60 protein-coding genes, 1 other RNA gene and 1 other annotated feature (1 of these 62 running past the window's edge) are annotated in these 57,671 nt (G+C 35.5%); of the genes, 28 read left to right on the top strand and 33 right to left on the bottom strand.

The window, feature by feature from the left end; translation table 11 throughout:
* Window positions 1–1,496, bottom strand: the 5' portion of a protein-coding gene (locus tag VK91_RS12800; RefSeq protein WP_048393456.1) for a tripartite tricarboxylate transporter TctB family protein. It extends 184 nt beyond the left edge of the window; 1,496 of the gene's 1,680 nt are visible here — the first part of the coding sequence; it begins with the start codon at window positions 1,494–1,496; the stop codon falls past the left edge of the window.
* A gap of 132 nt (window positions 1,497–1,628) precedes the next feature.
* Here VK91_RS12800 and VK91_RS12795 point away from each other — a divergent pair, with 132 nt between their 5' ends.
* From VK91_RS12795 to VK91_RS12785, 3 genes are all read left to right on the top strand, one after another.
* Window positions 1,629–2,279 carry a lysoplasmalogenase gene (locus VK91_RS12795; RefSeq protein ID WP_048393269.1) on the top strand — a complete coding sequence of 217 codons (651 nt, stop codon included), beginning with the start codon at window positions 1,629–1,631 and terminating at the stop codon, window positions 2,277–2,279.
* Between the two features lie 90 nt (window positions 2,280–2,369).
* Window positions 2,370–3,599 carry a peptidase T gene (gene pepT, locus VK91_RS12790; protein ID WP_048393267.1) on the top strand — a complete coding sequence of 410 codons (1,230 nt, stop codon included), beginning with the start codon at window positions 2,370–2,372 and terminating at the stop codon, window positions 3,597–3,599.
* Between the two features lie 176 nt (window positions 3,600–3,775).
* Entirely contained in the window at window positions 3,776–4,738 is a 963-nt protein-coding gene (locus VK91_RS12785) for a multidrug resistance efflux transporter family protein (protein ID WP_048393266.1), read from the top strand.
* A gap of 260 nt (window positions 4,739–4,998) precedes the next feature.
* Here the strand turns inward: VK91_RS12785 and VK91_RS12780 are convergent, their stop codons facing one another.
* Window positions 4,999–5,430 carry a DUF4395 domain-containing protein gene (locus tag VK91_RS12780; protein WP_048393265.1) on the bottom strand — a complete coding sequence of 144 codons (432 nt, stop codon included), beginning with the start codon at window positions 5,428–5,430 and terminating at the stop codon, window positions 4,999–5,001.
* Between the two features lie 119 nt (window positions 5,431–5,549).
* On the opposite strand from VK91_RS12780, the gene VK91_RS12775 reads away from it, so the two are divergent.
* Window positions 5,550–6,260, top strand: coding sequence for a Fe-S oxidoreductase (locus tag VK91_RS12775; protein ID WP_048393264.1), 711 nt, complete (start codon window positions 5,550–5,552; stop codon window positions 6,258–6,260).
* A gap of 61 nt (window positions 6,261–6,321) precedes the next feature.
* Here VK91_RS12775 and VK91_RS12770 read toward each other — a convergent pair whose 3' ends face one another.
* On the bottom strand, window positions 6,322–7,005 hold the full coding sequence (locus tag VK91_RS12770; RefSeq protein WP_004229769.1) for a hypothetical protein: 684 nt from the start codon (window positions 7,003–7,005) through the stop codon (window positions 6,322–6,324).
* A gap of 11 nt (window positions 7,006–7,016) precedes the next feature.
* Entirely contained in the window at window positions 7,017–8,129 is a 1,113-nt protein-coding gene (locus VK91_RS12765) for a mandelate racemase/muconate lactonizing enzyme family protein (RefSeq protein WP_048393262.1), read from the bottom strand.
* A gap of 80 nt (window positions 8,130–8,209) precedes the next feature.
* Between VK91_RS12765 and VK91_RS12760 the strand changes: the two genes are divergently transcribed.
* Window positions 8,210–9,451, top strand: coding sequence for a hypothetical protein (locus tag VK91_RS12760; protein ID WP_048393260.1), 1,242 nt, complete (start codon window positions 8,210–8,212; stop codon window positions 9,449–9,451).
* Window positions 9,452–9,505: 54 nt separating this feature from the next.
* Here VK91_RS12760 and nhaC read toward each other — a convergent pair whose 3' ends face one another.
* The 8 genes from nhaC to VK91_RS12725 all read right to left on the bottom strand — a co-directional run bounded on the left by nhaC (window position 9,506) and on the right by VK91_RS12725 (window position 18,375).
* Window positions 9,506–10,954 carry a Na+/H+ antiporter NhaC gene (gene nhaC / locus VK91_RS12755; RefSeq protein ID WP_048393453.1) on the bottom strand — a complete coding sequence of 483 codons (1,449 nt, stop codon included), beginning with the start codon at window positions 10,952–10,954 and terminating at the stop codon, window positions 9,506–9,508.
* A 278-nt stretch (window positions 10,955–11,232) separates the two neighbouring features.
* The gene (locus VK91_RS12750) at window positions 11,233–12,342 is read right to left on the bottom strand and encodes an amidohydrolase (protein WP_048393258.1); all 1,110 of its coding nucleotides are present in this window, start codon (window positions 12,340–12,342) and stop codon (window positions 11,233–11,235) included.
* Window positions 12,343–12,546: 204 nt separating this feature from the next.
* Window positions 12,547–12,690 (bottom strand): hypothetical protein, encoded by a 144-nt coding sequence (locus VK91_RS22910; protein ID WP_167444843.1) that lies wholly within the window; start codon window positions 12,688–12,690, stop codon window positions 12,547–12,549.
* Window positions 12,691–12,938: 248 nt separating this feature from the next.
* Window positions 12,939–14,981, bottom strand: coding sequence for a TRAP transporter permease (locus VK91_RS12745; RefSeq protein WP_048393256.1), 2,043 nt, complete (start codon window positions 14,979–14,981; stop codon window positions 12,939–12,941).
* On the bottom strand, window positions 14,978–15,493 hold the full coding sequence (locus tag VK91_RS12740) for a DUF1850 domain-containing protein (protein WP_048393253.1): 516 nt from the start codon (window positions 15,491–15,493) through the stop codon (window positions 14,978–14,980). The genes VK91_RS12745 and VK91_RS12740 overlap by 4 nt, the downstream gene beginning before the upstream one ends.
* A 124-nt stretch (window positions 15,494–15,617) precedes the next feature.
* On the bottom strand, window positions 15,618–16,607 hold the full coding sequence (locus VK91_RS12735; protein ID WP_048393251.1) for a TAXI family TRAP transporter solute-binding subunit: 990 nt from the start codon (window positions 16,605–16,607) through the stop codon (window positions 15,618–15,620).
* 290 nt (window positions 16,608–16,897) lie between these two features.
* A complete protein-coding gene (locus VK91_RS12730; protein WP_004229793.1) occupies window positions 16,898–17,449 on the bottom strand; it encodes a superoxide dismutase family protein in 552 nt (183 codons plus the stop codon).
* 161 nt (window positions 17,450–17,610) lie between these two features.
* Window positions 17,611–18,375 carry a 3D domain-containing protein gene (locus VK91_RS12725; RefSeq protein ID WP_048393249.1) on the bottom strand — a complete coding sequence of 255 codons (765 nt, stop codon included), beginning with the start codon at window positions 18,373–18,375 and terminating at the stop codon, window positions 17,611–17,613.
* 297 nt (window positions 18,376–18,672) lie between these two features.
* Here VK91_RS12725 and VK91_RS12720 point away from each other — a divergent pair, with 297 nt between their 5' ends.
* Together VK91_RS12720 and VK91_RS12715 are read left to right on the top strand one after the other, a co-directional pair.
* A complete protein-coding gene (locus VK91_RS12720) occupies window positions 18,673–18,858 on the top strand; it encodes a putative motility protein (RefSeq protein WP_048393247.1) in 186 nt (61 codons plus the stop codon).
* A 36-nt stretch (window positions 18,859–18,894) separates the two neighbouring features.
* Window positions 18,895–20,064, top strand: a complete 1,170-nt coding sequence (locus tag VK91_RS12715) for a response regulator (RefSeq protein ID WP_048393245.1) — start codon at window positions 18,895–18,897, stop codon at window positions 20,062–20,064.
* A gap of 44 nt (window positions 20,065–20,108) precedes the next feature.
* Here the strand turns inward: VK91_RS12715 and VK91_RS12710 are convergent, their stop codons facing one another.
* A complete protein-coding gene (locus VK91_RS12710) occupies window positions 20,109–21,125 on the bottom strand; it encodes a GGDEF domain-containing protein (protein WP_048393244.1) in 1,017 nt (338 codons plus the stop codon).
* 456 nt (window positions 21,126–21,581) lie between these two features.
* Between VK91_RS12710 and VK91_RS12705 the strand changes: the two genes are divergently transcribed.
* The 5 genes from VK91_RS12705 to VK91_RS12685 all read left to right on the top strand — a co-directional run bounded on the left by VK91_RS12705 (window position 21,582) and on the right by VK91_RS12685 (window position 28,933).
* Window positions 21,582–24,443 carry an ATP-binding protein gene (locus tag VK91_RS12705; protein ID WP_156181903.1) on the top strand — a complete coding sequence of 954 codons (2,862 nt, stop codon included), beginning with the start codon at window positions 21,582–21,584 and terminating at the stop codon, window positions 24,441–24,443.
* 120 nt (window positions 24,444–24,563) lie between these two features.
* The gene (locus VK91_RS12700) at window positions 24,564–25,253 is read left to right on the top strand and encodes a response regulator transcription factor (RefSeq protein WP_048393243.1); all 690 of its coding nucleotides are present in this window, start codon (window positions 24,564–24,566) and stop codon (window positions 25,251–25,253) included.
* Window positions 25,250–26,278, top strand: a complete 1,029-nt coding sequence (locus VK91_RS12695; RefSeq protein ID WP_048393240.1) for a HAMP domain-containing sensor histidine kinase — start codon at window positions 25,250–25,252, stop codon at window positions 26,276–26,278. The genes VK91_RS12700 and VK91_RS12695 overlap by 4 nt, the downstream gene beginning before the upstream one ends.
* Window positions 26,279–26,340: 62 nt before the next feature.
* Window positions 26,341–27,102, top strand: coding sequence for an ABC transporter ATP-binding protein (locus tag VK91_RS12690; protein ID WP_048393237.1), 762 nt, complete (start codon window positions 26,341–26,343; stop codon window positions 27,100–27,102).
* The gene (locus tag VK91_RS12685) at window positions 27,092–28,933 is read left to right on the top strand and encodes an FtsX-like permease family protein (protein ID WP_048393235.1); all 1,842 of its coding nucleotides are present in this window, start codon (window positions 27,092–27,094) and stop codon (window positions 28,931–28,933) included. The genes VK91_RS12690 and VK91_RS12685 overlap by 11 nt, the downstream gene beginning before the upstream one ends.
* 376 nt (window positions 28,934–29,309) lie before the next feature.
* Here the strand turns inward: VK91_RS12685 and VK91_RS12680 are convergent, their stop codons facing one another.
* Window positions 29,310–29,750 (bottom strand): hypothetical protein, encoded by a 441-nt coding sequence (locus tag VK91_RS12680; RefSeq protein ID WP_048393233.1) that lies wholly within the window; start codon window positions 29,748–29,750, stop codon window positions 29,310–29,312.
* 171 nt (window positions 29,751–29,921) lie between these two features.
* Here VK91_RS12680 and VK91_RS12675 point away from each other — a divergent pair, with 171 nt between their 5' ends.
* Together VK91_RS12675 and VK91_RS12670 are read left to right on the top strand one after the other, a co-directional pair.
* Entirely contained in the window at window positions 29,922–30,560 is a 639-nt protein-coding gene (locus tag VK91_RS12675) for a YfbR-like 5'-deoxynucleotidase (protein WP_082148151.1), read from the top strand.
* 103 nt (window positions 30,561–30,663) lie between these two features.
* On the top strand, window positions 30,664–31,176 hold the full coding sequence (locus tag VK91_RS12670; protein WP_048393231.1) for a zf-HC2 domain-containing protein: 513 nt from the start codon (window positions 30,664–30,666) through the stop codon (window positions 31,174–31,176).
* Window positions 31,177–31,228: 52 nt separating this feature from the next.
* Here the strand turns inward: VK91_RS12670 and VK91_RS12665 are convergent, their stop codons facing one another.
* On the bottom strand, window positions 31,229–31,567 hold the full coding sequence (locus VK91_RS12665; RefSeq protein WP_048393229.1) for a zinc ribbon domain-containing protein YjdM: 339 nt from the start codon (window positions 31,565–31,567) through the stop codon (window positions 31,229–31,231).
* 247 nt (window positions 31,568–31,814) lie between these two features.
* Between VK91_RS12665 and ssrS the strand changes: the two genes are divergently transcribed.
* A non-coding RNA gene (gene ssrS / locus VK91_RS22500) (6S RNA) lies at window positions 31,815–32,007 on the top strand.
* Window positions 32,008–32,146: 139 nt separating this feature from the next.
* Here the strand turns inward: ssrS and VK91_RS22720 are convergent.
* The 3 genes from VK91_RS22720 to VK91_RS12655 form a co-directional block, all read right to left on the bottom strand.
* Complete coding sequence (locus VK91_RS22720; RefSeq protein WP_156181902.1) at window positions 32,147–32,314, bottom strand: hypothetical protein; 168 nt, start codon at window positions 32,312–32,314, stop codon at window positions 32,147–32,149.
* A 125-nt stretch (window positions 32,315–32,439) separates the two neighbouring features.
* A complete protein-coding gene (locus tag VK91_RS12660; RefSeq protein WP_048393227.1) occupies window positions 32,440–32,757 on the bottom strand; it encodes a hypothetical protein in 318 nt (105 codons plus the stop codon).
* A gap of 23 nt (window positions 32,758–32,780) precedes the next feature.
* A complete protein-coding gene (locus VK91_RS12655; RefSeq protein ID WP_082148150.1) occupies window positions 32,781–33,080 on the bottom strand; it encodes a helix-turn-helix domain-containing protein in 300 nt (99 codons plus the stop codon).
* Between the two features lie 282 nt (window positions 33,081–33,362).
* On the opposite strand from VK91_RS12655, the gene VK91_RS12650 reads away from it, so the two are divergent.
* A complete protein-coding gene (locus VK91_RS12650; RefSeq protein WP_048393225.1) occupies window positions 33,363–33,968 on the top strand; it encodes a stalk domain-containing protein in 606 nt (201 codons plus the stop codon).
* Between the two features lie 81 nt (window positions 33,969–34,049).
* On the opposite strand, the gene VK91_RS12645 is transcribed toward VK91_RS12650, so the two are convergent.
* Both VK91_RS12645 and VK91_RS12640 read right to left on the bottom strand, forming a co-directional pair.
* Window positions 34,050–34,487 carry a hypothetical protein gene (locus VK91_RS12645; RefSeq protein ID WP_048393223.1) on the bottom strand — a complete coding sequence of 146 codons (438 nt, stop codon included), beginning with the start codon at window positions 34,485–34,487 and terminating at the stop codon, window positions 34,050–34,052.
* Between the two features lie 23 nt (window positions 34,488–34,510).
* Window positions 34,511–34,732 (bottom strand): hypothetical protein, encoded by a 222-nt coding sequence (locus VK91_RS12640; protein WP_048393221.1) that lies wholly within the window; start codon window positions 34,730–34,732, stop codon window positions 34,511–34,513.
* Between the two features lie 172 nt (window positions 34,733–34,904).
* On the opposite strand from VK91_RS12640, the gene VK91_RS12635 reads away from it, so the two are divergent.
* A complete protein-coding gene (locus VK91_RS12635) occupies window positions 34,905–35,369 on the top strand; it encodes a hypothetical protein (RefSeq protein ID WP_231595654.1) in 465 nt (154 codons plus the stop codon).
* A 22-nt stretch (window positions 35,370–35,391) separates the two neighbouring features.
* On the opposite strand, the gene ytxJ is transcribed toward VK91_RS12635, so the two are convergent.
* The 5 genes from ytxJ to VK91_RS12610 all read right to left on the bottom strand — a co-directional run bounded on the left by ytxJ (window position 35,392) and on the right by VK91_RS12610 (window position 38,654).
* Complete coding sequence (ytxJ, locus tag VK91_RS12630) at window positions 35,392–35,736, bottom strand: bacillithiol system redox-active protein YtxJ (protein ID WP_048393217.1); 345 nt, start codon at window positions 35,734–35,736, stop codon at window positions 35,392–35,394.
* 96 nt (window positions 35,737–35,832) lie between these two features.
* The gene (locus VK91_RS12625; protein ID WP_048393214.1) at window positions 35,833–36,246 is read right to left on the bottom strand and encodes a VOC family protein; all 414 of its coding nucleotides are present in this window, start codon (window positions 36,244–36,246) and stop codon (window positions 35,833–35,835) included.
* 70 nt (window positions 36,247–36,316) lie between these two features.
* Entirely contained in the window at window positions 36,317–36,958 is a 642-nt protein-coding gene (locus VK91_RS12620; protein WP_304413723.1) for a 3-oxoacid CoA-transferase subunit B, read from the bottom strand.
* Complete coding sequence (locus VK91_RS12615) at window positions 36,955–37,662, bottom strand: CoA transferase subunit A (protein ID WP_004229828.1); 708 nt, start codon at window positions 37,660–37,662, stop codon at window positions 36,955–36,957. The genes VK91_RS12620 and VK91_RS12615 overlap by 4 nt, the downstream gene beginning before the upstream one ends.
* A gap of 83 nt (window positions 37,663–37,745) precedes the next feature.
* Entirely contained in the window at window positions 37,746–38,654 is a 909-nt protein-coding gene (locus VK91_RS12610; protein ID WP_048393210.1) for a LysR family transcriptional regulator, read from the bottom strand.
* Between the two features lie 241 nt (window positions 38,655–38,895).
* Between VK91_RS12610 and VK91_RS12605 the strand changes: the two genes are divergently transcribed.
* Window positions 38,896–39,579 (top strand): hypothetical protein, encoded by a 684-nt coding sequence (locus VK91_RS12605; protein ID WP_048393208.1) that lies wholly within the window; start codon window positions 38,896–38,898, stop codon window positions 39,577–39,579.
* Window positions 39,580–39,849: 270 nt separating this feature from the next.
* Here the strand turns inward: VK91_RS12605 and VK91_RS12600 are convergent, their stop codons facing one another.
* A complete protein-coding gene (locus tag VK91_RS12600; RefSeq protein WP_048393206.1) occupies window positions 39,850–40,488 on the bottom strand; it encodes a LysE family translocator in 639 nt (212 codons plus the stop codon).
* Between the two features lie 192 nt (window positions 40,489–40,680).
* On the opposite strand from VK91_RS12600, the gene VK91_RS12595 reads away from it, so the two are divergent.
* Window positions 40,681–41,103, top strand: coding sequence for an SRPBCC domain-containing protein (locus VK91_RS12595; protein WP_048393204.1), 423 nt, complete (start codon window positions 40,681–40,683; stop codon window positions 41,101–41,103).
* Complete coding sequence (locus VK91_RS12590) at window positions 41,103–41,423, top strand: helix-turn-helix transcriptional regulator (RefSeq protein ID WP_048393202.1); 321 nt, start codon at window positions 41,103–41,105, stop codon at window positions 41,421–41,423. The genes VK91_RS12595 and VK91_RS12590 overlap by 1 nt, the downstream gene beginning before the upstream one ends.
* A gap of 40 nt (window positions 41,424–41,463) precedes the next feature.
* Here the strand turns inward: VK91_RS12590 and VK91_RS12585 are convergent, their stop codons facing one another.
* From VK91_RS12585 to VK91_RS12575, 3 genes are all read right to left on the bottom strand, one after another.
* Window positions 41,464–42,243 (bottom strand): YqhG family protein, encoded by a 780-nt coding sequence (locus VK91_RS12585; protein ID WP_048393200.1) that lies wholly within the window; start codon window positions 42,241–42,243, stop codon window positions 41,464–41,466.
* Window positions 42,244–42,260: 17 nt separating this feature from the next.
* Window positions 42,261–43,775, bottom strand: coding sequence for a DEAD/DEAH box helicase (locus tag VK91_RS12580; protein WP_048393198.1), 1,515 nt, complete (start codon window positions 43,773–43,775; stop codon window positions 42,261–42,263).
* A 420-nt stretch (window positions 43,776–44,195) separates the two neighbouring features.
* Window positions 44,196–45,245 (bottom strand): NAD(P)/FAD-dependent oxidoreductase, encoded by a 1,050-nt coding sequence (locus VK91_RS12575; protein WP_048393196.1) that lies wholly within the window; start codon window positions 45,243–45,245, stop codon window positions 44,196–44,198.
* 355 nt (window positions 45,246–45,600) lie between these two features.
* Here VK91_RS12575 and VK91_RS12570 point away from each other — a divergent pair, with 355 nt between their 5' ends.
* The 4 genes from VK91_RS12570 to VK91_RS12555 all read left to right on the top strand — a co-directional run bounded on the left by VK91_RS12570 (window position 45,601) and on the right by VK91_RS12555 (window position 48,845).
* Window positions 45,601–46,179, top strand: coding sequence for a dienelactone hydrolase family protein (locus VK91_RS12570; RefSeq protein ID WP_048393194.1), 579 nt, complete (start codon window positions 45,601–45,603; stop codon window positions 46,177–46,179).
* Window positions 46,180–46,190: 11 nt separating this feature from the next.
* The gene (locus tag VK91_RS12565; RefSeq protein ID WP_048393192.1) at window positions 46,191–47,147 is read left to right on the top strand and encodes a LytTR family transcriptional regulator DNA-binding domain-containing protein; all 957 of its coding nucleotides are present in this window, start codon (window positions 46,191–46,193) and stop codon (window positions 47,145–47,147) included.
* Window positions 47,148–47,292: 145 nt separating this feature from the next.
* Window positions 47,293–48,141 (top strand): ABC transporter ATP-binding protein, encoded by an 849-nt coding sequence (locus VK91_RS12560; protein ID WP_048393190.1) that lies wholly within the window; start codon window positions 47,293–47,295, stop codon window positions 48,139–48,141.
* Window positions 48,138–48,845, top strand: coding sequence for an ABC transporter permease (locus VK91_RS12555; RefSeq protein ID WP_048393188.1), 708 nt, complete (start codon window positions 48,138–48,140; stop codon window positions 48,843–48,845). The genes VK91_RS12560 and VK91_RS12555 overlap by 4 nt, the downstream gene beginning before the upstream one ends.
* On the opposite strand, the gene VK91_RS12550 is transcribed toward VK91_RS12555, so the two are convergent.
* Window positions 48,842–50,014, bottom strand: a complete 1,173-nt coding sequence (locus VK91_RS12550; RefSeq protein WP_048393186.1) for an ATP-grasp domain-containing protein — start codon at window positions 50,012–50,014, stop codon at window positions 48,842–48,844. The two genes, VK91_RS12555 and VK91_RS12550, sit on opposite strands and share 4 nt — an antisense overlap.
* 115 nt (window positions 50,015–50,129) lie before the next feature.
* On the bottom strand, window positions 50,130–50,717 hold the full coding sequence (locus tag VK91_RS12545) for a GNAT family N-acetyltransferase (RefSeq protein ID WP_009373719.1): 588 nt from the start codon (window positions 50,715–50,717) through the stop codon (window positions 50,130–50,132).
* A gap of 98 nt (window positions 50,718–50,815) precedes the next feature.
* Here VK91_RS12545 and VK91_RS12540 point away from each other — a divergent pair, with 98 nt between their 5' ends.
* The gene (locus VK91_RS12540; protein WP_048393185.1) at window positions 50,816–52,177 is read left to right on the top strand and encodes a PLP-dependent aminotransferase family protein; all 1,362 of its coding nucleotides are present in this window, start codon (window positions 50,816–50,818) and stop codon (window positions 52,175–52,177) included.
* A 105-nt stretch (window positions 52,178–52,282) separates the two neighbouring features.
* The gene (locus VK91_RS12535; protein WP_009373716.1) at window positions 52,283–53,089 is read left to right on the top strand and encodes an EcsC family protein; all 807 of its coding nucleotides are present in this window, start codon (window positions 52,283–52,285) and stop codon (window positions 53,087–53,089) included.
* A 47-nt stretch (window positions 53,090–53,136) separates the two neighbouring features.
* Here VK91_RS12535 and VK91_RS12530 read toward each other — a convergent pair whose 3' ends face one another.
* A complete protein-coding gene (locus tag VK91_RS12530) occupies window positions 53,137–54,105 on the bottom strand; it encodes a zinc-binding dehydrogenase (RefSeq protein ID WP_048393181.1) in 969 nt (322 codons plus the stop codon).
* Window positions 54,106–54,169: 64 nt separating this feature from the next.
* Between VK91_RS12530 and VK91_RS12525 the strand changes: the two genes are divergently transcribed.
* Together VK91_RS12525 and VK91_RS12520 are read left to right on the top strand one after the other, a co-directional pair.
* Window positions 54,170–54,793, top strand: coding sequence for an alpha/beta hydrolase (locus tag VK91_RS12525; protein WP_048393179.1), 624 nt, complete (start codon window positions 54,170–54,172; stop codon window positions 54,791–54,793).
* Between the two features lie 52 nt (window positions 54,794–54,845).
* Window positions 54,846–55,110: a binding site (T-box leader), on the top strand.
* Between the two features lie 66 nt (window positions 55,111–55,176).
* The gene (locus tag VK91_RS12520; RefSeq protein ID WP_048393177.1) at window positions 55,177–56,421 is read left to right on the top strand and encodes an MFS transporter; all 1,245 of its coding nucleotides are present in this window, start codon (window positions 55,177–55,179) and stop codon (window positions 56,419–56,421) included.
* Between the two features lie 80 nt (window positions 56,422–56,501).
* Here VK91_RS12520 and VK91_RS12515 read toward each other — a convergent pair whose 3' ends face one another.
* Window positions 56,502–57,230 (bottom strand): IclR family transcriptional regulator, encoded by a 729-nt coding sequence (locus VK91_RS12515; RefSeq protein WP_048393175.1) that lies wholly within the window; start codon window positions 57,228–57,230, stop codon window positions 56,502–56,504.
* Window positions 57,231–57,671 lie beyond the last annotated feature (441 nt).

Below are 57,671 nucleotides of genomic sequence, written 5' to 3'. Positions count from 1 at the left end.
TCTTTATATACACGTAATACCTTACCACTTATTTGTTTTTCCTCAGCACTTGAGCTACCATCTACAGTATTTCCTCCTCGACTTAAGGCTGTTTTATATAATTTCAACGCCTCCTTAGGAGTAGTAGCGTAAACGGAAATTTCAGGATTGGCTGCAGAAACAATAAAATAGTTTTGTAAGAAACCATTGGAATCTAGCACCGCTGTCAGCCAGCTCGCTTCTCCATAAAAGTTATACAACACTGGCATTTCGCCATTCCACTTTTTCTCAATAAATTTCTTCTCTATTATTTGTAAATTACCTTGTGAATCCATATAACTTGAGTCTTGATTCCCTGTATAGTATGTTGCATCCCCTGTTCGTGCGTTTGTTAGTGAATAGCCTAACATTGAATCTACACCTTCTTTAGGACTTGTAAAATCTGTAAAGTAATACATATCACCCTTCTCATCGAAAATCGGGCTAACATTCGATTCTGTTCCTTCATCAGAAGGAATCTTTACATCCTTTTTACCAAACATACTATTCCAAAAACCATGTACATAATTACCGAAATAACTGTTTTGTAAACTTACTGTCTCTGGTGATACAGCACCATCAATAAATTCAGGTATTTGATCCAGTTTAATGACCTCTGATTTCCCCGTCAGCGCATCAACCAAGACAATTCCTTTTACATCAAAGCCATTACGCGCAGAAATAAATTCCCCATATGAGCGAATATAGTATGGCTTTCCTTCATCATCTACTTCCAGCTGTACGTCACCATAAAAAATAAGGAATGGGTGTTGTAAACGAATATGACGTTCTAAATTAGCATTTAAATATGCGGAAGGTACATATTTCATTTCCTCTTTTATAAATTTAGGATTATCCGCAGAATCTGTAGCACTCATTATGAAGTAACCAGGTGTTGTACCACCGTTCATCCATTTAAAGAATCCAGAAAATTCAACTGGTGCGATATAAACATATTCGCCCTTCACTTTTTGAATTTGTAAGCGTCCTAATTCATAGTAGCTCGTATTTGGCACTTGACCGAAAGCCTTTTTCATTTTATTGCGAGCAAATTTCGGTGGTACACTTGCAGGTGTTTGTGTCTCATCGAATGGTTTTATTTCAACTTCTTCCTTCATTTCGGATGACTTAAATTTTTCATTAGCATTCCATAAAGGTGCTGATAAAACATACACAGCTACACCTAGACTTGCTAAAAATAAAACACCTTTTATTTTCCTTTCGATACCACTTGCTAGCAGAACACCCACTAACGTTAATAAAATAATAGCAGGCCAAAAAACAAGCCAATTTACATCAATTTTTGTTACATATAACGTAATCCCTGTGGCTAAAAACCCTAGTACAAAGACTCCAATAAAAAAGTATCCTATTACCTTTTTCGATTGTCCATCTTCTCGCTTCTTCGTAATAAGCGGTGTCACTAGCACACTTGCGATCAATGCAATGACTGCTGAAGCTATCAGTAGCTTAGTCATTTGGTTCATCCTCTCTTCTTCTTTCTCACTACTTACTTTACGGTTACATACTAAAAAAGTTTCATACATACGTTGTACAGAAAGGAATTCTACCATAAATATTGAATTTCAAAAGGAAAGGAGCTGAAAAATTTGTTAAAAAAATTATTAATCAGTGTCATTATTTTATTGGGTCTTTATTATATTTTTCTCTTTTCCCATATTGCTGAAAGTTTAAAACTCATCTTTAAAGTGATTCCTATGTTGCTCATCATTATTTTAGCTGCGATTCAGAAGCCATTACATATTAAAAAATACCAACTTTTGATTATTGTTGGGCTTGTATTCTGCATGATTGGAGACTATACATTGCAGTGGTTTTTAATCGGTCTAACTAGCTTTCTTATCGGGCATATCTTTTATATTTTTGCTTTCTCTACTGCAAATGAGCGGCATGTACCAACTTGGGCTAAAATACTATTATTACTCTATGGAGCAAGTATGGCTATATGGATTACGGGATCTGTCTTTAAAACAGGTGAAACCCTACTTGGTATTGCAGTAATCGCCTACATTTCTGTGATACTCACAATGGGATGGACAGCTATTAAAACTGGATCTACTCTGGCAACAAGTGGTGCAATATTATTTATTGCATCTGATTCTTATTTAGCTATTAACAAATTTGTCATGCCACTAGCATTTTCTCATGAAATTATCATGCTGACTTATTATAGCGCCCAATTACTTATTGCTTTAAGTATCCTTCAATATTCCGAAATCCGAAGTAAAGTGTTACAATAATATCGATTATGCCAAGGCATAATTGCGCCTGGAATCGGCTTTGTGAAAGCACAAAGAATTTTAACATATATACATTAGGAGGCCATACTTATGAAAGAACAAGTAATTGAGCGATTAATACGCTATGCAAAAATTGATACACAATCAGACTTCACAAGCGAAACAACTCCTTCTACACAAAAGCAATTTGACCTATTACATGTTTTAAAAGACGAACTTGCCGAAATTGGTTTAACAGACATTACATTAGATGAAAATGGCTATTTATTTGCCTCATTAGAAGCTAATACAGAAAAAGAAGTACCAACTATCGGCTTTTTAGCCCATGTTGATACAGCTACTGACTATACAGGCACAAATGTGAAGCCACAGCGTGTAGATAATTATGATGGTGGAGATATTCAGTTAAACGAAAACTTAGTTATGTCTCCGACTGACTTCCCAGAGCTTAAAAACTATGTAGGCCAAACACTTATTACAACAGATGGTACTACTTTATTAGGCGCTGATGATAAGGCAGGGATTGCTGAAATTATGACGGCAATGGAGTACCTCATTAAAAATCCTACTATTAAGCATGGTAAAATCCGTGTAGCCTTCACGCCAGATGAAGAAATCGGTCGTGGACCACATAAATTTGATGTCGCCGCTTTCGGTGCAGACTATGCCTATACTATGGATGGTGGACCACTTGGCGAACTACAATTCGAGAGCTTCAATGCCGCTGGCGTAAAAGTAATTACAAAAGGCACTAGCGTCCATCCTGGTTCAGCAAAAAATAAAATGGTGAATGCTATTACAATGGCTATTGCCTTCCAAAATGAAATGCCTGCTGACGCAGTTCCTGAAAAGACAGAAGGTTATGAAGGTTTCATTCATTTAATGAGCTTTAAAGGGGCTCTTGAGCATTCTGAGCTATCTTATATCGTGCGTGACCATGATCGCCAAAAGTTTGAAGAGAAAAAACAATTAATGCGTGATGCTGCAGCTAAAATTCAAGCACAATTTGGTGAGCATGCACTGAGTATTACCATTGAAGATCAATACTACAATATGGGTGAAAAAATTGAGCCTGTAAAAGAAATTGTTGACATTGCACGTACTGCAATGGAAAAATTAGATATTACACCGAATACCCTGCCAATTCGTGGCGGTACAGATGGCTCACAATTATCTTATATGGGCCTACCGACACCAAATATTTTCGCTGGTGGCGAAAACATGCATGGCAAATTCGAATATGTATCCGCTGAAACAATGGAAAAAGCAACTCAAGTTATCATAGAAATCGTTCAGCTTTTTGAACAGCAAGCAAAATAATAGTTTTAATTTTGAGTGAACTTATTTCTATACGCATTTACCTAAGGAATCATGAAAAATTTTCATAGCTACGAAGAGGGGTTTTTCCTCTCTTCGTAATTTTTTCAGCCATAATTACTGAATTTTCAAATTACATAAAGGGTTTGAGGTTATAAACTCAAATTGAGGTGATGTTTATGAAAGAAATTGCATTAGGTATTTTAGCTTCCCTTTTCTTTGCCGTGACATTTATTTTAAATCACGCAATGGAAATGCAAGGTGGTAGTTGGCTATGGAGTGCATCATTACGCTATTTTTTTATGCTCCCTTTCTTGCTTATCATTGTCTTTTATCGTAAGGGCTTTTCACAGCTTTCTGGTGAAATAAAAGCACAGCCTATAGCATGGCTACTTTGGAGCTTTGTTGGATTTGTTTTATTTTACGCGCCATTAACATTTGCTGCTGCTTTTGGTCCAGGTTGGTTGGTTTCAGGTACATGGCAGTTTACAATCGTTGCTGGTGTATTATTAGCTCCTCTTTTTGTATCGATCATTGCTGGTAAAACAGTGCGACAAAAAATACCTTTCATATCCTTGCTTATTTCATGCGTCATTTTAGTAGGTATTTTGCTTATACAAATACCTCATGCACAATCAGTATCGTTTAGAAGTTTAATGCTTGGTATTTTACCTGTCATCGTTGCAGCTTTTGCTTACCCTCTCGGCAATCGTAAAATGATGGAAGTTTGTGGGGGCCGAATCGATACTTTTCAGCGGGTGTTAGGAATGACCATTGCTTCAATGCCAGCATGGATCATCATAGCTATTTATGCCGTTCTTACAGTAGGACTTCCCTCAGCAAGTCAAATGTTTCAATCATTGCTTGTTGGAATTAGCTCAGGCGTTATAGCAACAGTTTTATTTTTCATAGCAACGGATCGCGTAAGAGACCATCAAGGCAAGCTAGCTGCTGTGGAAGCAACTCAGTCAACAGAAATTCTTTTCGTTATTATTGGTGAGGTATTACTATTAGGAATTGCCTTCCCTAGCCCTATTGCACTTGCAGGTCTCGGAGTTATCATTGTTGGTATGCTATTACATAGTTACTATACAATGATTATCGGGAAAAAGAATGCTGTGCAACAAAACACAACTTCTTAGCAGTCCATTTTATGGGCTGTTTTTTTACAAAAAAAAGACGACTCTATTCTAAATTTAGAATAAGTCGTCTGAGATTTTCACGTTCCCAAAAAATGAGGGGGGTTTTAGGAGCGTAATCATGAACTAGCAAACTTCTGGAGAAAAGTAGCTAAAGTTCATCCTCTCTACACTGTATTGTAGACGAGGAATAATCTTTATACGATAATGATAATCATTATCAATTAAAATGTCAATCATAATCTTATAATTTTTTTACTTTTTCAAAAAGATTTTTTTAATGAGCGTCGGTACTGCCATTGCTTCAACTGAAAATGTAAAAAACAGCCTATACAAAAGCCTGCTATTGCGATGGATGATGCAATTGCAACCAGGCCAGTAAAGATATGACCAACAACCTGCCAATGTAACAGATAACCTAATAAACCAGCTGCTAAACAAAGGCTAGCAATACTTGAATTAAATTTTTGCTGCTGAGCATCCTCTGGTATATATGTAGATGGAGCCTTTGTTAAAAAGAGCTTCCCTACACGAAGTATCGGGTTATAGTTGCATAAAATACCTAGTAAATTTGCAGCTAGTGGAATTACTAATATCCAGGTAATTCCTGTTACCCATGATAAAATGACACTCAGAAGAATAGTCCACTGGTTCAGTCTAACAAGTGGTCTTGGAATTGTATGAAGTTGCGACACCCTAAAACCCACCTTTCTGATATGTTTAATGTATTTTACTACATGATATTCCATTTGTGAAGCAAAAATGATTACTTTATAATGAAGTTAACAGATGTTCAAAGGAAAAGAGGATAACTATGCCAGCTTTAACAATGGATCAAGTTCAACAATTAAACTCTTACAGTATTTATACAACTGAACCTAAGCGGACTTTATTTACTTTAGCTGATATACATAAAGACTTTTACCATCCTGATTTTTTAAACCTTATGATGGGTATAACAGATGCAGCAACAGAAACAGCCGCTATTTCTCACTTTGCACGCCGCTATGGAATGTTTTTTGCTATGCAATTTTATATGCTTGCCGCTTATGACGAAGTATGGGATGGTAAGCCACTTGAATTGCGTTTTGATGCTGCAAAGGAATTTAATAGCTTTACTGTTGCCATGTTTGCTAATCCAAATGATTGGCGCTACGTTGAGGAAGATGAACGCCAAGCTGTTATTAAGAAAATTCTTTACGATGGCCATGTCATTGTCCAACAGCTTCGTAAAGTAACCTCCATCTCCCCCCTTACCATTTGGGAAAATTTCTTCGGCTATTTGCTATGGCATTATCATATATTATTATCTAATCCTGGCTTAGCCGATCAAGCCATGGAGGATATTGAGGCTTTAGAGGACCCAAAAACATGGGCACGCTTCTCCAATAAATCTTGGTGGGCACAATATACAGGTGGTCTTAGCCCGACTAATTTAGTCAACGTTCCTGTAAGAAAATCATGCTGTTTTTCTAAAGATATCCCAGGTTTAATGGCTTGTGGTTTTTGCCCAATGAAAAAATAATAGAGCCTTTTAAAAAAGCCTTACCTTCCACAAATTCATGTGAATGGTAAGGCTTTGTGCTTTATTTTTCGTATACTACAAACCAATCGTTGTTTTCTTCAAACATAGACGTGCCAAGGAAACCTTGTTTTAAAAGTTGCTGTTGCGCAGTTGTGTCTCCCATCGATATCACTTGTTTTTCAGTAAAATTCGGGGACATCTCTTGTCGTAAGTCTTTATAAAAAATATAACGAAGCTTATCTACATATTTAATTTTTAATCCTTTAATAACGAGGTCTTGCGAGAATTTATCCTTTAAGCTCGGAATATTATATGGCTTTACAGTGGAGCAAACATAATCGTATTTTTCTAAATCGATATTTTCCATCACTACTGTAGCTAATGTTTTCTGTAATCCGTAACCTCGATATTTTGGTGATACATTCGATATTTCCTGATATAAAACACGTTGAAATTCGTTTTCTGCAATCCCACAATCATAGCCAAGGTGTTCTTCATCAATTGGCGGGTTTAACAGTGCACGAAAGGCGATTAATTCTTCCCCTACATAAGCACCTATCATCATTCCATGACCATTTAAAATATACTCAAATTCCTCTGTGCTTAAGGGTTGTAGGATACTTTGGTCTGCTAAAGCTTCATAAACCTCAACTTGTAGCTCTTCAATTTGTTGTAAATGTTGGAGTGTTAATTTTATAACAAAAAACGGTGTCTCACCAAGCATACCATCATAGATAATTTCCATATTACGCCTCCTTAGGCTGTGACAACAGTTGAAAACTTACATAATTCCTGGATGACAGCTTCATCTACATCTAAACCTAATCCCGGTTTTTCATTTAAGCAAATAAATGGTACATCATAATGTAAGTTCCCAACATCCTTTGAGAATTTTAATGGACCCGTTAGTTCTACACTCGTCATAATCTTCTTAGAAAATGCTACATGGAAGCCTGCAGCAGAACCAACTGACGACTCTACCATGGAACCAACTTGACATTCAATTCCTGCCATTTCCGCCATAACAGCAAGCTTCATAGCAGGATAGATGCCACCACACTTCATTAATTTAATATTTACTTTATCTGCTGCACGCTTGGCAATAATTTCACGCATTTCACGTACGCCTCGTAGTCCTTCATCAATCATTAATGTCACATCAGACTTTGATTTAATTTCCACCATTCCATCAATGTCTTCGCTATCGACAGGTTGCTCTAGCCAATCGATATTTAAATCTTTCATAGCACGTAAACCTTGTAAAGTAGTGGCTGCATTACCCCAACCTTGATTTACATCCACTCGAATAGCAATGTCTTCGCCTACTCGCTCACGTACCGCTTTTATACGGGCTACATCACGAAGTACCTCTGTACCTACCTTCATTTTAAAAGAGCGATAGCCCATTTCTACTCGATTAGCTGCCTCTTCTGCCATTGCTTCAGGTGTTCCAATGCTTAGTACATGTGTGATTGGGAATTTTTCATGATAACGTCCACCTAAAAGTTGGTATACAGGCACCCCTAAGGCTTTTCCAGCAATATCGAAGCAAGCAATATCGATCGCTGCTTTTGCTGCTGGTACATCTTTCACAACTTTATTCATTTTATCGTGTAGTTTTTCAAAGGCCATTGGACTTTCCCCAATAATAGCTGGGACAAGCTGATGTTTTAGTACAGCATATGTACTTTCCCATGATTCACCTGTTACATGTTCATCAGGAACAGCTTCACCATACCCTACCACACCTGTATCGGTAGTTACTTTTAAAATAATGGAAGGCATTGTATCATATGTAGCATAACTAATGATGAATGGATCAATTAGCGGTAAATGTATAGCAAAAATTTCTACTTGTTTAATTTTCATCTTAATCAGTCTCCTCTGTCGTTAAAGTTGTCGCTAATACGTCGCTAAATGTTTAAAAAAATAGAAAAGGAGTGATGTCCATGTCTACCAAAATAGCGATTATATGTTCAAAAGCATTTATGAAACGTATTATTAGTATCGCACAAAACATAACCGATATTCAATTAGAATTTTATCTTTACAGCCACCCCTCTGAAGCGCCTACTTTAATGAAGCAAATAAAACCGTGTGATGCAATATTATTTGGAGGAACGTTACCTTATCTACACACACAATCATTACTTTCAGAAGTTCCAATACCTTGGAATTATATTAAGCAAGATGAAACAACCATTTCTACAACATTGTTATCATTAGTAGCCAAACATGCTGTAGCTATCGACAGGATATCCATTGATGTAATGAATCCTGCATTCGTTGATAATGTTTTAGCAGAAATAGAATTTCATGGTCAAAAGCCACATGTTCAGCATATTTCGATTACTGAGCCAACTGAGAATATTTTAAAACGCCATATCGCCCTGTGGAATTCAAAAAGTATTGATTTTGTCATTACCAGTATTCATAGTGTATTTGATGAATTACAAGCACTTCAAATACCGTCAATGCGTATGTTAGATGCTACCAAATCTATTATTCAATGCCTTGAAGAAACAAAATCAAAATCACTATTAACCAAGTCAGAAGCTTTCAAGGCTGTAGTGGGTCTCTTAGAAATCCCTAAAAATACTTCCATTGAATCAACTGTTTTAAGTCAAATTGCGAAAGCTACCTTTTCAACTTTTAAGCAAATTTCAACGCATTCCTTTGAGCTATACACAACTGCTGGACATCTTCAAAATGCTCTCGAAAAGGAAAATTTAGAGCAGCTCATACAGCAAGTTGAACAACCTTTTAAGCTAGCATTTGGCTATGGCTATTCCATTTTGGAGGCCACACAAAATGCTCAGCATGCTTTAACATTTACTAAACCTTTTGAGATTTATATTCTTGATGAACATAAAAACTTATTAGGGCCTTTCCCTAATACAGAAGGTAAAATTTCTTTAAAAACCGATGATCCTTATGTTTTACAAATGGCTAAGCTTACAAGTTTAAGTCCATTAAATATTTCTAAAATAATCAACTTTAGTAACGAACGACAGTCAGCTCAATTTACATCTCAAAATCTTTCTGAATACCTCCAAGTAACACGACGTACTACAGAGCGTATTATTAAAAAATTAGTTGATAATGGCTATGTAAATATTGTTGGTGAAGAAATGACCCATCAACAAGGACGTCCTCGTAAAATTTATCAATTGAATTTTGCAACTTACTAAACTGCCTCATAAAAGAATTCTCGTAGATACACATGAATCTACGAGAATTTTTTTTTAGTCAACCATTACCAAATTATCCGTATTTTCAGCTTCTTGCGCCTTTTTACGCTTCTCAGCTTCTGCTATTTCTTCTGGCGTTAATTTAACAATAGCAAATCCAATATATCCATAGATAATAGAAATAATCGGTACAGTAAAGTTAAGAATTGCATAAGGTGCATATTCCATTGCACTTACACCTAAAGTAGCTAAAATAAACACACCACAAGTATTCCAAGGGAAGAAAACAGATGTTAATGTTCCCCCATCCTCTAATGCACGAGAGAGGTTTTTAGAATGTAAACCACGTTGTTGATAGACACCCGCGAACATACGTGAAGGAACAACAATTGAGATATATTGCTCAGAACATGTTGCGTTGGTTGTTACACAAGCTGCAATCGTTGAAGCAATAAGACTTCCTGTAGATTTAGCAAACTTCACAATTACATTCATCAATGCCTTTAACATTCCTGAATACTCTAAAATACCACCAAATGTCATCGCTACAATCGTCATTGAAACCGTATTCATCATCGAGTCTAGACCACCACGGTTAAATAAATCATCCACCATGTGATTACCTGTTGAGATTTCAAAGCCTGCCTGTAATGCTTGTACAGCACTTGCAGCTGAACCACCTTGTACAAAAATCTGTAGTAAGAAACCTGAAACAATCCCTATAATTAAAGCTGGAATTGCTGGTACTTTCTTAGCTACTAATACAATAACTCCCACAGGAACAAGTAATAGTAAAGGAGAAATAACGAAGCTTTCTTCCATCACTTTTAAAGTTGTTAATATTTCTTCAGATTGCATTGAAACTTCTGCAAATTTTCTACCCATGAATCCAAAAACAACAAGTGAAATAATCAACGCTGGAATCGTTGTATAAAGCATATGCTTAATATGTGCAAACAGATCTGTACCAGTTAATCCTGCTGCTAGATTTGTTGTATCTGATAATGGTGACATCTTATCTCCAAAGTATGAACCCGAAATAACAGCACCAGCAATCATAGCCGCTGGAATACCCATACTTAAACCAATACCCATACCCGCGACACCAATTGTAGCCATTGTAGACCATGAACTACCAATAGCTAATGACACAATTGAACATAACAACATGATTGTCACAAGGAACCACGCTGGAGAAATTAACTTTAGACCGTAGAAAATCATTGTTGCTACGACACCGCCGCCAATCCATGCCCCAATTGTCAAACCTACTAAAATAATAATAACAATGGCAGGTAATGCCAGACGTATCCCTTTATACATCATCTCTTCAATTTCTGCCCATTTATATCCATGCATTTTGGCAACAATTGCTGCTACAGTTGTGCCAACAAGAAGAGGTACGTGAGGACTTTGCTCTAAAACAACTACTGTAATCAACATAGTAATAATCATAATTGCAAAAGTTAGTAGTGCCCAGCCCGCATTAATATCCTTTTTCATTTTTCCATCCCCTTTTTTTGCACCAAATCCCTTTTCGGTTTTTTCAAGACGCAAATAATTTTTTACGTTTTTTAGCTTAATATTCAAAAAATTAAAAGTCAACGCAAAAAATTTATGCTTCCCTAGCAAATCCCTTTATTTTAGCGTAATAAAACGCTTTCAAGTAGCAATAAAAAACAATGCAAACCCTTGAATATCCATGCATCATTAAAAATGTTCATGCAAAAAAGCTATATGAAAAAAAAGTTACATTTTTTCATATAGCTTTTAATATTTTTTTATTCAGGCTTTTTTTCTAATACACATGCAAGTACTTTCGCAGCATCAATTAAGGCACTACGATCAAATGTCATTTTAGGGTGGTGTAATCCTGGTGTTAAATTTGCACCAATTCCAATCATTGCCGCTTTTAATTCTGGCTTTTTAACTGTATAGAAATGGAAATCATCACTACCTGGTGTAGTTATTTCATCTGCTAAATGCCCTTCTCCCAAAGCCTCAATGATGGCATTCTTTGCCATGTTCGCAGCAGTTGGGGAAACTTCAGCACCTGGTGTGAAATCTATCCACTTCCAACTCATATCAATTTCAAATTGTTGCTGTATTGATTTCAGGCCAGATTCAATTTTACTGCGCAGCAATTCAAGTTGTTGATTATGCTGTGCGCGAACATCCATTGAGAAACTAGCATTACCTGGAATAATATTTGTACTACCACCATCAGCAATGATTCTTGTTAACTTAGCAGAATGTGGTTCAAATGGTGATAAATGAATGCTGTGTAGCATTTGTTGCACGGCCATAATAACATCAATGGCATTTTTACCTTGATGTGGTCTAGCACCATGTGCATCTATACCTTGAATAGATCCCTCTAAAAAATAAGCAGCGCCATGATGAATCGCAGGCGAAACTTTGCCAAGTGGTAATTCTTCTATTGGTCTTAAATGAACACCAAATAAATGTGATACTCCATCAACCGCGCCTCTATCAAACGTTGCACATGCGCCATTTCCTAGTTCTTCAGCAGGTTGGAAGATGAAACGAATACGATGTTGTAAGGTGCGATCTTTCAGTAGTAATAATGCACCAAGAACCATGGAGATATTCGCATCATGTCCACACGAATGATTTGCTTGCCACTTCCCATCAACTTCCTGCCATAAGGCATCAATATCAGCACGTACTGCAACAATTTCATTACCAGTCCCTATTTCAGCTATTAATCCTGGTATATCACCTAATAAACGATAACTAACATGCAATTCATCCAGTATGGAAGCAATTTTTTTAGTAGTCTCAAACTCTTTCCAACTTACTTCGGGATATTGATGAAAATGATCAAACCATTGATAAATCGTTTCTTCTACTGTTAAAGCTTTCGACATAACTACACCTCTATACGCATTTTTGTTTCCCATTATACATGAATCTTTTTCAGAAAAGTACATATGTCTTCAGACCTAATACACTTATTTTAATCATATATTACATTCATATGCACTGGAAAAGTCATTTATCAATAGAGGTATAATATACAATGGGCTATGCTAAAAGTTAGTATACTTTCAACATAGCCCATCAAATTTTCATTATAAACTTGTAAAAAACCCTTCTGGATACTCTTCATACTGAATATTCACCATTTGCTCCTCATTTTTCTCTTCTTCTTCACGTAAATCGAATTCTTGATCCATTAAATACGTTTCAAACTTTGAATTTAACAACTTCCCCATTGTATCACTCCTTATTAATTGAATTTTCTGATAAAAGGATTATACAATAGATTTTTAGTAAATTGCAATAAATTATATACATTATGCATTATAATTATAAAACCTATCTCTAAATCAGATTAAAAATACCATTGATTCTTATGATTACTAAAAAATTTTACCTTTAAAAAACAAAAAGCTGCTCATTAACATCTGTACTAATATTTAGCCAGTTATTAATTGAGCAGATTTATATGCAAGTCAAGTATTTAAGATACTGAAGCTCCCATTTTGTCCTTCGTATTATCGTGATGATTTCCTTTTTTATGGGACAAAAATTGGATCACAAACATCACAATAAATATTCCTAAACCAGTCCAATCCGAGAATTTTTCAGGATAGATAAGTAATAGCCCCGCAGCAATCATAATAATTCTTTCATACCAGAAAAGTTTACGATACCAGTAGCCGATCACACCAGCACCAATTGCCACCATTCCAGTGATAGCAGTGAATACTACCCAAATAATTTGCGGAATTGTTGTATCAATCATTAATAATGCTGGAGAGAAAACAATCATATACGGTATAATAAATGCCGCAATCGCAAGTTTCGCTGAATTCACACCCGTTTTGATAGGGTCACCACCAGAAATACCTGATGCCGCAAACGCCGCCAGTGCTACAGGTGGTGTAATATCAGCAATAATACCGAAATAGAACACAAAGAAATGAGCAGATAGTAATACAACTACTGGCACTAATTCTTGTGGTGTATTTGGAGATAATAAAGCCACAATTGCTGGTGCAGCAATTGTCGATGTTATCACATAGTTTGCTGTTGTTGGTGCACCCATTCCAAGAATAAGCGAAGCTATCATAACAAAAATAAGTGTCAAAATAATACTACCACCAGCTAAAGCTACTAAGCTATTTGCTAAACTTAAACCTAATCCTGTTTTTACAACGACACCCACAATAATCCCAGCACAAGCAGTAGCTGCAACTACACCTAATGCAGTTCGAGCACCTTCCACCAATGCATCAATCACATCTTTTGGTTTAAGACGCGTTTCTTTATTAAACATAGCCACACCAATTGATATAATAATTCCATATAATGCTGCATGCATAACTGGTGTACCCGTTAGCATTAATATGATAATCGCCACAATCGGTAAGAGAAGGTAAATCTTCTTAAATACCTCCTGACGATTTGGCATTTGATCGTCTCGCAGACCTTTTAGACCAACTCTTTTTGCTTCGAAATGTGTCATAATCCAAATACCTGTAAAATATAAAAGAGCAGGAATAGCTGCCGCTTTTGCTATATCCCAATACGTAATCCCTCGACCAATAAATTCAACCATTAGGAAGGCAGCAGCACCCATAATCGGTGGCATAAGTTGACCACCTGTCGATGCAGCTGCTTCCACTGCACCAGCAAACTCTTTTCGATAGCCTAGTTTTTTCATCATTGGAATTGTATAAGAGCCTGACGTTACTACGTTAGCTACAGAGCTTCCAGAAATTGTACCTTGAAGTGCACTTGAGAATACAGCTACCTTCGCAGGACCGCCAATTAATTTTCCAGCTAGTGCAACTGCTAGATCGTTAAAATACTGGCCAACGCCTGTTTTCACAAGAAATGCCCCGAATAGTAAAAATACAAAAATAAATGTGGCTGATACACTAATTGGTGTGCCGAATATCCCATCAGTTGTAAAGTACATGAGGTTGACGATACTCTCCAAATCCTGTCCTCTATGTGCCATAAATGCCGGGAAATACGGGCCATAGTAAGCGTAAATCAAGAAAGCGATTGCAATAATTGTAATAGGCAACCCTACAGCACGTCGAGCAGCCTCAAGTACTAGTACAACAGCTATTAGCCCAACAATAAAGTCTACCTGCGTAATGGAGCCATTGCGATTCACAAGTTCTGTATAGTTCATAGACCAATATGAACCTACTGCAATAGCTAGTAATGCTAAAATATAATCGAACCAGGCTATTTTATGCTTGGGTGCTTTTTTTCTTGCTGGGAATAATAGGAAAATTAATGTCAAACCAAAGCCTAAGTGGATGGTACGTTGAATTTGAGCAGGAAATTGCCCAAAAATAGCTGTGTAAAGTTGGAATAGCGAAAATGCTAAAAGGCCAAAGAAAATAACATGCTTCATTACACCTGAGATTGTTCTTACATTGGATTCTATATCATATTTTTCAAGTATGGCTTGTTGCTCTTCAGCAGAGATTTGCTCAAATTCTTCTACTTTTTCTTCTTTCCTTAATTTTTCCTGTGTTGTCATTTCATCCTTACTCCTTTCCACTGTTCGTAAAGTGACAATCGCTTAATTTCAAATAAATAGGATTTACCCCTCTGTAAATCTTTTTTTAAATCATATTCTTCACCTGCATAATTGAATACCAGATCTAAATCTAAATCACCTATATAGATCGTAAAATTATCAAGTATGGCACTATTGTTAAATTGGAGAACATATTTACCGTTCCGTTGAATAAGTGTTTGATGTTCCTCTGCATAGCTTGGCATGCCAATAGCTAAGTCTTCATATTCCATTTCAAGCATTTCAATACGATTACCTTTTATATATTGATAGGATTCCAATACATCTGACTTATGTATGGAGTGGGTGTATCTTATTTGAAAGGTTTGCTCAACTGAAATGGGTATGTAGTGCACTTCAGGATGGGCTATACGCGTCTCTGTAAAGGTGAACACCTTTTGAAGAGGAAGAAATATGACAATACATATACAGATACTTAAAAGAACTGTTATGATGAATTTTCTCTGTTGCATTCGACCTATTCCCCCACTTTAAAAGCTATTCGCCTAAACCTATATCCTACAGTAAGAAAGAGACTCGAAGCTTTATGCAACGAGCCCCTTCGTATTTTTTAGAAAGTTTCAAGCACTATTCACACTATTTCTTTTCATTAAAGTATTTTTGTGCACCTGGATGAATGTCAATACTAATACCATCTAAACCTGTTTCTGCTTTTATGAATTCCCCTTTTGCATGGGAAATTTTACCCGTGTTATCATAAATAGCTTTTGTCATTGAATAAACAACATCTTCCGGAAGATCCTTTTTCACCGCTAGCATAGCTAGAACTGAAACTGTCTCCACATCGTTTGCAATACCATAAGTACCAGCTTTTACTGTGTCTTTTGCATAGTAAGGGTATTTAGCAATTATTTCATCTGCTTTACCCGCATCTAAACCGATAATATTCACTTTCGTTGTAGCATTTAATGCTTCAACAGCACCTGTTGGCGTACCTGCTGTAATAAATGCTGCATCAATTTGACCTGATTGAAGACCATCTGTTGATTCACCAAAATCAAGGTTTTGTGCCTTGATATCATCCATCGTTAAGCCATTTATTTCAAGTAATTGTTCAGCATTTGCGTAAGTACCCGAGCCTGGAGCACCCACTGATACTTTTTTACCTTTTAAATCTGCATACGTTTTAATACCCGAAGCTTCAGTTGTAACGAGTTGAACTGTTTCTGGATAAAGCGCACCTAAAGCTGAAATTGTATCAATTTTATTGCCATCAAACATCAGCTTACCTTCAGTAGCATAATAAGCAATATCTGTTTGAACAAATGCAATTTCACCTTTTCCTTCTTGTAAAGCAGTCATATTGGCAGCAGATGCCTGAGATACTTCAGCAGTTGTTTTAATGCCTGTATCAGTAGTTATTAAATCAGCGAATGTACCTCCAAGAGCATAGTAAGTACCTTGTGTGCCACCTGTTAGTAAACTTAAAAACTTAGGTTTTTCAGTTGATTCGGAGTCATCTCCAGTGTCCTTCGAACCACTTCCACTATCTGATCCACATGCAGCTAAAATCATAAGCGCAAGGATACTTAATAGCATTAATAAATTAAATTGTTTCTTCCTCATAGTAACCTTCCCCCTTTGGTTATTTTTAAGAATCTATTTAAAATTATCAAACTTAGTATAATAATGTCAATTAATTTATAGTAAATTCAGACTTTTATAATTATACAAAACCACTTTAAATCCATTAATTTACATTACTATAGCTTTATTTAATTACCCCTTTTATATTTGAAATAAACTCCTAATTTACTTTTCTAAAAAAATTAACTTAACATTCTAACTGTATAAATAATGAATAGAATATAAAAAAACTGCATCTGAAATAAACAGATACAGTCATGCATTTTATTCTATTGAATGGCTCCACAAGCTATTCTAGCTCCTGAATTACCAGCAGGATCTGTTTTATAATCATCCGCTGATTCATGAATGACAATAGCACTTCCATCACTATCTAATAGCGAATTAGGTTGATCCTTTTGTAAAGTTAACCCCTCAGCTAAAAAGTTAAGATCCACATTGCCATCTTCACCAATTTCCAAATTTGGTAGGTCCCCTAAATGATAGCCATTAGGATTTAATTTACCATGTTCCTTGTTTGTTGGATTAAAATGGGCTCCTGCTGATTCAAATTTAGGTGGCTCACACTTTCCTACTTCATGAATATGGATACCGTGTGTGCCTGGTGGTAAGCCTGTTAATGCAAGCGTCATCATAACGCCATTATCTTCCTCTTGAAGATATGCATTGCCATAGCTTTCATTGTTAGCACCAATCACTTTTGCAGTAGCTGTTAAAGGGGAAGATGCATTGACAGCTACTTTTTCCTCTTTCTTATCAAAAAAACTGCAACCCGCAACAAAAATTAGTAAAGAAAGACTCATTAAGCTTATTTTTTTCATAAAAATACCTCCTCTCTTTCTGATGATTTCCAATTTCTTCAGTACTTATGCACAATTAGTCATTTATGCTTCTATAATGGCTCCTATTTCATTGGAGCTTGAATAGGAAAATCAACCAAAATAAAAGGGATTTCTCAAAGTTCGAGAAACCCCTTTCATAATTAATTTAAGATTTTTACCGTTACTGTTTTGACACCCCACTGAAGTGCTTGTCCTTCAGTAGGAATAAATACATCGATTTTATTTCCTTTAATAGCTCCCCCTGTATCAGCAGCGATTGCTTCACCATAACCTTCCACCCAAACCTTCGTACCGAGTGGAATAACCCGTGGATCTACAGCGATTACCTTTAAATTAGGATTCGACCTTATATCTGTTCCATTTGCTGTAATTCCTGAACAGCCTTCACAATAGGCTGTATACGCAGTCGCACGCATTGTTAATGTTTTACCAGAGACAGTTGCTGGAGCACTTGCTGGTTTTGTTTTGGCAGGTGCAGCAGGCTTAGTAGCTGTTGCAATCCCCTCGGAAGTTTTTGGTTTTGGTTTTGCAGCTGAAGCTTTAATAGCTATCGATTCACCAGCTAAAATCAAATCTGACGCAAGGTGATTCCATTTCTTCAAATCATCTACAGTTACATTATTAATACGAGCTATTGAAAATAAAGTATCCCCACCTTTGATGACATATTCATCCCCCAATGGTTCTTCTGCTTTTGACGTGTCTTTCACTAAGTCTTGCTCTGGGTAAAACCATAATGAATCCTTTTCATTTAATTGCTGGAACTCACCTACTGTTAAATTATAAATTTGCGGGAGTGCCCATAGTATATTGCCTGGCGATTTGTCCTTAGCAAAGGAAGGACTAGCATAGAGACTCACACCAAATGTCAATACTACCGCTAAAGCTAATGCTCTTTTCTTCATGTTTAGTAATACCTCCATCATTTTATTATTTGTTGCAAATCTGTTGCTAGCACACTAGAGTTAAAAGCTCTATTATGTAAGCAACCATAAGTTTGCAAATTAATAACTCAGGACTAGCTGCCTGATATTAGGAATTATTACTATAAAAACGGAAAAATATACAATTTCAATTAATTTTTTAGTAATTTAATCAATTTATTGCGTATAAACTATAATTTAGTAGGTCTGTTTAGGACTTTTTTATATTAGATATTTGCTATATTTAGCCGATAAAAAAAAGAAAAGGAGGGAATAAAAATGGAAGTTAATTCACTTATGTCATCCCAGCTGATGGAACTCCAACACACAGTACAGATGAGTGTCATGCAAAATGCTCTTAATTTAAACACAACTACTGCAATTGAATTACTGAAAGAACTACCTCAGCAACAAACAGCTCCTACTCACCCATATAAAGGATCCATAATAGACATCTCAATCTGATCATACAGCCATATTTATCGAAAGGAGGTTCCTTATGTGATTCGGGTAATTATCGTGGACGATGAGCCATTAGCTCTGGTGAGCATGAAAAAACATTTAAATGAATTTGATAACATAGAGGTCATTAGAACTTTTACTACTGCAAAGGATGTATTGAAAGAAGGACCTACCTTAGACTTTCAAGTAGCATTTTTAGACGTTGAAATGCCAGGTATGAGCGGATTAGAAGTAGCACAACTGTTAAAAACATGGGATAAAAATATCTGTATCATTTTTGTAACTGCCTATCGAGACTATGCTGTTCAGGCATTTGATGTACAATCACTTGATTATTTATTAAAGCCAGTTTCAAAATCTCGTTTAGAGATAACCATTAACAGAATACAAAAGCTATTCCAAAAAAATCTATCATCGGAGAAAACTCGAACGCATCAAAAGCCTATGCTTCAAATCAGATGCTTTGGAGAGTTTGTCGTTTCTTTTGATGAAAAAGTAATTCATTGGAGAACAATTAAAAGCAAAGAATTGTTTGCCTTTCTATTTTTACAGCTTCATATGCCCGTACCTCGTGATAACATTTTAGATTCACTTTGGAGTGATACGGATGTAAAAAAAGCCAGAGTACAATTGCATACTACTGTCTCCTACTTACGTACAACACTTTCATCTTATGGCTACACGGATGTCATTGAATATGCAAATGGCTGCTATATTTTGAAACTAAACGATTTTCAATGTGATGCCTTTGATTTGGAGGATATCTTAAATACCAAAGCTGAAACAGGACGATTAAATATTGAAAGAGCTGAGGAACTCATCCAAAATTACCATGGTGAATTTATGGCAACAATGGACTATGCATGGACTACTAGTAAAGCAAATTTGATGAATAAACAATTTAGTCAACTACTTGATGAATTGATACTTTACTACTCTAAAAATCAGAACCTTAAAAACAGAGAGCGTTCATTGTTATTTGCTTTAGAGTTTAATCCGTATTCCGACAAAATCGTGCAACAATTAATCCAACATTATACTGAAATTGGAAATCGCGCAGAAGCTATAAAAATATACCATTCTTTTAATAGCCTTCTATTAACAGAATTAAATGTGTCACCATCTCAGGAAACCACAGAACTTTTTCAAAACGTCTTACATGCACATGAAAAAGAGCATGAAAACAAGCGTTTACCCCTAAGGACATGAAAAAACATGCTAGCGTCCAGTGCTAGCATGCTTATATAGTTTAATTATTTAACAATCATTTGTCTCATATTACTTACAACACATAAACAGTTTCTTCCAGATTTTTTAGCCTTATACAAAGCATGATCTGCAATTTCTATCAGTTGATTGGGACTTTGGACATTTGGTGTAAAAGCCGTAATTCCAGCAGACATTGTCACAGGTCTTCCACACACAGTTTCTTGTAAAGCTTGTTTGATTCGGAGACTTTCCGCTAATTGGACTGCATCCTCTATATTCATCGAAGGTAAGATGACCATAAATTCTTCGCCGCCAAATCTAAAGCATAACCCCTGCTCCCCGACACTGCTCTGCATAGTAATCGCAAAGGCTTTTAAAACTTCATCTCCTACAGTATGACCATATGTATCATTTATACTTTTAAAATCATCTAGATCTATTAAGATAATGGCATGAGGAACCTTATCAATAATTAAATTGTGTAAAATTTGATCCATTCTTCTGCGATTAAGAATCCCTGTTAATGAATCTAAGTTCAACTGCTCTGTTAAGTCATTGATTTTACTTTCCGAACAGATCATCATATTTTGAATATTCTTTTTCAATAAATTTACCTCATCATACCAATCAGCAATTTCCTCAATCCCTTGTGCTCCTTCATCTACTTCAATTCTTTTCGATAGCTCTTTGAGAGGCTGTGTAATTTTAATAGCAAACCAAATAGCAAATCCCATTATAGTCGCTATAACTATTATGATTGGGCCTAGGACTTTTTTAAAAAACAAATTGAAGGACACTATTCTTTCATCAAGTAAAGTATCAACCATTTGTTGCGTATACAGCTTTAATGAATGGTCATCTGTCTTAGCATCTTGTAAATAGCTTTCCGTAATTGTCGAGACTTCCATTACATAAGTTTCTTGTATATTTGTTTTATGTTCCTTCAAAATTTCATTGAAATTACGATAGCTACTCCAAATACTAATACTAGATGTCATGAGGACAACAATAGTTGTCATACTAATAATAAGAAACGATAACTTTAACTTGAATTTACCCACAATAGATCATTTCTCCCATTGAGATGTTTTTTCGTTAATCTTATCTATGTTTAAATTTTGATATACTTATTCAATCATCATACGTCAAACCTCTTAAAGAAAACTTAAACACTAATGATTTTTTCCTCCTTCAATTTAAAAGGAAAAAATCGATAGTACTACTAACTCCAAATTGTTCTATTTATATAGGCTTAAAGCATTCTTTTATTATCCATTATATTTTCTTTTTTCCAATTTCGTGGCATGGTAGATAGAGATTATTAGGAGGGAAAAATTGCTGTGTTGAGAAAAGCTTCTACCCAACATCTACTTATTATAATTGCCATTTTTATAGTCCTTACTTTTCTAAGGTTATTATGGTTAAACTATTTCCTCCCCTCTACACATCAACCTAGTGCCAAAGATGGTGTGGTCCACATAAACAATTTGACTACATCGGAAGAAGAAGTTATTTCCTTGGATGGAGGATGGATCTATTATCCTGGACAATTTATGAATTCTGAAAATAAGGGGGGTAACAAAGAGAGTCATAGCAATACGTATAATACCCAAAATATTCCTGCGTTAAAAAATGAGCGAACGACTCAACCCTATGGCACTTATCAGTTAAAAATTCTGCTACCAAACAATTTAGATAATGATCGATATGCCATTCGTATACCTGCTATCTCAACTGCATCAACCTTATATATAAATGGAAAGCTAGTAGGAAAATCAGGCAAAGTAGCAGATAATGCAGAAGACCATGTAGGTCAAGCTGCACCTTATACTGTTTATTTTACTAATACACAATCTGAAATTAATCTCATACTTCATGTATCTAATTTTGATACACCTACAAGTCCTATTATTAATAAAAGGATTTTATTTGGCACTGCGTCAGCGATGACGCATCATCAATTAATTGTAGGGCTATCTCTTTCAACTATTGTAGTTATGCTAATCATATTCTCTCTTTTTAGCATACTTGTATATTTGTTCATCTATCGAAAATCTATCGTTTTACTTTTCACATTTGGTTTTCTTTTGCCTTTAGCAGATGAATTAATTACGTTTGATCGCTCCCTACTGGATTGGTTGCATCTGAATTATGTATGGTCCTATAAGCTTTCTTCTATTATTTTTCTAGGAGCCTCCTTTTTCTTTGTTCAGTTTATGAGAGTCCTCTTAGTCAAATATCACAACACTAAAACATTTCAATGGATTTTTGCTTGTTATGTTTTAAGTGCAATACTCACGATTGTTTTACCAATGACATGGCTGATACCTACGAAGAATATTTTCTTCGTACTTTATCTAGTATCCTTTCTTTACGTAGTGGTACTGGCTCTTAGAGAGTATTTAGAAAACCAAAAAAGGAGCTCTGCTTTTATTGCACTAACAGCTATCGGCACCACAAATGGTATTATATGGGGTTTCATTAAATCTGTTTACGTATTCGATATTCCCGTTTATCCATTCGATTATTTATTTATCATGCTTGGTTTTTCTAGCTATTGGTTCAAACGTTTTCATGAGAACTCTCAGCAAATTCAAAACTTAGTGACTAAACTACAACACGAGGATGCTTTAAAAGATGAATTCCTTACAAGTAATGCAGAAAAACTTTGGAGTCCAATGAATAGGATGATTACCCTAGGTCAATCCATTTATGACAACCCACAGAACAAACTTGTTACTGAAGATGAAAAAAATCTTAAACACCTTATCGATATAGGTAGAAGTATGTCCTTTACGTTAAACAACATACTGGATTTTACTCGTTTAAAAGAAGGAGATTTACATCTCCATACACAAAGTGTAAATCTTCAAGGTGCTGTTTATGGAGTTTTCGATATCCTCCGCTTTATTGCAAATGGTAAACAAATACATATGGTATCTTTAGTACCTCCAAGTTTCCCAAATGTATTAGCCGACGAAAATCGCCTTATTCAAATCCTATTTAACATTTTGCATAATGCCCTAAAGTATACAGGTGAAGGCTCTATAGAAATTATTGCTCGTGAAGAACAGCATATGGCTATTATCCACATTCGTGATACTGGACAAGGCATGGACAATTTTGTACAAAGTCTTTTGTATTCGCCCTATGAACAGGGCCAAGAATATGATGAAGGCATTGGTATTGGCCTACTTATTTCAAAAAAACTGATTGAATTACATGGAGGTACGTTAAATATACAATCTATTCCTAACAAAGGATCGAATGTTTATTTTACATTACCTCTTGCAGATGAAAGTAGACAAAATAAGGAATACGCAACCTTTAATGCACAAGCTAAAACTCAGCTATCCACAAATGAACAAGAGTTATCCATGGTGTCAGATAAGCATTTCAGGATCTTAATGATTGATGATGACCCTATGAATTTAGCAACGATGAAAAGTATATTTTCGATCTCTGAATACGAAATTACTACTGTTACAACCAGTGAGAAAGCTCTAGCTCTGATTCAGCAAGAATCATGGGATTTAGTAATTGTTGATGCAATGCTTCCGTATATTTCAGGCTATGCTGTAATTCAAAAAATACGAAAACAATACTCATTGCTGGAATTACCTATCTTATTATTGACGATAAGAAAGCACCCTGAAGATGTTTATACAGGCTTTGCCTATGGTGCTAATGATTATGTAACAAAACCTATTAATGCATTAGAGCTAAAAGTAAGAAGTCGAGCTTTAATTGATTTAAAATATAGTATTCAACAACGTCTACATTTAGAAAGTGCTTGGCTGCAATCTCAAATCCAACCACACTTCTTATTTAATACACTTAATACCATTGCCTCACTTAGTACTATTGATACAGATAGAATGATCGATTTAATGCATCACTTTGGTGAATATTTACATGCCAGCTTCGATGTCAGAAATCTTCAAAGAGTAGTACCACTACAGCATGAGCTCGATTTAGTTCGTTCGTATCTTTACATTAAACAGCAGCGATTTGGTGAATTAATTCAGATTGAATGGGATATTGATGAAACGATACAAATTGAAATTCCTCCAATTTCTTTACAAACGTTAGTTGAAAATGCCATTCGACACGGTATATTAAAGAAAGAAGAAGGCGGTACTGTTTGTATTCGTATTAAAGATTTCACAACTTATGTATCCATTAGCGTAATAGATGATGGTGTGGGAATTAGCCCCACTCTATTAGAGGAATTGCAAGAAGATTACAAAGGGACAAGCTCTGGTATAGGGATAAGAAATACAAATCTACGACTTAAAAGAATTTATGGCCAACAATTACAAATTCAAAGTACTATAAACCAAGGTACAAATGTTACTTTCCATATACCTAAAGATTAAAAACCGGAGTCATTACAACGCCATTTTTGTAGTGACTCTTTTCTCAAGTTTCCAATTACATATAGATTTTTCGAAATGAGGGTACAGTATACATATAGAATAAAGGAAGGATCGATAGGTATGTACAAAATATACATAATAGAAGACGATGCAAATATAGCTTCACTGATTGTCGAGCATTTAGCTAAGTATCAGTTTGAATGCTTTACTGTACAACAATTTCCATACATTATTGAAGAATTTAATACTATACAACCACACCTGGTCATTATGGATATCAATCTCCCGACTTACGATGGCTATTTTTGGTCTCGGAAAATCCGTCAACTCTCAACATGTCCCATCATCATTGTCTCTGCCAGAGTAAATGATATTGATCAAGTATATGGAATTGAAAATGGTGCCGATGATTTTATCACAAAGCCCTTTTCATTGGATGTCCTCATGGCAAAAGTAAATGGACTACTTCGGCGTACCTATGGTGAATATGCTTTAACCGAGACAACAACCATAACTATAGCCAATACTACATTAAATCCAGATACAGTTCGTCTTCAAACAAAAGCCAAAGAGAGCCTGTTAACGCTAAAAGAAATGCAGCTTAGTAAGTTATTATTCGAAGCTTACCCTAATGTAGTGCCGCGTCAAAAGCTTTTAAGTGCTATTTGGGATGATGAAACCTTTGTTGAGGAAAATACTTTGTCTGTGAATATTGGTCGATTACGTAGAAAATTGGAAGCCGTACACTCTAAACTTGAGATTAAAACGATCCGTGGTCTTGGATATCAATTGGTGGAGGAAAGTGAATGAAGCTATTCTTTCGAGATCATCTTAGTATCATTATTCTCTATAGCATAAGCTTCCTCCTATTACCTTGGATAATTTATGTATTAGATGACCTATCCTCACACTATGCCTACTTTGTTTTTCTTGTCAGCTTTCTATTTATTCTGTGGCTACTTGGTCGTTATTATCGAAGAAGAAAGTTTTATCATCATTTACAAAAAAATATCAACACACAGGATGAACTTCATTTATTTGAACCACGTGCAGCTATTGAGCAATACTATAGTGAAAAGCTAAGGCAAATACAGTATTTATTTTTAACCCAACAGCAAAGATTGGAAGAACAAGCACACGAGAAGCAACTAGTTTTATCACATTTTGCACACCAAATGAAGACACCCTTGTCAGTTATTCAATTAATCGTTCAAGCTACACCCAACAAGACCTCTGATGAATTGCAGCAATGGCATACCATCAATAAAGAGTGCAATAAATTGACATTTACCCTCAATCAGTTATTAACGTATGAGCGCACATCTCATTTAGTAGCTGATTTAAAAATTGAACCTATTATTTTAAAAGGACTCGTGCAAGAAGTCATCAATGATTTGAAGGATTTCTTTATCATAAGAGAAGTTTTTCCAAAGCTGACGTTTGCTGAAGACCAAATCATTTATTCAGATCGAAAGTGGTTAAAAATTGTACTTTATCAAGTATTAAATAACGCCATTAAATATAGTGAAATGGCAAGCACCATTCATATCCATTATGACAACACGGCTTTGCACATAAAAAATCATGGTGAGACGATCCCTGCTAGTGAAATAGCACGAGTCTTTGATTTATTTTATACAGGTATGAAGGGGCGAACGAGTGGTGAAGCAACAGGTATAGGCTTATATTTAGTGAAAAAGATTTTAACTACACTAGAGCACCCCTTCACTTTACAATCTTCTGAGCATGTCACTACTTTTTCCATTAATTTTTCAAATAGTCTTAAAAAAATGAAGATGACAAAGTTGTCATCTTCACGTCATCAAGAGAAATAGGTTATGTGCCGCTCCTTTTCTATACTAAAGTTATCTAATGAGCATAAAGGAGTTGTTTTAATTTGGGTAACGCAATACTACAAGTAACTAATTTGCACAAGGAATACATTGGTGAGATCACCTATAAAGCGTTAAACGGTATCGATTTTCAGCTACAGCAACAGGAATTTGTAGCTGTCATGGGACCTTCAGGTAGTGGGAAAACAACATTTTTAAATAGTGTATCCACTATTGATCGTCCTACCGCTGGCGATATCTTCATTAACAATCATAATCCTTACGCATTAAATGATGAGGAGCTCGCCAAATTTAGACGCTCTGAACTAGGTTTTGTATTTCAGGATTTTAATCTTGTGCATACATTAACAGTGAAAGAAAATATTTTATTGCCATTAACATTAGATAGCATACCTGCTTCAAAAATGCTTCAACGTTTAAAGGATGTCGCTCAATTTCTTGGTATCGAGGAACTATTGTCGAAACGTATTTATGAAATTTCAGGTGGACAAAAACAACGAGTAGCCATCGCTCGTGCCGTTATACATGGGCCAAGTTTATTGTTAGCAGACGAGCCTACAGGAAACTTGGATTCAAAGGCTGTCAATGATGTCATGAACTTATTTTCCTCAATTAATCAAGCGCTTGAAACGGCTATTCTCATGGTGACACATGATCCTTATGTAGCAAGCTTTGCCAATCGCATTATTTTTATTAAAGATGGGAAATTATATAACGAAATACATCGAGGCAACAACCGCAAGCATTTTTATCAGGAAATTATGGACACGCTTGCTTTTCTAGGTGGTGGACAGCATGAGCTTTAATCATATTGTGATTCAAAATATTTTACGTGACAAATGGACGTATGTTTCTTACTTCTTGAGTAGTATGTTTTCTATTATTATTTTCTTTCTATTTTCTGTTATCGTCTTTCATCCAAATCTGAAAAGCCTAGATCCAAACTCTACACTTGGAATTTCTTTAATGCTAGCTAGTATGCTCGTTTATTTATTCTCTTTTATTTACATTACCTATTCAATCACAGCATTTTTACGTAAGAAGACCAAGACCTTAGGAATATTTATGATTACTGGGGCTTCCATGAAGCAGATTCGTAAGCTGGTCTTCCGTGAAAATCTGTTAATTGGCATTTTAGCTATTCTGGCGGCTATCGTTCTCGGTCTTGTTATTACACCTCTTTTCTTAATGGGTGCAAAAGTTATTTTAAAGGCAGAAACATTCGGTATGTACATGCCTCTTCAAGCAATCAGCATAACCATAGGATTATTTCTGATTTTATTTGTTGTAATATCGACAGTTGTTACGAGGTTCATTAATAAAGAAGCGTCTATCCAACTTTTAAAAAGCGATACAGTTATCGAGAAATCTATTAAGCCTCATTATGTGTTATTAATACTAAGTATTTTGATGTCTGCCACTTTAGCTTACTTGCTAAAAATCGAGCATTCCATTGTAGACACTTTAAGTGTCCTTTATTATCTGTTATTTTTTATTAGCATTCTTAGTACGATTTATTTAGTTATTACACAAGGATTTCGTTTGTTTTTAAAAATATATGAAAAGTCTCCTGCCTATCTTCAAAAAACAAATATGCTTTTGGCGTCCAATTTAAATGCAAAAATGAAATCACATGCAAATATGCTGTTTCTAATTACTATCCTATTAAGCGGTGTCTTTCTATGTACAAGTATTTTATTTAGCTCTTATTACAATGTAAAAAAGACTAGTGAAGAAAATTATCCATATAGCTTTCAATATATTGCTGATCCAAAAGCTGATGACAACATGGTAAAGGCTGATCTTGATTATCTTGAAGATACTTTATCAACGGTTCAAGCCCACAAGTATTTTATTGAATTTAAATCAAAGGAAGATCAACGCATTGGCTATATGGCGTTATCGGATTATAACCTGATCCAGCATCAGGACAACAAACTAAGTAAAGATGAATTTATTGCCGTCGCTGGCAGTCGAGATGTAGCGCCTACAACAAACAATGCCAGCGATCTGTATATAAAATCTTTCAAACTAGCCAGCACCCATGAGCAAAATCTGCTATCTACCGGCTTCCAACAAAGTTATTTCATTGTACCTGATGACATTTACAAAACCATTGACTACCCTATTTATAAAACGTATATCTATGAACTGGAAGATTGGACAGCCCACACAGATTTGGCAAAAATTATTACCAGTGACTTATCCTCTTTACCTGGAGAACGTTATGTAACATCCAAAATTGATTTATATAACACAGAGATGTTTGTTAAAAGCGTCATGTTCTTTAGCGGCTCCATGTTAAGTCTAATTTTCTTAAGTGCAGCCATGAGTATATTGTACTTCTATTTACAAACAACATTACAACAAGAGAAGGAAAAGTATATTGGTATACGTAAGTTAGGACTTTCTAGAAATGAATTAGCTACCATTATCACTAAAGAATTGGCGATTCTTATTTTTGTACCATTCACCATAGCTATTACACTCTTGTTAATTACACTTTTTGCTATACAAACAATGGTTTCTACAGCATTTTTACAAGTTTCCATAGCTAGCTCTTGTTGTTTCTTTGTGCTTTTCCTCATTAGCTATGTATTAATTCGAAAAAGTTATTTTAAACGCTTAGTAAGCTAAAAAAATCGCACTCCTTAAGGGGGCGATTTTTTCATAGTGTTGAAAAACAAACCAATTAATAGAATCTTTATGAAAGGCTTTTAACAAAGTTTTCAAATAAAGTGAAGGTGTTAACTACTCATTTTAGTGTGGAGTGTCGTCACTCATCACTTCTCCCCATTGAAAATAAAAGCCCTAATTCAAATAATGGGCTATTTGATCGCTACTGCTGCTAAGGAAAAAACACTTCTGTAGAATGGTTGATTGGAGAGGAACCAGCGTCACTCCTAGGGGATTTAGCGGCTCATCGGACGCCCCCTGGAAAGAACGCTGGCGGAACGCAAATCAACCTCTCGCCTTGTGAAAAGGTCTTTTTCTGCAGATGACATTATCTTTTTTACCAAAGAACGGGCTTTGCTACCATCAGCCATAGCATAATAAGCAATAATACTATATACATCCATGTTTTACGATGCAACAGTGAAACAAATTGTAGATGATTAAATGCTGGTGTGTTAAAAGTACGCAACGTCGGTTTAAACGCCCTTGCTAGAAATACGATCGATGCGAACATCACGAGGAAGGTTAATACAATCCACGAGGTATTCCAATGATAGCCCGCATGCCACATTAACAAAATACCAGAGGCTACTAGTACATGCCCTGAATGTTTGACGAGCGTAATGGCCCCCTTAAAGGCTTCTATATATGGTGGCATGTCATCCATGGAAGCTATGCGCATTTTTTTTACAATGGTTAGCACAACGAACAAAGGCCCAATCGAAAGAATAGCACTTAAAATATGTATATAAAGAAGAAGTGTATAAATGGAAAACATACTGTGTACTCCCCTTTTCATCAGTCCCCTTCATTATAGCATTCAGCTGAATTTACTTTATCAGCAATTGTGAATCCTTTGTAAACACAGCCTGAATCATTGTTAAATTGTTTGAAAAACGTATAAAGAGGGTATTGTTTATAGTAACATGCACTTATAGAACAAAAAGGAGTGATTTTTATAGGAATTCATCAATTTTTCACAAGTCTTAATGATTTAGAGCGTATTATTCGTTGCCCTGGTCGCTTCAAATTTGAAGAGCACAACGTGGCAGCCCATTCTTGGAAAGTGTCCCAATATGCGATGTTTTTCGCAACGTTAGAAGAAATGCACGGTGCAACAGTTGATTGGAAATCTTTATATGAAAAGACAATCAATCATGACTTTGCGGAAGTGTTTATTGGTGACATTAAGACACCAGTAAAACATGCTAGCCCAGAGTTAAAGCAAATGCTCGCACATGTGGAAGAAAAGATGATGGAAAAATTCATTATCAATGAAATCCCTCAAGAATTTCAGGCTATTTTCCTTGAACGGATGAAAGAAGGAAAGGATCAGACTTTAGAGGGTCGGCTACTTGAATTTGCGGATAAACTCGACCAGTTTTATGAGGCTTTCGCAGAATTAAAGCGTGGTAATACTGACAAAGAATTTGTCTATATGTATCAATCAGCCCTTTCAAAACTGTTGGCAATTCCACTTGAAGCGACCGTCCACTATTTCCGCACAGAAATTTTAAAGGATGCAGTAAAGGAAAAAACACATATCGATATTCAAGCATTAACAAATGAAGTATTAACATCAAACTAATAGGGTGCATGTACAAGTTTTCCGATTGAAAAATTCACGGAAGGCTTTTTTTATTTTCCGCAAAAAGTCGTATAATGAGGAGAGATTGAATGGAGGGAAAGTATTGTCACAGGAATGCTCAATTATAGAGGATTTAATACCTCTTTATAAAAAACAACTGCTTCAAGCATCAACAATAGAATTTGTCGAACAGCATCTAACAACTTGTCAGCAATGTCAGCAGCTTGTAGCCAATTCATCAACTCAGAACGCATACTTACCCATGAAAAGAACAGTATCCTTTTTTCATATCATATTTATTGTATTATCCTTTATGTTTGCCATTAACTCGTCCTTACTTGGCAATCAAAAGGGCTTCGTCATCTCATATGCTCTTTTCGGCTGTCTTTCTTACCTTTTCTATAAAAATATCTGGATTGTTTTTATCATAAGCTCTTTGCCTGTATTCGTTTGGGCTATCATTAATAATCTTAATAACGAGCTCTATATTACAATCTTTTCTTTAACTGAAATAGGGGCGCTTGTGATTGGAGCTGGCTACATCGCACTTTTACATACCATTTTCGCTTTAATTGGCGCAGCTTTTGCCATTCTATTACGTAGGGTTTTTCAATAAACAAAAAAGCACCTTTGAACTTTTTTACCAAAGTTGAGGTGCATTTTGTTTGTTAGGCCTTTTTCACAAATTCTGATTTTAATTTCATGGCACCAAAGCCATCAATTTTACAGTCGATATTATGATCGCCTTCCACTAGACGAATACTTTTTACCTTTGTCCCAATTTTTAAAGTGGAAGAACTGCCCTTCACCTTTAAATCCTTAATAACAGTAACTGAATCGCCGTCAGCTAACAGATTACCATTTGCATCTTTTACAATAAGTGCATCTGATTCCTGTTCAGTTGCGTCCATACTCCATTCATGCGCACATTCTGGACATACATAATTTGCTCCATCCTCATATGTATATTCTGAATGACATTTTGGACAATTTGGATAAGCTGCCATTTTTGCTTCCTCCTTTTATATTTTTACTAGGAAAATCCTCTTTATGCTCCTATCTTTACATAGTCGACCTTATTTAGCAAAGGTTGTTCGTATTTTCCGTTCGCATTTGTGAAAAAAATATGAAACATCAGCACCTTTTTGAAGGTAGTACAAGATGTTTATAACGCTATTTGGAACACTTGCCCATTGACTAATTTGCCATTATCATCTTACTTGCATGTTTATCGATCATGCTTTATTATATCCATAAAGGCTGCATTGTTCGTATAATATTAAGTTTTAACCTTTAAGCTGTAAAAGGGAGTTTTATTATTGGAGTTGGAATGACGGGCCTCACACTACGGTGCATGAGGATAAGCAGGAAAACTTCTGCGAACACCCACTTTGAGGAGTGGTGGTTTAAAACTTTCTATAATAACTACGGCATACGCGGCTTTTACTTAAATAGTGTTATATCAAGGTTTCTACAGCATCTTAGCCAAATTGGTTAAGGTGCTTTTTTCATCCCAAAATAGCCAATGGGGTTAAATTGAGGTTAAACCTCATTATAATTATTGGTAATTAAAATTAAACACTTGTTTATCTCCGCACAATATACCCTCTCATGCGAGGCTCAATATACATTTTTTTATCAACAGGCTTATTAACATTTGTGGATTCCTTCTTAAATTTCATTTCCTCATATTGATCTTCCAAATCAAAAATTGATAATTGCCCCTGCAGTTCCATATATTCAAAATGAGTCATATTCTATTTCCCCTTTCACCATTCCAGCCAGTTTTCTAAGTTTGGTCTACTACATATTTCTGTTCGACTATCACGCTCATTCAGCCAATTATAAAAAGTACTGGACGCTCTCTATCTGCTGTTTCTTAAATAGATGATGAATAAGTCACCTTCATACTAGAACGTTCTACAGCCTTGTTAAACGCCCCTACAAATACAGCTCTTAATGTACTAGTGATAGTTAATGTACCGTTCACAATATCGCTGATAATGTTAGCTAAAACGTCCTTAACGTTCCCAAAATCACGTATATCGTTCATTTTTGTAGCCAAGATACATTTGTGAAGTTGATCTTTTAATTCATCTTGTATAGGCATCGAGTGCATGAAATCGTGTAGCATTACTTGGTACTCGTTCATGTATGCCTTTTTCTTTTCAGCTTGCAAAGCTAATTCATTTGCCAAGACTCATAATATTATTTGCTTGTTTAGAACTTAAAAGATTTAGATGATTGGTTTTTAGATTGTTGCGCTTCAACCTTACTCTCACAAGGTTTTTCAGCATTTGCACGCTGGGACATTGTAAGGCAAATAATGTAGATGCTTGCTCCTTGTCCACCTTTGCTTTTTACAGTGGTTTCTTTCTTAACGATCCCTAACGATTCCAGTTTTGAAATAGCCCGATAAACTGTCTTTGTGCTGATCTCCAATGCTGCTGCAATTGTGGCAGCTTTCAAATGACAAGCCCCTGGATGTTCAAAGCTATGAGAAGCAAGTTTGAAAACGATGGCACGTTCTGATTTGTTAAATCATAATAATGAGCCGCAATGTGTTCCTCAACTGCTGTGTCCATGTCTGCTACTGATTCAAATGTTTTATAAGTTGCTAATTTTAGTGAAAATGAATTAGAGGAGATTGCAAACGCTTTAGATGCAAAATATGAGGCTCATTTCGTTTTAGAGGATGGACGCAAGTTTTAAGTTACAGATAACTAATATTGGTTGTCTGTTTTTTATTATGTACAAATCTCATTAAATTTCCTATTATAGTTAAAAAAGGGGGAATTTAATTTGAAAAACACAACTGTATTATTTAGTGTATTAATTTTACTTTTAACTTTTAGTATGGGTGCTTACGCTGCAACTAAATACAATTTTACTTTTGATGGCAAAAAACAATCTATCGATGTGCAGGTAATTAATAATCAAGCATATGTACCTTTAAATGCTGTTACAGACCTTTTTGGGGGAAAAGTGACTTACGATAACAAAACTAAAACGTATGCTGTTACATCTAATGCCACTGGAACAACTAACACTCAGAATGGATTAACACAAACAATTGGTAATATTACAGTTAAAGTTGATAAAATTACCCAAGATTCAGATTCACTTAAAGTTTTTGTAACATATATAAATAACTCAAAAAAAGAAGCTATGACTGGGGATAGTCTCTCTAAGATTATCGCTAACGGAAAACAATATGAATATGACTTTGATTTTAACTTTGCCAGATACTATGATAAGGACGTAGCAAAAGCAGCGAGTTACATTGAACCTGGAGTAACAGAGAGTTCAGTGATATTTTTCAAACCAGTATCTACAGATAAAATTAACGTTGTATTAAATGCAGGTTGGGAATCCTATCGTTTTAATGATGTAAAGATTCAAAAATAATAAACGCAAAAAAGCCCAGGCTCAAACTTAATTGAGTACCTGGGCTTTCATGGTTTAATTTATAAACAAAATTTTTTCACATTAAATCTCCAAATTAGGCATTGTTATCCTTACAGCTAATTCTACTATTGGTTTTGAGAAAGTACTTGGAATCATGGGACTTGGCAAATCTCCATCATGATTGGCAAGTCCAAAAGATGCTTCTCCTATATGAATCCAATCTATATCATCTGTACCCTCTATAAAACCTATAAAATGATAATCTGCACTATAAGTATCATATCCATCCTTATTGGGGATTGCTCTCCAAACTTCGGCTTCTTTTGTAGGATCTACTCCAAATTGTTTAAAGAAATTCAAAATTTCTGGACTAGTGAGCTGAATTTGTTTCGCGTAAAGTTGACAATCTTCACAACCACAATGAGCTTTTTCAGAAACCTTCGGAAGTGTTATGTATAATTCTAAAGTTTTCTCTTTATCTACTTTTACAACATAATCATTTATCTTTATTTCTTCCATAATAACTCCTCTTATTTAGATTATTATTGTGGAATTAACCAAATCACATTACCTGCGTCTTTACTTGAATGATCAGGAAAAGCATTGAAACTTAATAATTTTCCATCCTCTATAAAGAAACGGATTTCTAATTTTTTATCTCCTTTTTCGTAATACGTTTTGATCGAGTCCCAACCATCTTTTACCACATTATCTTGATCTGATCTACGTATATCTTCTACAATATACTTTACAAGTTTGTCCATATCACCATAATCTTTGAACCGATTACCAGCATTTATATGTTTACTAACATCTACTTCTCCTCTTCTCCTTATTCAATCACTTCCTAACCATTCATAAAAAGTAAGGACAACCTTCTTGTATTTTGTATAATTCCCTCCCATTTTGCGCATAGATGGAGTAACAAGGGAGGTTATGACATTGAAGAAAATAATTTATCTATTGGTTTTTACTCCACTACTGTTAGTAGCTTGTGGAAAGAGCGCTGAACCAAAGGAAGTGGCAGTCGATCAAAATACGAATGTTGAAGATATTGTAGGCGCGATTGTGAAAAACGAATTCTCTGTGGATGAATCAAAAGACGGTGTTGTCACAATTTCCATTCAAGATACAGATGTAACAGAAGGATCGAAAAGCCAAATGCTAAAGGATTCTACTAAAATTTTTGCTGATTTGTCCAAATTAGAAAATGTGAAGACACCTGCTATTACTTGGTTTGCTCCTCTCACTGAACCTGATGGGGACAAAACAATGACTGAGGTTTTGAATATTTATTTTAGTGAAGAGGATTTTCACAAAATAGACTGGGCCAATTATCTACAGGTCGATATAGAGTCTAGCGCTACAAATTATCATGAAGATGAGGCTTTAGAAGATTAATCACATAAAGATACCCCACAGCCTATTGTGGAGTATCTTTTTTTACATATTGTTCAATAGCGTTTTCCAAAAGAGAGTGCTTTATTTTGTAGTGAGTTGCTTGCCAAATTCCTTTCCCACCCTGCAGGATTATTAGTTGAGGAGATTCGTGCTTCACTTGAAGATCACAGGCAATAGCATTTGAAATTACCCGATCCATTTGTACAATGACAAGATATTTAGGCAATTCCGTTTGTAATTCTTTATATTCCTTTAATGCTGAAATACTACTTATACATGTCATGCTAATTTTTAACACAAGACAAGGTTTGAACATCGATTGCTCTAAAACCTCGCACCATTTGTTTAATGTCGTTATTCGTTGCATTTAGTAACCCCCTAAACAGATTATATACTACAAGGGGTATTTTAGGTTACAAAAAAACACGAGACTACATACGTGCTCGTGCTTAAAATTTTCTATTTAAATGCCTTCCGTATTCATGAATACTAGACGCCAGCCATCAGGGTCTTCAATGGTTACCCCTTGCTCAGCCCAATATGGATTTTCAGGCTCAACTTCGGGATATCCCATGAGCGCAAGACGTTCGGCAATATGACGAATGGTATCTCTGTTTGGGATATAAAGTACGAGAAGATTGTCCTTACTTGGTGCTGGACAAGGGCTACCGTCACTATGCTCAGTAAATTCTAAGTGATAACCTGCATCTGGAAGACCAATCATTAAACCATTATAGCCACGATGTTCTGTAAACGAACCAATTTTCTTTAATCCGACACCTTCACAGTAAAATCGTTCTACTTCCTTTAGCTGATCGGTTGGTCTTGCCACACGCACCCGTGCGACTGCTAATTCATTTGTCCATTGCTGTTCCATTGTTATGAAATCCCCTTTTAGACTATTGTAAAATGAGACCATAACGCTGGAAACAGTCCTAAGTCTGAAGTTATTGGATAAGAGCAACGCTAAAAGAAGCATCTGTTTTCTCTTTTACTTCCTCTAAAGAAACACCATCTGCTAATTCTATCAGTTGCATGCCCTCTTTCGTAAAATCAAATACAGCCAAATCTGTAATTAATCGATGTACGACACCTTTACCCGTTAGTGGCAGTTCACATTGTTTTTTTATTTTAGATTCACCATTTTTATTCACATGCTCCATGACGACAATCACTCTCTTTGCACCAACGACAAGGTCCATTGCGCCACCCATGCCCTTCACCATTTTCCCCGGAATCATCCAGTTAGCAAGGTCTCCTGTTTCAGATACCTCCATACCTCCTAAGATGGCAAGGTCAATATGTCCACCTCGAATCATTGCAAATGATTCTGCACTGTCAAAGAAGGATGCCCCTGGAACTGCCGTAACTGTTTCTTTACCTGCATTGATTAAATCAGGATCTACTGCATCTTCTACTGGATAAGGACCAATACCGAGAAGTCCGTTTTCGGATTGTAAGAGTACGTCATAATCGGTTGGGATCGCATTCGCCACAAGTGTTGGAATACCTATGCCTAAATTGACATTCATACCGTTGGCTATTTCTTTTACTGCTCGGTTAACAATTTTTTGTCTTGTATCCATCATGCTTCCCCCTTCTTCACCGTTAAACGCTCAATACGCTTCTCGTAATTTTCACCTAATAATACACGTTGTACAAAAACCCCTGGTGTATGAATATGATCAGGATCTAGCTCGCCTACTTCTACAATTTCCTCCACTTCAGCTATTGTAATTTTCCCAGACATAGCAGCTAATGGATTAAAATTGCGTGATGTTTTTCTGTAAACTAAATTTCCTAGCTTATCGGCTTTCCATGCTTTGACCAGCGCAAAGTCAGCAACGATACCTTCTTCCAATATATATTCTTTGCCATCAAAAACCTTCACTTCTTTTCCTTCAGCAATTGGTGTGCCAACCCCTGTAGCTGTGTAAAAACCAGGAATTCCCGCTCCACCTGCACGCAAACGTTCTGCAAGAGTTCCTTGCGGTGTCAACTCTACTTCTAGCTCACCACTTAAAAATTGTTGTTCAAAAATCTTATTTTCTCCTACATAAGAAGCAACCATTTTTTTTATTTGCTTGTTTGCTAATAGTAGACCCAATCCCCAGTCATCTACACCACAGTTGTTACTGACAACGGTTAAATCCTTTGTTCCCTGTTGCACTAATGCTGCGATTGATTTTTCGGGTATACCACATAGCCCGAAGCCACCTACAGCTAATGTATCTCCATCCTTAATATCCGCAATCGCCTCTTCAAACGAACTCCATACCTTGCCATTCCCCATCTCGAAACCTCCCTGAATTGCTCGTTTATTAAGGAAAATTCTACATCATTGCTATTTTACAAGTAAAGGAATTAATTAGAATACTACTTATTCTTATATGGAATAAATCTTTTTTCCCCATTCCTACCTATCATTTCAAGTAACTGTTTTAATGCATAAGATTGATAGGTATTTTTCTTCGTAATAATCCCTAAACGCCACGGCATTTCAAAATCATCTAATGGAATTATTTTCACATTGGTATTTGTTTGCTTAGCTGCAATGGAATGGGGTAACAATGTAACCCCTAGATTGGAGGATACTAACTCTACAATCAAGTCCCACTGTGAACTTTTATAGCCGATTGTAGGTGTAAAGCCAACACTTTCACAGGATTTAATTATATAGTCGTGAAGCGTGAACTCCTCTGCAAAGATAATGAACGTTTCATTTTTTAAATCTTGTAAAGCTATGGATTTCTGGTGTGCATAGGGGTGAGATTCATTCATAAAGACATAAAACTGGTCTTCTATAAAGGATTGAACAGCAAACTTCCTTTCATCTACTGGTAATACAACGATGCCCATATCAACATCACCATTTTCAACTAGCATTTCTACCATTTTTGCACCACGTTCGATAAGCGCTAAATGCACTTCAGGATATAGCTGATGAAATTCCCTAGCGATTTCTGGGAAAAATAATGTTCCAATTAAAGGTGGAATTCCTAATTTGATAGCACCTGTCTTAATATTTAATAAATCGTCTAGCAAAATATGTAGTTCTTGGACAGCATGCATTATTTTTTGTCCTTGATGATAAACAATACTACCTGCGTCAGTAAGTTCTACATTACGCGTTGATCTGTTCAACAATTCAACTTGTAATGATGCTTCTAATTTTTTGATACTTTTGCTTAATGAAGGCTGAGATACAAATGAATCATGTGCAGCCTTTGTAAAACTCCTATGCTCAACAACAGCCATAAAGGCTTTTAAATCTCTTAATTCCATCACTATCTTCTCCATTTATTCGTATTTGTTATAAAAGCATCTACAAGTACTACCCTTTAGCAATAAATTCTCCATCCTTTCTTTTTAATCCTTTGCAATGTGTTGAACTATAAAATTTAGATATTTTCACCCCTGCCATTATACGTATCTTTTCGACTTTTGGAGAGTTTTTTGAGAGTTATATGACCTACAATCAATTATAAATATTGTCATAATTTATCAAAGATTGGAGATGTAACAGATGTTGAAGCAATTGCTTGAAAATCGAATAGTTAATAGGCATTATTTAGGTCTTACATTTCAGCAACATGTTTATGAATTAAAGAACTGTGAGGAAGTTTTAGGAGTGAAAGCTAAATCGCTACATATTGAGAATCGTCATATTGCTGTTGGCTATATTGCTGATGACAGTATTTTCTTTAAAAGTGCTCATTTCGGAAATACCATGGTCACTTTAACAGATGGAATTCATCAAGCAATTGTTCAGCTATTTGTACAACATTCTGGTGAAATTTGCATTGAAGTGAAACCTTATATTAAACATGCCAACATCGTGCCTGTTTATTTCCGGACAATTCTAGCTGATACTGCCATTGCCATTGACCTAAAAGGCGCATTAAAAAAATTCCTAGTAACTCATCATTATATGATTGAAGCAGATACGATCATGGAAGTTCATTATCAATCCATGCATCCCTATGTGCTCAAGAATTCTTATGCTGGGCATTTTGTTTTAGGGTGTACACTTGATGGTAGACAAGTAACAGGAGCCGAGGAGTATACATTAGCTAACCGTATAGCTAATTTAAAGTTTTCTCACATTATTATTCAGCAACAAGGCATACCAAAATTAATTGCTTTAAATATATTATTAACGTTTGTTATTACGAATAAGATTTTTGTTACTAACGAACTTTCTTTGTAACTAATTGGATAGAGGATTTTACGATGTTATTTTCATTTATTTCATTGATTGTCAGCATACTAGTAGTTTTATTTGTTATAAAATCTTTTTCTCTCTATAAAAAGCGTGCAGAAAAGAAAATTTTTTTACAAAAAGACTTAAAAACCTTGACAAATATAAGCCAACCTGAATAAAAATTTTTCAAAGAGAAATGACCTTATCTTATTAAGTGCCAACAAAAAATACACCACCTTTATAGTAAAAAATAACTCTAATAAGGTGGTGTATTTTTTAGTGAGCTTTTTCTAATGCTAATTTAATGCCAAATGCAATTAATATCGCACCTGTTAATCCTTCAATTACTGCCTTAGTTGATGGCTTTTTCATAAATGCACTAATTCGATCTAAAAGGTGCACGTAGAAGATAAACCATAGCATTGTTAATGCTGTGTAAATTAGACCCATTATTAAAAAAGGAAAAAATGTTCCATTATTTCCATCTACAAATTGAGGGAGAAATGTTAGGAAAAATACTGCGACCTTTGGATTTGTCACATTTGTGAGAAACCCTTGTTTAAAGCAAGATTGGTGGGAATATTTGTTTTCTATACTTCCTACATCGTCTACAACAGGAGATTGTGTTCGAATTGTTCGAAGTGTCCACAAGGTCTTGATTCCTAAATAACATAAATAAACCGCACCAACATATTTTAAAACAGCAAATATATAGGCGGATTTTACAATAATCGCCGAAAGTCCAATAACAGCCGCACAAGTATGAATTAATAAACCGCAACAAGAACCTATGATTGTTTGTAAACCGCCCTTTCTACTTACAGTCAGTGTGTTTTTTGTTGCAATCGCTGTATCAGGGCCAGGTAAAATAATAAGTAAAATGCACATAACTAAGAATACAGATATATTGACCATATTACGCCCACCCTTTCTGTCAGAAAATTATAAAAGTAATTGTAACATACGCCAAGTCCAACAGAAAGATACAAAATTTTTCCGTTGACATATAACCGTAGGGTGTTATATATTCATAACACCCTATGGTTATATTTTATACAGATTCCTCTGCTAGTGGACTAAATAACGTTGAAAAAGGAGTAATAGAACATGACTGAAAAATTACAGGATATTGTCAAAACAATTACATTAAATGCCCCTATCGAAAAAGTTTGGGAGACTGTCGCAACAGCTGACAAAATAGCTGCTTGGTTTATGCCAAATGATTTTCAACCTATCGAAGGATACGAATTCACTATTCAATCACCGTTCGGCCCATCACCCTGTAAAGTAGAACGTGTAGATGCACCGCACTTTCTACGATTTGCTTGGGATCAAGATGGCTGGTTCGTAACTTTTGAGTTAAAAGAAGTAGGCGAGCATACTGAATTTACTTTAACACATGGTGGCTGGAAGGAAGCTTCACATATTATTCCTAAAGCAAACACTGCTACTGAAGCCGTACGTACTAATATGGATAACGGATGGACAATGATTATTAATCATAAATTAAAAGAGGCTGCTGAATTCTAATGACTGAAGCAGCCATAAAGTATGATGTTTTTCAAGCAATTGCTGATCCCACAAGAAGAAGTGTTTTACAGCTCCTTGCAGCAAGTGACAGACCTATTTCCAATATTTCCGAGCATTTTACGATTAGTCGAACGGCTGTTGTAAAGCATTTAAAAATATTGGAACAGGCGGAGCTAATCTCTGCTCAAAAAAAAGGTCGTGAAAAAATCTATACGTTGCATAGGGAGCGTTTAAAGGAGATTGAAGATTGGCTCCAATACTTTCATTTATTTTGGGATAATAAATTGGCTCAGCTTCAAAGCATGGTTGAAGATCATTAAAGCAGAAAAAGAGCTGTCCTTTTGTCAGACAGCTCCTCATTTAAAAGAGATAAAATAATCCCCCATTAATGACTTCTATTTTAATTTTTGCTTCATATTGCTCCTCTAATGCTTTTCTTTCAATTTCATAACACTCTGGTTTATCTTCTATATCCTCATAAAAATAATCCAATACACGTTGATCACGTTGCCATCGTTTTTGTGCTTCCGTTGCCCAGGAATGGTCATCCTGCTCAATAATTGACTCAATTGTAGCTTTTAATCTTTCCAGTGCTCTGGCAGGCTTAATAATATATTGCACATGAAATACATTTTCTTCAGGTTCTATGTTAAAGTCCGAAGAACAAATCCTTTCATGAAAACCCTCCTTGATGACGCCCGTCAATAAATTAATGCCAAATGAGTAAAGCATTTCTTTTGTACGATCACAGCAATACGAAACTTTAAAGTTAACACCTAACCAGGGTGTTAAAATAACCTGCCCCATATCACGATCCACTTTTTCAAACAACTGAACATAAGCTCCTAGTTCCCTTGTAGCTAAAAATATCTGATTTAAACGTGGAGAGCCGTAATGAATAGCTTCCCCAAATAAATTACCAGCCATTGCTGTTTGATTTGTAATAAAGGTTACTTGCGCTGGATTTGGTTCGCTATTCGTTGCTTCAACATATTGCCAATAAAATGGCCTATTCATAATTCTTTTATCTATGTCTATCGTTAATTGAACGGTTAGATAATGATTCTCTTCTCCTAAAATTGCACAGTCATTCTCCATAAAAAATTCCTTTAAATAGTGGTGAACTTGCTGTGGATACATAGCTGCACCTCCCTACCTTATACAGATTCTTTAAAGTTTGTTAAAATGGCATCTAAATCGCCAACCACCTTCTCGAACACATCAATTTTTGTATGAAGCAATTCCAAGATTTTCTCTTCAATTGTATGTTCAATGGCAAGATTATAAATATGGACATCATGCTCCTGTCCCAAACGATGGACACGACCAATACGTTGCTCTAGCTTCATTGGATTCCAAGGTAGATCATAGTTGATTACATGATGACAAAATTGAAGATTTATCCCCTCTCCACCTGCCTCGGTAGCGATGAGCACCTGTGCTCTTTCTTTAAATAGGTGCTTCATATAATCTCGTTTACTTTTATTAAACTTGCCATTAAATAGCACACTTGATATGCCATTAGAATGTAAGTACCATTGCAAATAAATTTGCGTAGCACGATATTCTGTAAAAATAATAACCTTGTCATTTGCTTGTTTAACAATTTCCAAAGTCTTTTCCGCCTTTGAATTCACTTCCAAGGTCATTAATTTAGTAATAATTGCTTCTATTTCTTGTGGTTGTACATGGTCATCTAGCATATTCGTTAATGTTAATGCCGTAGCTTCCTTGCTACTACACATTTCTTTTTGCAACGTAATTAATGAAAATGACCCTGTGTTTTGAAGGTTGCCAAGCATTTCGTAAACTTCTCTTTCTTCGTCCGTAAATGTAATCGGTACAATTTGAACACGACGATTTGTCCAATCAATCCCCGTATCTTCCCTACGATTTCTTACCATTACCTGATTAACCAACTCTTTTAAATAATCATCATGTTCTAAATCATGCTTGCTAGCAGAGAAAGCCGATTGGAAGGCATCATAGTTACCAAGATGCCCAGGCTTTAATAAGGAGATTAAATAATACAATTCAAAGATATCATTTTGAATAGGTGTGGCAGTTAATAATAAGCAGAATTTTTTCTTTAAGCCTTGTACAAACTCGTAAATTTGTGTTTTATTATTTTTTAATTTATGTGCCTCATCAATAATTATCATGTCATAATCCTGCTCATAAATGCGCTCTCTATGTGGACTCTTTTTTGCCGTATCCATACTCATAATAAGGACATCATAGCGCTCTATCGGGCAATTTTTTTTATATGCGACGGCAGGAATATGAAATTTTATATTTAACTCTTCAATCCACTGATTAATTAAAGAAGCAGGTGCTAAAATTAATGCTCTTTTCACAAGACCTCGAATAAGGTATTCCTTTAAGATTAAGCCCGCTTCTATTGTTTTACCTAGCCCCACCTCATCAGCTAAAATAGCTTTCCCATTCATACGTTCAATAACTGTTTCAGCTGCTTCTAACTGGTGTTTCAAAGGTTGTAAATTAGGTAAGTACTTTGTAGCCTGCAATCCTGTAAAATCAGGAATTAGTTTCATTTTCACAATATCATAGTTCATCTTGTACAATGTCCAGCTATCCCATTTTTCAAGATGATTTAATCGATCGATAAAGCCCTCTTCCCACTCGGACGACCTTTCTATTTTCATGATCATCACCCCATGTCATTTTTTCTAGTTTAGGGTGTCCAAAAAAGGAAAAGCTATGTTATTTCTAGATGAAAAACACCTAATGAAAGTTATTTTTTCATTAGGTATTTGTTAATTCATATATTTACGGAATTGTTTTGGAGATTTTTCAGCAAATTCTTTAATGATAAATGAGAGTTTCTCAGGTACATTTTAGATTTTTTGAGTTGACGAACATTTTTTTCTCTAATAGATAGACTCTTTATTAAAATGTTTCGCGATATCCATGACAATCATATTCTCTGTATAATTTTCTTATATATACTCCATAATCAGCGTTATGTTTTCTTTTTTATATTGATAGTCCATCAGAAGTATTTCTTCTAAAATATACATCAAGACAAAAAGAAAGGAACACCAACAATATATTAGTGCTCCTAAAATTGATTATTTTAAACTTTCCTGTAATAGCTTACGATTACGTTGTTTGAAAATGTCATTATGTGAAGAAACAATACCTCCCTCAGAAGCATCAGGTTGAATATACTTCTTCGCACTATTCACTGCATGAAGTGCATCATGAAAGGCTGCTGCAATTAAATGAATTTTACCATCATGGCTCAAAATATCACCCGCAGCATAAAGGCCTGGGATCGATGATTCACTATTAATCGTACCAGCGATAAAATAATCATTTTTGCGCTCAATGGCTAATGGACTATTATCTAACAATTCTTTATCACGCACATACCCATGACTAATAACAACTTCATCAATAGGAATTTCTGTTACAGTCCCAGTCTCATGATTTGTTAAAGCAATAGCTTTAATCATTCCTGCTTGATCGTCTGCAATCAGCTTAGTAATTTCAGAATTGAAATGGCATTCGATCGAACTATTTGCAAGCTCTGTAATTTGAGCCTCATGTGCAGACAATGTATCTTTTCGATAAGTTAAATAGACCTTGGATGCTACCTCCGTTAATTCTAATGCCCAGTCTACCGCTGTGTTACCACCACCAGAAATAATAACTGCCTTATCTTTAAATTTTTCATAGGATTTAATTGTGTAATTTAAATTAGATACTTCAAAGCGTTCAGCCCCCTCAATTTCAATTTTTTGAGGATTTAGGATGCCACCACCAATAGCAACGATAACTGTTTTGGAATAATGAATATTCCCTGACTCTGCTGCGATGACAAATATACCATCTTCATTTTTAGCAATGGACAGCACTTTTTCATTTGTATAAATAGAAGGATTAAAGGTTAAGGCTTGCTCAACTAATTGTTTAATTAGTTGCCCCCCTGATATAGGCGTTACACCTCCCACATCCCAAATCATTTTCTCTGGATAAACATGAATTTTACCGCCTAGCTGTGGTTGTGATTCAATTAGCTTGGTTTTCATTTCACGTAAACCACAATAAAAGCTTGAATATAAACCCGCTGGCCCACCACCAATAATGGTTACATCATACAATTCTTGTTCTAACAATTCCTAACACACCTTTCATTTGGTCATTACTATCTCAACAATTGGACTAGCTCATACTGCATAACAGCTCAATCGTAAATATCTAAATGTAAATATTGCTTTGGAAAATCCTCCTTAACTCCATTATACGATAATGATAATCATTATCAAATAAAATTATAACAAATCATGATATTAATAACAGATGTGGTCACCTTTTATTAATATTTTCATTTATGTAATTAGTAAAAAAATAAATTTATGTATTTGTCCATAAAAATTTTCATCATTATGCTTTTGCACTATTCATTCTAAAAGCAGATTATACGTTTTACTTACTTTTTGATACACTATTGGAAAAAAGATCGAGGGCACAATGAAAAGAAAAATTTTTATATTACATGAAATCTATGGAGTTAATCATTTTATTGAAGAACAAATACAAATATACAGCGATGAGGACACTGCCGTTTCCCTTATTTCACTTTATCCAGAAGGGCTTTCCTTTCCATATGACCAGGAAAAACAAGCCTATGACTTTTTCTTACAGACAGTTGGCTTTGATGCTCCTCTTGAGTTGCTTTCACCAAAAATATTGGAGGCTTGTGAAAACTACAACGAGGTAATATTAATTGGATATAGTGTAGGTGCAACTTTAGCCTGGAGATTAACTACACTCCCCCTACACCGTGTCATTTGTGTATATGGCTCACGGATCCGCCAATACCTTGATAACATTCCATCTTGTCCAACTTTGGTTGTTTTACCTAGCCATGAAGATAGTTTTGATATTCAATCATTGAAGGATACTCTTGTAAACATACCGAATGTTCAAATCAAACAATTTCAAGGCTTACATGGCTTTATGGATGCCTCTAACTCAAACTACTGTCAGTTGAGCTACTCGCAAGCACTCAACGACATTCAATACTTTTTACAAGCTAGCAAGCTATAGGAGGAATAAACGTGGAACAAAATATTGATATTCAGGTTGATCCATATATTGAAGCAGGCAATGTTATTTATCCAAGCTTCCATCTTTCTCTACAACCTGGCACGATTATAGGCATCTATACAGATGTTTCCAAAATACATACATTAATGCAATGGTTTATGAAACGAGATGATACGTATACTTCTTTTCGTGAAAGCTCGTTATATGAGCGACTCACAGCGCGCGAGTATATCCAGTTCATTTTAAAGCTTTTTAACCGCCCAACTAATGAAACAGAGAACATATTGAAGCTTTTTAAACTCACTGAACAAAAAAACAACAGAATTAGTAAGCTTTCTAATAGTGAAAAACAGCGATTAAAACTATTGAATATGTACCTACATCCGGCATCTATTCAAATTTTAGAAGAACCCTTTCAAAATATAGATGAATTTTCAAAGCAAACTATCCAACAGTTATTAAAAAGTCTCGCAAGAGAGCATAAAATTATCATTTTGTTATCAAATAATCTAGAAGACTTAATGGTTGCAAGTACAACTATACATCGATTAGATGGGGCAGACTTACATACTTTAGACGTAAAAGAGGGTAGCCTTGAGCAAGCTCCAAAGCCTCTTGAAGATGCACCAATTCGACTAGATAAAATCCCAACAAAGAAAAATGAAAAGATTATTTTATTTAATCCACCCGAAATTGATTATATTGAAAGTGTTGAAGGAGAAGTATCTATTTATGTAGCAGGTGAAGCTTATCCATGTACTCTATCGCTAAATGAGTTAGAGCAAAAATTGACACCATTCGGCTTTTTTAGAAGCCATCGTTCTTATATTGTGAACCTACAAAAGGTTCGAGAGATTATTACTTGGACACGCAATAGCTATAGCTTAGCACTCAACAGTACAGAAAAGACCGTTGTTCCACTGTCGAAAAATAAATTGGCCACTTTAAAGGAAATACTCGGAATTTAGTAGATTTCCCAGGAAATAATCGACTCCTGTCACCTTTAATAAAATTCCATTAAAGGTCCTTTTTCTGCCATTCATATGATTTTTACTGTGAGCCTTACCCTTGTTGTTTATAGTGTAGACATCAACAACAAACAGGAGGTTACACATGAACGCAGTGATTGATGTGCAACATTTGAAAAAAATTTTTAATAATGAAACAGCATTACAGGATGTTTCCTTTACCATTAAAAAAGGGGAAATATTCGGCTTTCTTGGCCCAAGTGGTTCTGGTAAAACTACTACAATAAAAATATTAACCGCACAAACAGATAAATCGGCTGGTAATGTTCTATTATTTGGGCAGCATGCATCTGAAATGAAGCAAAGTCAAAATCGTAAACGTTTTGGTATTTTAACAGATAATAGTGGCTTGTATACGAGACTATCAATTGAAGAAAATTTAATACTTTATAGTAATTTATATCAGCTATCTCAATCTGCTGTAAAAGAAGCTTTGGACTTTGTCAATTTATATGCAGAACGTAAGAAAAAGATCAGTCAGCTTTCCAAAGGAATGATTCAACGTGTTACACTTGCTCGTGCAATTATGCACAAGCCCGAATTATTATTTTTAGATGAGCCGACTTCTGCTTTGGACCCAGTAAATACCCAACATATATATAATGGCTTACGAAAATTAAATGCTATGGGTACAACAATTTTTTTAACAACACACGATATGAGCGAAGCAGAAATACTTTGTGATCGTGTTGCTTTCCTGCATAAAGGGAAAATCCGAGCAATCGGCGCTCCAAAAGATCTAAAAAAAGAATTTGGCTCTGACACTATTACAGTAGAGCTTAAAAATGGTGAACAGGAAATTATAGAAAATGGTTCTCAAGATGCAGAGAAGTTATTGCAATGGATGCAATCCGATCAAGTTACACGTATCTATACAAACGAGCCAACACTAGGTGACATTTTTATGCAAATAACAGGGAGTGATTTAGTATGAATATTTCAATGACACGTATTCAAGCTATATTGATGAAGGATTATAAGGAATTCTCACGGAACTATGCCGTATCAACTATGGTATTACTACCACTTATAATGGCGTTTTTATATAATCAATTAGGTGCAAATACTATTAGCATGTATTTTCTACCAATTAACATGACATTTTCCATAGTGACTACTTACGTACAATGTAGTTTAATTGCAGAAGAAAAGGAAAAAAACACTCTTCGCAGTCTTATGCTCTCCCCTGCCTCACTTGGAGATATTTTAATTGGTAAAAGCCTGTTTGTTCTAATTGTTACAATTGTATCTGTAACAATGGCTATTTTTCTAGTTGGCTACGAACCTGCAAACCTTTTTATCTTAGCAATTGCATTATTGCTTTCTGCTGTGTTTTATATTGCTCTAGGTACAATATGCGGTTTATTTGCTAAATCTATTATGGAAGCATCTATTATTGTGTTGCCTGTAATGGTGATCTTCTCATTTGGACCTCTGGCCTTAGCTCTATCTTCGGCATACCCAATCTTAAAATTAGCTGAATGGCTACCAAGCTCACAGTTATTACTTTTAGCAGAGGCGTTAGAAGGTAAGTATTCTATGGCAGATGTTCTTATTCCTATGATTACGATAATTGTATGGTCTCTTCTTTCTTGGATTTTCGCAGCAATTATCTATAAAAAAAGAATGGTCGATTAAAGACCATTCTTTTCTTCAGGTAATAATTCCTTCTCCCGTTTTTCAATTTCCTCTAACGTATCTGCATACCATACACCCACAAATCTAGAAGGGACAGACTCCTCAAAATAATCTCCATCATAGAAAGATAAAGGAAATAACATACCCTTTTCTATATATTTCTTAATTGTTTGATAGAAATGATCATTCTGTTGTGGGCTTTGTGATGAATAGGAGCTAAATTTATTGATGGGCTTTCCTAAAGCATCATGAAACATCAGCATTGAGGTTGAACCATTTTGGCGGAAATTTAAGTCTATTGCTTGAACATCACCAGCTTCCGTGACAATTAAATCAAAGCCTGCCACACCTACAAAGCCTTCCTCAACGCCACGTTCCATAATATGCTTTCCTACTTCAATTACTTTTTCGGGTACTTTCTCTACAATGATATTCCCTTCGTAAATGCCGTTATCATCCGTAATTTGCTGGGAAGCTCCTAAGTATTGAATCCCTAGCTCCTCTGAGTAAACAAATTGACAGCTATAGTTGTCCTTTGTCTGTAAAAGCTCCTCAATAATTATACTTTCAGTTCCTGTCATGCGAAATTGTCGTAAACCTTCCGTCAATTCATCTTTATTATGACAAATGGTAACGCCATATCCTCCCGAGGTTGGCGAATCATCACCAGGCTTTAATACTACAGGGGGCTGCCAATTTTTAATGGCATCTGAAAGTCTATACGTCTCCACATTTAGACGACTTGGCACATATTTACTATCGATTAAATGATCAATATAAGCTTTTGTATTCAACTCATTAAATTTCTCCGCATCCATCCAATAACATTGACGATCCATATGCTCCAGGTCGTGTATATATTGACATACAATGGTCTTCCCTTCCTTACACCAAGTTTGGATCTGTGCCAGATATTCCTCTTGAGTCTCATAACTATAAGGCTGTTCTACCCATGGTAATCCTGCTAATTGATGAAGCTCTTGCGCCTTTTCTGTTTGTGTTGCTCGATGTACTAGCACGGGGATATCAGCAATAGCAACTTCTCTTGAGGTTAAAGCATCTAGCTTATGAGGATCATCCATCATCCACGGATTATCGCTATACGGTGTTCTTGGTGTATACACAGCATTATCACCATAAATTTGTCTTAACGTGTATTTAGGTTTCAAGTAGATTACCCTCTTTCAATTTTTCGGTACTCTACTCTACCCTCCCCTTTATTTTTTGACACTTTTTATAAGAAAAAAGGGTTTTACGGGTTATATAAATCCCTTTTTATACCTATTAACATCCCAATTGCACTAATAGACTTTCTAAATGCTTTTTCACCTGTGGCCATTCTTCTATTGTAATGCTATACATAACGGTGTGCCTAGTTGTCCCATCTTTGCGAATCATATGGTTACGCAATATTCCCTCTTTTGTAGCACCAATTCGCTCAATTGCCTTTTGAGAACGAATATTTTCATGATCCGTTTTTATTTGTACACGTTGTAAATGAAGATGCTCAAAAGAGTATCGTAATAGCAAATACTTACAATTAGTATTAATAGCTGTACGCCAGTATGCGGGTGTTAGCCATGTATAGCCAATTTCTAATCGCTGATGCTTGTCATCAATATCCATAAAACGTGTAGACCCGATAATGTCCCCTGATTGTTTATCCACAATCACAAATGGAAATTCTGTTTTTTCGTTTTTTGCCTTTAATGCGTTTTCCACAAATTTATTCACATCTTCCTTTTTTTCTATGGTTGTGGACATATGTGACCAAATTTCTGGATAACTTCCTGTCTCTAAAATTCCTGGTAAATCGCTCAATTCTAAAGGCTTTAGTTTAACCACTTCATTTTCTAATGTTATAAATTCCATTACACTTCACTCCTTTTTACTTATTTAACGGTAAAATTGATATGATATATATAACCAATTACTAAAAAATCAACCATACCAGAGGAGGAGGAAATTATCTGGAGCTCTCCATTATATTTACAGGCAATCTAGCGAAATACATTCAAATCTATGAAGAAATAAAGCATAAGATTATTACTAAAAAATTACTTGCTCATGAACAACTGCCTTCTAAACGAGCTCTCGCCCTAACATTGAATGTGAGTGTACACACCATAAAGGAAGCCTATGAGCAGTTACTTGCAGAAGGCTATATTTATAGTAAAGAGCGTTCTGGTTATTTTATTGCGCCCTTTGAATTTGATTGGCTACAGCAAGTACCCCGGCATGTATCTGTTCCAAGTAACAATATCCCTAACAATATACAATTTGATTTTACAAATGGACATGTGGATAACGAGGCTTTTCCCTATGCTGCTTGGCACAAGCTTATAAAAAAGCATTTTAATAGTAACAACTTATCAACAAGCCCTTGGGAGGGAGAGACAACTTTACGCACAGAGATTGCCCGCTATGTAGAGCGTTCTCGTGGGGTTAGCTGTGATGCTTCACAGGTTTTTATATACAGTGGTACACAAAGCCAGCTTCAGGCTCTTTGTCATTTTCTTGGGTCTGCGATACGCGTTGGGTTAGAGGAGCCAGGATTTAAAAGAGTGCGTGCCGTTTTACAGCAATGTGGATTGTCCACAGAGGCGATTCCTGTGGACTATTCAGGGGTTACACTCCCTGCAACACCAATTCACATGTTATACACAACACCTGCTCATCAATTTCCATTAGGCATGATTATGACCATAGAAAGAAGAGTGGCATTGTTACAATGGGCTAACTCGAACGCGGGGCTTATTATTGAAGATGATTATGATTCCGAATTTCGTTATAAGGGGCTACCAATCCCGTCTTTAGCAAAAATGGATCAGCTTCAGCGTGTCATTTATTTCGGAACATTTTCGAAAACATTGCTTCCATCCTTACGCATTAGTTATATGATCCTTCCAAAGTCTTTAGTAGTGCCGTTTATGACTTTTCATTCTGAGCAAAAATCGGTTGTCTCCAAAGTAGACCAACTTGTCTTAGCAGACTTTCTTGCACAAGGTCTATTCGATAAGCATTTGGCAAAAATGCGAACAATCTATCGTAAAAAACAACAAGCATTATTGACCGCCATCTCTTCACATTTTTCAAATGAATTTCAAGTAATCGGTGAAAAATCCGGACTTCATATAGTCATCAAGCTACCACAACATCTCACCGAGAGTAGAGCGATCCAGCTTGCTCAAGAGGTAGGGGTTCAAGTCTATCCATGCTCTACCTCCTATCAGAATGGAACAAATGAAACCATGATCATTATAGGGTATGGTGGACTGACACTTCAGCAAATAAATGAAGGAATTGCACTCCTTGCGTCCGTTTGGCAATAGCATGTGATTCATTAGTTTGTCGAAATCTCATTTAAATAAAGCGAAACTTTATATAGTTTTTTTCGTATTTAAAGTTAAATGGACACATAAGGGGATAAGACAATAATGGAGAATCGAGAGTTATTAGAGCAGCATTTACAAGAGATTCAAGTGTGGGAAAAAGATCAAAAAGATTTATGGTTTTGGGAGAAATTAGGGAGAATACCATTTAAATTATTAGATAAAATGACACCTGCCTTTCTCCAAAATAAAATTGCTTTATTGGTAGATGAACTAGGCAATTATATTCAGTCCGGTGGAAAGTATTTAATCAATGAACAAGCCATGATACAAAAAATTCGTGACCATTCTTCCACTCAGCATATTATTACTATATCTGATATTGGTCAGATCCCTTTAGAGGACATGATCTCCCTCAGTGACAAATTACAAAATGAACGTGTGAAATTTGCTACTGTACAAGGAGCCTCTACTGGCTTTGGTGGCATCTTTACTTTAGCTATTGATATTCCAATGATTTTAGGGACTGCACTAAAAACTTTGCAAGAAATAGCAATTATTCATGGCTATGATCCGAACGATAAAATGGAACGTATTTTTATTGTAAAATGTCTACAATTTACCTCTGCTGATATTGTTGGTAAAGAAGCAATCTTACAGGAGCTTTCTACTATGAATAGCTCAAAAAAGGCTTCAGATAACATGATTTCTCAGCTTCAAGGATGGCAGGAGGTATTTTACACATATCGTGATCAGCTAGGCTGGAAAAAGCTGTTTCAAATGATCCCTATTGCAGGGATGGTTTTTGGAGCCTATGCTAATAAAGGCATGATTCAGGATGTAGCCGAAACTGGTATTATGCTTTATCGTAAAAGACGTATTTATGAAAAACTTACTGAACTAGATTGTTGATCGACAAAAGATGACACTCCAAATATGGGTGTCATCTTTTTTGTGCTTTATATTTTAATAAGTATTTTTCCTTGGTGCTGACGACTTTCCATAAATTCATGAGCCTTTTTCATTTCCTCTAAGGCAAATATTTTAGCAATTGGCACCTGAAAACTGTCTTCGTTTACTAAAGAGAAAATATCCTGCGCCACCTGTTGTAACAGTTCTGGCTTCAAAGCTCTTGTCGTACCTAAGCTAAATCCTTTTATATTGCGGCAGCTATTGTGTAAATCTGCTGTTTTTATATTTCCTGCTCTTCCTCCACTATTCCCGAATTGGACAAGAGTGCCATAAGGCGCTAAACAAGTTAAACTCTCCTCGGTGATAGCTCCTGCAATAGAATCGTACACAATATCAACACCCTGACCCTTTGTAAGTTCATTGACATTTGTACTAAATTGATCATATGTAAGTACATGATCCGCACCAAGCTGATAAACAATTGGGGCTTTTTCTAAATTACTCACCGTACCTATAATCTGTTTGACTCCGAGCCTTTTGGCCATTTGGACAAGCATTGTCCCTACCCCACCAGAGGCAGCATGAATTAAGACGGCATCCTGCTGACCAATGGCCGCTATTTGATGTGTTAACATATATGATAAAAATAAAACTGTCGGTACAGCTGCTACCTTCTCGATTGGTACCCCACTAGGAATTTTAAAAACTAGTTGTTCCTTTGCTACTACAAATTCTGCATAAGCACCGTTTTTCGGGAATGCGATAACTTGGTCACCCTTTTGAAAACCACTGCTATCATTAAAAACTTCTTCAATTACCCCTGCAACATCTAAACCAAGAACCATCGGAAAATTTGCTTTAGCTTTATTACCTGTGCGATTTTTAATATCTGCAAAATTTACGCTTGTATGGGTTGTCCTTATTAAGACTTCACCCTCAGAAATAGTCGGTTTTGGACAATCAATAAAAGTTAAAACATCCGATGTACCAAATTCATTGATAATAATAGCCTTCATAAATTTCTCCCTCCTTGCTATGGTAAAATTATATACTATATATAGAAATGATGGAGGAATATTCATGAAAATCAAACCTAAGCACGCCATGTACAATGGTATATCCTACAATTTTTTTGATGGAACAAGCGATAAGGTATGTTTTATGCTCTCTGGCACGGGCTATACCTATGATAAACCTATACTTTATTATTCTACGGCATTACTGTTAGAACTTGGCTATGATGTCGTCCAAATCAATTATACATTTGAGCAACAGCAATTCGAACAGGACTCCCAAGCCATATCAAAAATGGTCTATCGTGTTGCCAACCCTATTGTAGAAAATAGCTTGCAATCAAAGCCTTATAGAGAAGTCGTTTATCTAGGAAAATCTTTAGGTACTATGCCTATTGTCGATTATTATATGCAGCAGACTCCTTCTATTCCTGCTCGTTATGTACTTTTCACCCCATTACTTTCTCTTCAACATACAATGACAAATCTATTAGACAAACATGCATTTTTGGCAATTGGTACAGCGGACCCTCATTATTCACAGGAGAAGCTAGCGCAACTTGCTACCCTTCAGCTTGCTGTTTTTGAGGACCTTAATCATTCACTTGAAATTCCTTTGAATGCTGTTTTATCCATACAGCACTGCCAATCGCTGATAACACAATTAAAAATCTTCCTACAAAATAATTAGTAATATTTTTATAGTACTATTTACCAAAATCGTGTACATATGCTACACTAGCAAAAATACATTGAAGAGAAGAGTAAATAAGGCTGTTCTTCCCAGAGAGCTCGGATTGCTGAAAACGAGTAAGAACGAATTATTGAAACAAGCCTCGGAGTAGCGCATTGGATTTTGTTTGAATGATGGTGCGACGGGAACTCCCGTTATAGAGTTACAGTATAAGCATAGGCTCTATGCCGTACTGAAAAGGCTATTATGGTGACATAATAGTGAACTAGGGTGGCACCACGTGAGTATATAAATTCTACAACCTCGTCCCTAAGACTAATCGTCTTGGAGGTGGGGTTTTTTATTTTGCAAATCGTCACTTTGCTTAAGGAGGAATTTATATGAGAAAAGCTTTAGAAAGCTGGCGTTATCCTGCCATCCTATTATGTAGTATTGGTGTTTCAAGTGTTGGCGAATGGATTTATTTTATCGCCTTAAATTTAATTGTGTTAAACCTCACAGAATCTGCTCTGGCTGTCTCTGGATTATATATTGTAAGAGCGATCTCTTCCTTGTTCACTAATTTTTGGTCAGGAAGCCTAATCGATCGTTTTAATAAGAAAAAGCTAATGATTTTTCTAAATTTGGTTCAATCTATACTCATTGTCATACTCCCCTGCTTTTCTAGCCTCTTGTGGATGTATGTCCTTGTTTTTCTCATTACAGTAGCTAGCTCTATGTATCAGCCGACATCTATGACTTATATCACTAAGTTAATTCCTGTCGAACAAAGGAAACGTTTTAATGCATTACGCAGCTTACTCGACTCTGGTGCATTTCTAACTGGACCAGCAATCGCAGGTTTCTTGTTCACAGTCGGAACACCCTATATGGCCATATATTTAAACGCGATTGCTTTATTTCTATCAGCCTGTATAACGTTCAAAATGCCGAACATTGAAGCCCTTGAAAAATTTATTAATCGTACAGAAAAAGCATCCCTTTTTCGAGTATTGCTTCTGGATTGGCAAATGGTCATACGCTTTAGCTTAAAAAATTCCTATGTTATGGTAGTCTATTTGTTGTTTAGTGCTATCATCATCTTGATGACAGCTACTGATTCTTTGGAGGCTGCCTTTGCAACACAGATATTAGCTTTATCCGAAGGAGAATATGGGATTTTAGTCAGTATCGCAGGGGTAGGTGTTTTATTTGGCTCGCTAACCAACTCTGTTATTGTTGAAAAAATACCAACTTCTTGGTTAATAGGTATGGGGTCTCTCGTAACAGCACTGGGCTATTTAATATTTACCTCATCCTTTTCCTTTCTTATAGCTGCTATAGGTTGCTTTGTATTATCCTTTGCAACTGCCTTTGCGAATACAGGATTTTATACATTTTATCAAAATAATATTCCCTCTGAGAGCATGGGTCGTATAGGAAGTATTTATGGATTTTTTGAAGCACTTTTTATTATTATTTTTACTACTATTTTTGGGATTTTCGCTGAATGGATTACTATACGCTCAGTTGTCATTAGTGCATCCTTTATGATGGCATTTGTAGCTGTCATTCTACTATGGCTAAATATAAAACCTTCGAAAAGCCACTATTATAAAAGGTTGATAAGTAGCAAGCAACAGTAATCTCACTTTTCATATAAAAATTAACCATCTAATGTCTACTAATTACTGACACTAGATGGTTTTTATCGAAATAAGCAATTTTATATATACCCTAATTCAAAGGATAGCTGCTGTGCAGTTTTAAGGACTTCCTGTGTTATACTTTCTATTTTTTCAGCATCTGTATCATATTCAAAGCACTCTGCACTAATGGCTGCAATTGTTTGTTTATTTGAATCAAATATAGGTGCTGCTATGGATACTGTCCCCTTTGTTTTTTCTCCAACGCTTATGGCAAAGCCTTTTTCTCTTACATCATTGAGGCTCTCTATCAATTTTTCTTTCTCAGGCTCCTCAAGTTGTTGGAAAAATTGTTGCTGTACATCGCTTTTAGAAAACGCAAGTAATACTTTATTTGGAGCTCCTATAGGATATGGAATTTTTTCACCAATCATATCAATAATACGGACATTTTTAGGACTATCAATTCGATCAATAATAATGGATGCAAACTGTTTAGCAATACTTAAATAGATTGTTTCTCGAACATTATATGCAAGGTTTTCTAATAGAGGATGCGCTTTTTCTCTAATATCCGTCTCATGATACATTTTCATGCCAAGTTGCAGCCATGTATACCCCAATCGAAATTCTTTTTTATTCTCATTTCTCTCTACTAAATCAAAACTTTCTAATGTATATAATAATCTGTATATTGTGCTAGTAGGCAAGTCTGTTTCATTAAAAATTTCTTGCACAGTAAAAAAACGCTTCGGATGCTTCGCCAGTATATTTATAACTAACATTGCTCTTTCGATTGATTGAATCATTACAATTACTCCCTTTCATTTCCCCATATGATCACTATCTTAAGGTTTTTATAGATCCATTTAGCTTTTACTAGGATCATTATGAAATTAAAATTCATGCAAATTATCAAATTTTTATGTACCTTCAATTTTTTACATGTAGCCCTGCTTTTAAATGTAGTTTCATTTTATTTTAACTAATTTTTATGCATATAAATAGATGCTACATGAAATATATACATAGTTCCACTCAATTAGCGCAGAAAATTACGAGTATTCATAAAAATTCAAATTGACAATTTGTTGTTTTGCATTTACGATGAATTTATATTCCACTATGTAGATTTAATTTCATATAGTGAAAAATATGTAACAGTAAAAATATGTATTTCTCTACTAATTATCTATTTATATCATCTTAAAAATAAAAAATTTTTCTATAAAAGGAGAAAAAATCATGAA

Source organism: Lysinibacillus sp. LK3, from assembly GCF_001043675.1.
Taxonomy (GTDB): Bacteria; Bacillota; Bacilli; order Bacillales_A; family Planococcaceae; genus Lysinibacillus; species Lysinibacillus capsici.
This window is presented reverse-complemented; position numbering and strand designations above follow the sequence as displayed.

What these genes read in the sequence shown, in the direction of transcription:
- pepT (WP_048393267.1), top strand. Translation starts at nt 2,370, where the DNA reads ATGAAAGAACAAGTAATTGAGCGATTAATACGCTATGCAAAAATTGAT.
- VK91_RS12785 (WP_048393266.1), top strand. Translation starts at nt 3,776, where the DNA reads ATGAAAGAAATTGCATTAGGTATTTTAGCTTCCCTTTTCTTTGCCGTG.
- VK91_RS12775 (WP_048393264.1), top strand. Translation starts at nt 5,550, where the DNA reads ATGCCAGCTTTAACAATGGATCAAGTTCAACAATTAAACTCTTACAGT.
- VK91_RS12770 (WP_004229769.1), bottom strand. Translation starts at nt 7,005, where the DNA reads ATGGAAATTATCTATGATGGTATGCTTGGTGAGACACCGTTTTTTGTT.
- VK91_RS12765 (WP_048393262.1), bottom strand. Translation starts at nt 8,129, where the DNA reads ATGAAAATTAAACAAGTAGAAATTTTTGCTATACATTTACCGCTAATT.
- VK91_RS12760 (WP_048393260.1), top strand. Translation starts at nt 8,210, where the DNA reads ATGTCTACCAAAATAGCGATTATATGTTCAAAAGCATTTATGAAACGT.
- nhaC (WP_048393453.1), bottom strand. Translation starts at nt 10,954, where the DNA reads ATGAAAAAGGATATTAATGCGGGCTGGGCACTACTAACTTTTGCAATT.
- VK91_RS12750 (WP_048393258.1), bottom strand. Translation starts at nt 12,342, where the DNA reads ATGTCGAAAGCTTTAACAGTAGAAGAAACGATTTATCAATGGTTTGAT.
- VK91_RS22910 (WP_167444843.1), bottom strand. Translation starts at nt 12,690, where the DNA reads ATGGGGAAGTTGTTAAATTCAAAGTTTGAAACGTATTTAATGGATCAA.
- VK91_RS12745 (WP_048393256.1), bottom strand. Translation starts at nt 14,981, where the DNA reads ATGACAACACAGGAAAAATTAAGGAAAGAAGAAAAAGTAGAAGAATTT.
- VK91_RS12740 (WP_048393253.1), bottom strand. Translation starts at nt 15,493, where the DNA reads ATGCAACAGAGAAAATTCATCATAACAGTTCTTTTAAGTATCTGTATA.
- VK91_RS12735 (WP_048393251.1), bottom strand. Translation starts at nt 16,607, where the DNA reads ATGAGGAAGAAACAATTTAATTTATTAATGCTATTAAGTATCCTTGCG.
- VK91_RS12730 (WP_004229793.1), bottom strand. Translation starts at nt 17,449, where the DNA reads ATGAAAAAAATAAGCTTAATGAGTCTTTCTTTACTAATTTTTGTTGCG.
- VK91_RS12725 (WP_048393249.1), bottom strand. Translation starts at nt 18,375, where the DNA reads ATGAAGAAAAGAGCATTAGCTTTAGCGGTAGTATTGACATTTGGTGTG.
- VK91_RS12720 (WP_048393247.1), top strand. Translation starts at nt 18,673, where the DNA reads ATGGAAGTTAATTCACTTATGTCATCCCAGCTGATGGAACTCCAACAC.
- VK91_RS12700 (WP_048393243.1), top strand. Translation starts at nt 24,564, where the DNA reads ATGTACAAAATATACATAATAGAAGACGATGCAAATATAGCTTCACTG.
- VK91_RS12695 (WP_048393240.1), top strand. Translation starts at nt 25,250, where the DNA reads ATGAAGCTATTCTTTCGAGATCATCTTAGTATCATTATTCTCTATAGC.
- VK91_RS12685 (WP_048393235.1), top strand. Translation starts at nt 27,092, where the DNA reads ATGAGCTTTAATCATATTGTGATTCAAAATATTTTACGTGACAAATGG.
- VK91_RS12680 (WP_048393233.1), bottom strand. Translation starts at nt 29,750, where the DNA reads ATGTTTTCCATTTATACACTTCTTCTTTATATACATATTTTAAGTGCT.
- VK91_RS12665 (WP_048393229.1), bottom strand. Translation starts at nt 31,567, where the DNA reads ATGGCAGCTTATCCAAATTGTCCAAAATGTCATTCAGAATATACATAT.
- VK91_RS22720 (WP_156181902.1), bottom strand. Translation starts at nt 32,314, where the DNA reads ATGACTCATTTTGAATATATGGAACTGCAGGGGCAATTATCAATTTTT.
- VK91_RS12645 (WP_048393223.1), bottom strand. Translation starts at nt 34,487, where the DNA reads ATGGAAGAAATAAAGATAAATGATTATGTTGTAAAAGTAGATAAAGAG.
- VK91_RS12640 (WP_048393221.1), bottom strand. Translation starts at nt 34,732, where the DNA reads ATGGACAAACTTGTAAAGTATATTGTAGAAGATATACGTAGATCAGAT.
- VK91_RS12635 (WP_231595654.1), top strand. Translation starts at nt 34,905, where the DNA reads ATGACATTGAAGAAAATAATTTATCTATTGGTTTTTACTCCACTACTG.
- ytxJ (WP_048393217.1), bottom strand. Translation starts at nt 35,736, where the DNA reads ATGCAACGAATAACGACATTAAACAAATGGTGCGAGGTTTTAGAGCAA.
- VK91_RS12625 (WP_048393214.1), bottom strand. Translation starts at nt 36,246, where the DNA reads ATGGAACAGCAATGGACAAATGAATTAGCAGTCGCACGGGTGCGTGTG.
- VK91_RS12620 (WP_304413723.1), bottom strand. Translation starts at nt 36,958, where the DNA reads ATGATGGATACAAGACAAAAAATTGTTAACCGAGCAGTAAAAGAAATA.
- VK91_RS12615 (WP_004229828.1), bottom strand. Translation starts at nt 37,662, where the DNA reads ATGGGGAATGGCAAGGTATGGAGTTCGTTTGAAGAGGCGATTGCGGAT.
- VK91_RS12610 (WP_048393210.1), bottom strand. Translation starts at nt 38,654, where the DNA reads ATGGAATTAAGAGATTTAAAAGCCTTTATGGCTGTTGTTGAGCATAGG.
- VK91_RS12605 (WP_048393208.1), top strand. Translation starts at nt 38,896, where the DNA reads ATGTTGAAGCAATTGCTTGAAAATCGAATAGTTAATAGGCATTATTTA.
- VK91_RS12600 (WP_048393206.1), bottom strand. Translation starts at nt 40,488, where the DNA reads ATGGTCAATATATCTGTATTCTTAGTTATGTGCATTTTACTTATTATT.
- VK91_RS12595 (WP_048393204.1), top strand. Translation starts at nt 40,681, where the DNA reads ATGACTGAAAAATTACAGGATATTGTCAAAACAATTACATTAAATGCC.
- VK91_RS12590 (WP_048393202.1), top strand. Translation starts at nt 41,103, where the DNA reads ATGACTGAAGCAGCCATAAAGTATGATGTTTTTCAAGCAATTGCTGAT.
- VK91_RS12585 (WP_048393200.1), bottom strand. Translation starts at nt 42,243, where the DNA reads ATGTATCCACAGCAAGTTCACCACTATTTAAAGGAATTTTTTATGGAG.
- VK91_RS12580 (WP_048393198.1), bottom strand. Translation starts at nt 43,775, where the DNA reads ATGATCATGAAAATAGAAAGGTCGTCCGAGTGGGAAGAGGGCTTTATC.
- VK91_RS12570 (WP_048393194.1), top strand. Translation starts at nt 45,601, where the DNA reads ATGAAAAGAAAAATTTTTATATTACATGAAATCTATGGAGTTAATCAT.
- VK91_RS12560 (WP_048393190.1), top strand. Translation starts at nt 47,293, where the DNA reads ATGAACGCAGTGATTGATGTGCAACATTTGAAAAAAATTTTTAATAAT.
- VK91_RS12555 (WP_048393188.1), top strand. Translation starts at nt 48,138, where the DNA reads ATGAATATTTCAATGACACGTATTCAAGCTATATTGATGAAGGATTAT.
- VK91_RS12545 (WP_009373719.1), bottom strand. Translation starts at nt 50,717, where the DNA reads ATGGAATTTATAACATTAGAAAATGAAGTGGTTAAACTAAAGCCTTTA.
- VK91_RS12535 (WP_009373716.1), top strand. Translation starts at nt 52,283, where the DNA reads ATGGAGAATCGAGAGTTATTAGAGCAGCATTTACAAGAGATTCAAGTG.
- VK91_RS12530 (WP_048393181.1), bottom strand. Translation starts at nt 54,105, where the DNA reads ATGAAGGCTATTATTATCAATGAATTTGGTACATCGGATGTTTTAACT.
- VK91_RS12525 (WP_048393179.1), top strand. Translation starts at nt 54,170, where the DNA reads ATGAAAATCAAACCTAAGCACGCCATGTACAATGGTATATCCTACAAT.
- VK91_RS12520 (WP_048393177.1), top strand. Translation starts at nt 55,177, where the DNA reads ATGAGAAAAGCTTTAGAAAGCTGGCGTTATCCTGCCATCCTATTATGT.
- VK91_RS12515 (WP_048393175.1), bottom strand. Translation starts at nt 57,230, where the DNA reads ATGATTCAATCAATCGAAAGAGCAATGTTAGTTATAAATATACTGGCG.